The organism is Streptomyces sp. NPDC042102 (assembly GCF_055582305.1).
Genome location: NZ_JBVJDL010000002.1, coordinates 586102 through 640196, shown reverse-complemented (window position 1 = coordinate 640196; position 54095 = coordinate 586102). Strand labels below are relative to the sequence as shown.

57 protein-coding genes and 3 tRNA genes (2 of these 60 only partly in view) are annotated in these 54095 nt (G+C 72.8%); 29 read left to right on the top strand and 31 right to left on the bottom strand.

Annotation, left to right across the window (positions count from 1 at the left end; all coding sequences use genetic code 11):
* Nucleotides 1-416: the beginning of an FGGY family carbohydrate kinase gene (locus tag ACZ6KO_RS10965; protein ID WP_469302872.1), read on the bottom strand. 1030 nt of this gene lie to the left of the window's left edge; 416 of the gene's 1446 nt are visible here — the first part of the coding sequence; the start codon lies at nt 414-416; its stop codon lies off the left edge, out of view.
* Between the two features lie 30 nt (nt 417-446).
* Complete coding sequence (locus tag ACZ6KO_RS10960; protein WP_469302870.1) at nt 447-746, bottom strand: YtxH domain-containing protein; 300 nt, start codon at nt 744-746, stop codon at nt 447-449.
* A 148-nt stretch (nt 747-894) separates the two neighbouring features.
* Between ACZ6KO_RS10960 and ACZ6KO_RS10955 the strand changes: the two genes are divergently transcribed.
* The 4 genes from ACZ6KO_RS10955 (at nt 895) to ACZ6KO_RS10940 (ending at nt 1967) form a co-directional block, all read left to right on the top strand.
* Nucleotides 895-967, top strand: a tRNA-Asn gene (locus tag ACZ6KO_RS10955).
* A 5-nt stretch (nt 968-972) separates the two neighbouring features.
* A tRNA-Asn gene (locus tag ACZ6KO_RS10950) sits at nt 973-1045 on the top strand.
* A 182-nt stretch (nt 1046-1227) separates the two neighbouring features.
* Nucleotides 1228-1301 (top strand) — tRNA-Ile (locus ACZ6KO_RS10945).
* 186 nt (nt 1302-1487) lie between these two features.
* Nucleotides 1488-1967, top strand: a complete 480-nt coding sequence (locus tag ACZ6KO_RS10940; RefSeq protein ID WP_469302868.1) for a hypothetical protein — start codon at nt 1488-1490, stop codon at nt 1965-1967.
* 100 nt (nt 1968-2067) lie between these two features.
* Here ACZ6KO_RS10940 and ACZ6KO_RS10935 read toward each other — a convergent pair whose 3' ends face one another.
* Nucleotides 2068-3234, bottom strand: a complete 1167-nt coding sequence (locus ACZ6KO_RS10935; protein ID WP_469302866.1) for a carboxylate-amine ligase — start codon at nt 3232-3234, stop codon at nt 2068-2070.
* Nucleotides 3235-3579: 345 nt separating this feature from the next.
* Between ACZ6KO_RS10935 and ACZ6KO_RS10930 the strand changes: the two genes are divergently transcribed.
* On the top strand, nt 3580-4815 hold the full coding sequence (locus ACZ6KO_RS10930) for an MFS transporter (protein ID WP_469303861.1): 1236 nt from the start codon (nt 3580-3582) through the stop codon (nt 4813-4815).
* A 62-nt stretch (nt 4816-4877) separates the two neighbouring features.
* Here the strand turns inward: ACZ6KO_RS10930 and ACZ6KO_RS10925 are convergent, their stop codons facing one another.
* The 4 genes from ACZ6KO_RS10925 to ACZ6KO_RS10910 form a co-directional block, all read right to left on the bottom strand.
* The gene (locus ACZ6KO_RS10925; RefSeq protein WP_469302862.1) at nt 4878-5192 is read right to left on the bottom strand and encodes a DUF7336 domain-containing protein; all 315 of its coding nucleotides are present in this window, start codon (nt 5190-5192) and stop codon (nt 4878-4880) included.
* 134 nt (nt 5193-5326) lie between these two features.
* A complete protein-coding gene (locus ACZ6KO_RS10920; RefSeq protein WP_469302860.1) occupies nt 5327-5737 on the bottom strand; it encodes a hypothetical protein in 411 nt (136 codons plus the stop codon).
* An 86-nt stretch (nt 5738-5823) separates the two neighbouring features.
* A complete protein-coding gene (locus ACZ6KO_RS10915) occupies nt 5824-7179 on the bottom strand; it encodes a carboxyl transferase domain-containing protein (RefSeq protein ID WP_469302858.1) in 1356 nt (451 codons plus the stop codon).
* Between the two features lie 181 nt (nt 7180-7360).
* Complete coding sequence (locus ACZ6KO_RS10910) at nt 7361-8041, bottom strand: LysE family transporter (RefSeq protein WP_469302856.1); 681 nt, start codon at nt 8039-8041, stop codon at nt 7361-7363.
* Between the two features lie 69 nt (nt 8042-8110).
* On the opposite strand from ACZ6KO_RS10910, the gene ACZ6KO_RS10905 reads away from it, so the two are divergent.
* The gene (locus ACZ6KO_RS10905) at nt 8111-8545 is read left to right on the top strand and encodes an Lrp/AsnC family transcriptional regulator (RefSeq protein ID WP_469302854.1); all 435 of its coding nucleotides are present in this window, start codon (nt 8111-8113) and stop codon (nt 8543-8545) included.
* Nucleotides 8546-8564: 19 nt separating this feature from the next.
* Here the strand turns inward: ACZ6KO_RS10905 and ACZ6KO_RS10900 are convergent, their stop codons facing one another.
* Complete coding sequence (locus ACZ6KO_RS10900) at nt 8565-10142, bottom strand: GAF domain-containing protein (protein WP_469302852.1); 1578 nt, start codon at nt 10140-10142, stop codon at nt 8565-8567.
* Nucleotides 10139-11176, bottom strand: a complete 1038-nt coding sequence (locus tag ACZ6KO_RS10895; RefSeq protein WP_401448767.1) for a rod shape-determining protein — start codon at nt 11174-11176, stop codon at nt 10139-10141. The genes ACZ6KO_RS10900 and ACZ6KO_RS10895 overlap by 4 nt, the downstream gene beginning before the upstream one ends.
* Before the next feature lie 202 nt (nt 11177-11378).
* On the opposite strand from ACZ6KO_RS10895, the gene ACZ6KO_RS10890 reads away from it, so the two are divergent.
* A complete protein-coding gene (locus ACZ6KO_RS10890; RefSeq protein WP_469302848.1) occupies nt 11379-12083 on the top strand; it encodes an esterase/lipase family protein in 705 nt (234 codons plus the stop codon).
* Here ACZ6KO_RS10890 and ACZ6KO_RS10885 read toward each other — a convergent pair.
* Nucleotides 12074-12655, bottom strand: a complete 582-nt coding sequence (locus tag ACZ6KO_RS10885; protein WP_469302845.1) for a hypothetical protein — start codon at nt 12653-12655, stop codon at nt 12074-12076. The genes ACZ6KO_RS10890 and ACZ6KO_RS10885 overlap by 10 nt on opposite strands.
* A 78-nt stretch (nt 12656-12733) precedes the next feature.
* Between ACZ6KO_RS10885 and ACZ6KO_RS10880 the strand changes: the two genes are divergently transcribed.
* Nucleotides 12734-13639: an SCO2400 family protein gene (locus tag ACZ6KO_RS10880; RefSeq protein ID WP_469302842.1), complete on the top strand. Its 906-nt coding sequence runs from the start codon at nt 12734-12736 to the stop codon at nt 13637-13639.
* A gap of 106 nt (nt 13640-13745) precedes the next feature.
* Here the strand turns inward: ACZ6KO_RS10880 and ACZ6KO_RS10875 are convergent, their stop codons facing one another.
* Nucleotides 13746-14168: a MarR family winged helix-turn-helix transcriptional regulator gene (locus ACZ6KO_RS10875; RefSeq protein WP_469302839.1), complete on the bottom strand. Its 423-nt coding sequence runs from the start codon at nt 14166-14168 to the stop codon at nt 13746-13748.
* A 94-nt stretch (nt 14169-14262) separates the two neighbouring features.
* Here ACZ6KO_RS10875 and ACZ6KO_RS10870 point away from each other — a divergent pair, with 94 nt between their 5' ends.
* The 3 genes from ACZ6KO_RS10870 to ACZ6KO_RS10860 all read left to right on the top strand — a co-directional run bounded on the left by ACZ6KO_RS10870 (nt 14263) and on the right by ACZ6KO_RS10860 (nt 16703).
* Nucleotides 14263-15282, top strand: a complete 1020-nt coding sequence (locus ACZ6KO_RS10870) for an NADP-dependent oxidoreductase (protein ID WP_469302836.1) — start codon at nt 14263-14265, stop codon at nt 15280-15282.
* 64 nt (nt 15283-15346) lie between these two features.
* On the top strand, nt 15347-15769 hold the full coding sequence (locus tag ACZ6KO_RS10865; RefSeq protein ID WP_469302833.1) for an organic hydroperoxide resistance protein: 423 nt from the start codon (nt 15347-15349) through the stop codon (nt 15767-15769).
* A 79-nt stretch (nt 15770-15848) separates the two neighbouring features.
* Complete coding sequence (locus tag ACZ6KO_RS10860) at nt 15849-16703, top strand: EI24 domain-containing protein (protein ID WP_469302831.1); 855 nt, start codon at nt 15849-15851, stop codon at nt 16701-16703.
* On the opposite strand, the gene ACZ6KO_RS10855 is transcribed toward ACZ6KO_RS10860, so the two are convergent.
* Entirely contained in the window at nt 16700-17584 is an 885-nt protein-coding gene (locus ACZ6KO_RS10855; protein ID WP_469303859.1) for an NAD(P)-binding domain-containing protein, read from the bottom strand. The two genes, ACZ6KO_RS10860 and ACZ6KO_RS10855, sit on opposite strands and share 4 nt — an antisense overlap.
* 181 nt (nt 17585-17765) lie before the next feature.
* Between ACZ6KO_RS10855 and ACZ6KO_RS10850 the strand changes: the two genes are divergently transcribed.
* Nucleotides 17766-18125 carry a winged helix-turn-helix transcriptional regulator gene (locus ACZ6KO_RS10850; RefSeq protein WP_469302827.1) on the top strand — a complete coding sequence of 120 codons (360 nt, stop codon included), beginning with the start codon at nt 17766-17768 and terminating at the stop codon, nt 18123-18125.
* On the opposite strand, the gene ACZ6KO_RS10845 is transcribed toward ACZ6KO_RS10850, so the two are convergent.
* The 3 genes from ACZ6KO_RS10845 to ACZ6KO_RS10835 all read right to left on the bottom strand — a co-directional run bounded on the left by ACZ6KO_RS10845 (nt 18122) and on the right by ACZ6KO_RS10835 (nt 20279).
* On the bottom strand, nt 18122-18838 hold the full coding sequence (locus tag ACZ6KO_RS10845) for a carbon-nitrogen hydrolase family protein (protein WP_469302824.1): 717 nt from the start codon (nt 18836-18838) through the stop codon (nt 18122-18124). The genes ACZ6KO_RS10850 and ACZ6KO_RS10845 overlap by 4 nt on opposite strands.
* Nucleotides 18839-18869: 31 nt before the next feature.
* On the bottom strand, nt 18870-19556 hold the full coding sequence (locus ACZ6KO_RS10840; RefSeq protein WP_469302822.1) for a dioxygenase family protein: 687 nt from the start codon (nt 19554-19556) through the stop codon (nt 18870-18872).
* Nucleotides 19557-19703: 147 nt separating this feature from the next.
* Entirely contained in the window at nt 19704-20279 is a 576-nt protein-coding gene (locus ACZ6KO_RS10835) for a TetR/AcrR family transcriptional regulator (protein ID WP_469302820.1), read from the bottom strand.
* A 202-nt stretch (nt 20280-20481) separates the two neighbouring features.
* On the opposite strand from ACZ6KO_RS10835, the gene ACZ6KO_RS10830 reads away from it, so the two are divergent.
* On the top strand, nt 20482-22932 hold the full coding sequence (locus ACZ6KO_RS10830; protein ID WP_469302818.1) for a beta-glucosidase: 2451 nt from the start codon (nt 20482-20484) through the stop codon (nt 22930-22932).
* A 79-nt stretch (nt 22933-23011) separates the two neighbouring features.
* Here ACZ6KO_RS10830 and ACZ6KO_RS10825 read toward each other — a convergent pair whose 3' ends face one another.
* Complete coding sequence (locus tag ACZ6KO_RS10825; RefSeq protein ID WP_469302815.1) at nt 23012-23947, bottom strand: SGNH/GDSL hydrolase family protein; 936 nt, start codon at nt 23945-23947, stop codon at nt 23012-23014.
* Nucleotides 23948-24199: 252 nt separating this feature from the next.
* Between ACZ6KO_RS10825 and ACZ6KO_RS10820 the strand changes: the two genes are divergently transcribed.
* Nucleotides 24200-24694 carry a DUF3145 domain-containing protein gene (locus tag ACZ6KO_RS10820; protein WP_401448800.1) on the top strand — a complete coding sequence of 165 codons (495 nt, stop codon included), beginning with the start codon at nt 24200-24202 and terminating at the stop codon, nt 24692-24694.
* 96 nt (nt 24695-24790) lie between these two features.
* On the opposite strand, the gene fabF is transcribed toward ACZ6KO_RS10820, so the two are convergent.
* From fabF to ACZ6KO_RS10795, 5 genes are all read right to left on the bottom strand, one after another.
* A complete protein-coding gene (gene fabF / locus ACZ6KO_RS10815; protein WP_469302813.1) occupies nt 24791-26056 on the bottom strand; it encodes a beta-ketoacyl-ACP synthase II in 1266 nt (421 codons plus the stop codon).
* Nucleotides 26057-26134: 78 nt separating this feature from the next.
* Nucleotides 26135-26383, bottom strand: coding sequence for an acyl carrier protein (locus tag ACZ6KO_RS10810; RefSeq protein WP_401448806.1), 249 nt, complete (start codon nt 26381-26383; stop codon nt 26135-26137).
* A 67-nt stretch (nt 26384-26450) separates the two neighbouring features.
* Nucleotides 26451-27455, bottom strand: a complete 1005-nt coding sequence (locus ACZ6KO_RS10805) for a beta-ketoacyl-ACP synthase 3 (RefSeq protein ID WP_469302809.1) — start codon at nt 27453-27455, stop codon at nt 26451-26453.
* Between the two features lie 19 nt (nt 27456-27474).
* Nucleotides 27475-28386, bottom strand: a complete 912-nt coding sequence (locus ACZ6KO_RS10800) for an ACP S-malonyltransferase (protein WP_469302807.1) — start codon at nt 28384-28386, stop codon at nt 27475-27477.
* A gap of 89 nt (nt 28387-28475) precedes the next feature.
* Entirely contained in the window at nt 28476-29684 is a 1209-nt protein-coding gene (locus ACZ6KO_RS10795) for a PucR family transcriptional regulator (protein WP_469302805.1), read from the bottom strand.
* 58 nt (nt 29685-29742) lie between these two features.
* Between ACZ6KO_RS10795 and ACZ6KO_RS10790 the strand changes: the two genes are divergently transcribed.
* Nucleotides 29743-30399, top strand: a complete 657-nt coding sequence (locus ACZ6KO_RS10790; RefSeq protein ID WP_469302803.1) for a pirin family protein — start codon at nt 29743-29745, stop codon at nt 30397-30399.
* A gap of 15 nt (nt 30400-30414) precedes the next feature.
* Here ACZ6KO_RS10790 and ACZ6KO_RS10785 read toward each other — a convergent pair whose 3' ends face one another.
* The gene (locus ACZ6KO_RS10785) at nt 30415-31233 is read right to left on the bottom strand and encodes a serine hydrolase domain-containing protein (protein ID WP_469302801.1); all 819 of its coding nucleotides are present in this window, start codon (nt 31231-31233) and stop codon (nt 30415-30417) included.
* A 52-nt stretch (nt 31234-31285) separates the two neighbouring features.
* Between ACZ6KO_RS10785 and ACZ6KO_RS10780 the strand changes: the two genes are divergently transcribed.
* Both ACZ6KO_RS10780 and ACZ6KO_RS10775 read left to right on the top strand, forming a co-directional pair.
* On the top strand, nt 31286-31669 hold the full coding sequence (locus ACZ6KO_RS10780; protein ID WP_469302799.1) for a MerR family transcriptional regulator: 384 nt from the start codon (nt 31286-31288) through the stop codon (nt 31667-31669).
* Nucleotides 31666-32682, top strand: a complete 1017-nt coding sequence (locus ACZ6KO_RS10775; RefSeq protein ID WP_469302796.1) for an aldo/keto reductase — start codon at nt 31666-31668, stop codon at nt 32680-32682. Before ACZ6KO_RS10780 ends, ACZ6KO_RS10775 begins: the two co-directional genes overlap by 4 nt.
* Nucleotides 32683-32986: 304 nt before the next feature.
* On the opposite strand, the gene ACZ6KO_RS10770 is transcribed toward ACZ6KO_RS10775, so the two are convergent.
* From ACZ6KO_RS10770 to ACZ6KO_RS10760, 3 genes are all read right to left on the bottom strand, one after another.
* Nucleotides 32987-33847 carry a DUF4429 domain-containing protein gene (locus tag ACZ6KO_RS10770; RefSeq protein ID WP_469302794.1) on the bottom strand — a complete coding sequence of 287 codons (861 nt, stop codon included), beginning with the start codon at nt 33845-33847 and terminating at the stop codon, nt 32987-32989.
* On the bottom strand, nt 33840-34976 hold the full coding sequence (locus ACZ6KO_RS10765; RefSeq protein ID WP_469303857.1) for an alpha/beta hydrolase: 1137 nt from the start codon (nt 34974-34976) through the stop codon (nt 33840-33842). The genes ACZ6KO_RS10770 and ACZ6KO_RS10765 overlap by 8 nt, the downstream gene beginning before the upstream one ends.
* A gap of 178 nt (nt 34977-35154) precedes the next feature.
* Nucleotides 35155-35832 carry a TetR/AcrR family transcriptional regulator gene (locus tag ACZ6KO_RS10760; RefSeq protein WP_469302791.1) on the bottom strand — a complete coding sequence of 226 codons (678 nt, stop codon included), beginning with the start codon at nt 35830-35832 and terminating at the stop codon, nt 35155-35157.
* A gap of 101 nt (nt 35833-35933) precedes the next feature.
* Between ACZ6KO_RS10760 and ACZ6KO_RS10755 the strand changes: the two genes are divergently transcribed.
* Together ACZ6KO_RS10755 and ACZ6KO_RS10750 are read left to right on the top strand one after the other, a co-directional pair.
* Complete coding sequence (locus ACZ6KO_RS10755; RefSeq protein ID WP_469302788.1) at nt 35934-37541, top strand: DHA2 family efflux MFS transporter permease subunit; 1608 nt, start codon at nt 35934-35936, stop codon at nt 37539-37541.
* A 190-nt stretch (nt 37542-37731) separates the two neighbouring features.
* The gene (locus ACZ6KO_RS10750; protein WP_469302785.1) at nt 37732-38106 is read left to right on the top strand and encodes a peptidase inhibitor family I36 protein; all 375 of its coding nucleotides are present in this window, start codon (nt 37732-37734) and stop codon (nt 38104-38106) included.
* A gap of 115 nt (nt 38107-38221) precedes the next feature.
* On the opposite strand, the gene ACZ6KO_RS10745 is transcribed toward ACZ6KO_RS10750, so the two are convergent.
* The 3 genes from ACZ6KO_RS10745 to aceE all read right to left on the bottom strand — a co-directional run bounded on the left by ACZ6KO_RS10745 (nt 38222) and on the right by aceE (nt 42404).
* Nucleotides 38222-38737: a DUF5133 domain-containing protein gene (locus ACZ6KO_RS10745; protein WP_469302783.1), complete on the bottom strand. Its 516-nt coding sequence runs from the start codon at nt 38735-38737 to the stop codon at nt 38222-38224.
* Between the two features lie 53 nt (nt 38738-38790).
* Nucleotides 38791-39582, bottom strand: coding sequence for a potassium channel family protein (locus tag ACZ6KO_RS10740; protein ID WP_469302780.1), 792 nt, complete (start codon nt 39580-39582; stop codon nt 38791-38793).
* A gap of 89 nt (nt 39583-39671) precedes the next feature.
* Complete coding sequence (gene aceE, locus ACZ6KO_RS10735; RefSeq protein ID WP_469302776.1) at nt 39672-42404, bottom strand: pyruvate dehydrogenase (acetyl-transferring), homodimeric type; 2733 nt, start codon at nt 42402-42404, stop codon at nt 39672-39674.
* Between the two features lie 439 nt (nt 42405-42843).
* On the opposite strand from aceE, the gene ACZ6KO_RS10730 reads away from it, so the two are divergent.
* The 6 genes from ACZ6KO_RS10730 (at nt 42844) to ACZ6KO_RS10705 (ending at nt 47313) form a co-directional block, all read left to right on the top strand.
* Entirely contained in the window at nt 42844-43275 is a 432-nt protein-coding gene (locus ACZ6KO_RS10730; protein WP_469302774.1) for a DUF3052 domain-containing protein, read from the top strand.
* 175 nt (nt 43276-43450) lie between these two features.
* Nucleotides 43451-43909, top strand: coding sequence for a peroxiredoxin (locus ACZ6KO_RS10725; protein WP_469302772.1), 459 nt, complete (start codon nt 43451-43453; stop codon nt 43907-43909).
* Between the two features lie 155 nt (nt 43910-44064).
* Nucleotides 44065-44640 (top strand): TerD family protein, encoded by a 576-nt coding sequence (locus ACZ6KO_RS10720; protein ID WP_401448840.1) that lies wholly within the window; start codon nt 44065-44067, stop codon nt 44638-44640.
* A gap of 107 nt (nt 44641-44747) precedes the next feature.
* A complete protein-coding gene (locus ACZ6KO_RS10715; RefSeq protein WP_401448842.1) occupies nt 44748-45323 on the top strand; it encodes a TerD family protein in 576 nt (191 codons plus the stop codon).
* Between the two features lie 33 nt (nt 45324-45356).
* Nucleotides 45357-46472 carry a DUF475 domain-containing protein gene (locus tag ACZ6KO_RS10710; RefSeq protein ID WP_469303855.1) on the top strand — a complete coding sequence of 372 codons (1116 nt, stop codon included), beginning with the start codon at nt 45357-45359 and terminating at the stop codon, nt 46470-46472.
* A 100-nt stretch (nt 46473-46572) separates the two neighbouring features.
* A complete protein-coding gene (locus tag ACZ6KO_RS10705; protein ID WP_469302769.1) occupies nt 46573-47313 on the top strand; it encodes a TerD family protein in 741 nt (246 codons plus the stop codon).
* 105 nt (nt 47314-47418) lie between these two features.
* Here ACZ6KO_RS10705 and ACZ6KO_RS10700 read toward each other — a convergent pair whose 3' ends face one another.
* Entirely contained in the window at nt 47419-48180 is a 762-nt protein-coding gene (locus ACZ6KO_RS10700; RefSeq protein ID WP_469302766.1) for a TerD family protein, read from the bottom strand.
* Nucleotides 48181-48386: 206 nt separating this feature from the next.
* Between ACZ6KO_RS10700 and ACZ6KO_RS10695 the strand changes: the two genes are divergently transcribed.
* Genes ACZ6KO_RS10695 through ACZ6KO_RS10680 form a run of 4 tightly spaced genes read left to right on the top strand, consistent with a single transcriptional unit; the run spans nt 48387 to nt 53621 of the window.
* Entirely contained in the window at nt 48387-49553 is a 1167-nt protein-coding gene (locus tag ACZ6KO_RS10695) for an HpcH/HpaI aldolase/citrate lyase family protein (protein WP_469302761.1), read from the top strand.
* Between the two features lie 8 nt (nt 49554-49561).
* The gene (locus ACZ6KO_RS10690; protein WP_469302759.1) at nt 49562-52144 is read left to right on the top strand and encodes a phosphoribosyltransferase; all 2583 of its coding nucleotides are present in this window, start codon (nt 49562-49564) and stop codon (nt 52142-52144) included.
* Nucleotides 52141-52965 carry an HAD family hydrolase gene (locus tag ACZ6KO_RS10685; RefSeq protein ID WP_469302756.1) on the top strand — a complete coding sequence of 275 codons (825 nt, stop codon included), beginning with the start codon at nt 52141-52143 and terminating at the stop codon, nt 52963-52965. Before ACZ6KO_RS10690 ends, ACZ6KO_RS10685 begins: the two co-directional genes overlap by 4 nt.
* Complete coding sequence (locus ACZ6KO_RS10680; protein ID WP_469302753.1) at nt 52962-53621, top strand: O-methyltransferase; 660 nt, start codon at nt 52962-52964, stop codon at nt 53619-53621. The genes ACZ6KO_RS10685 and ACZ6KO_RS10680 overlap by 4 nt, the downstream gene beginning before the upstream one ends.
* A 92-nt stretch (nt 53622-53713) precedes the next feature.
* Here ACZ6KO_RS10680 and ACZ6KO_RS10675 read toward each other — a convergent pair whose 3' ends face one another.
* The gene (locus ACZ6KO_RS10675; RefSeq protein WP_469302750.1) at nt 53714-53932 is read right to left on the bottom strand and encodes an FmdB family zinc ribbon protein; all 219 of its coding nucleotides are present in this window, start codon (nt 53930-53932) and stop codon (nt 53714-53716) included.
* 39 nt (nt 53933-53971) lie between these two features.
* Nucleotides 53972-54095, bottom strand: the end of a protein-coding gene (locus tag ACZ6KO_RS10670; protein ID WP_469303853.1) for a DUF4383 domain-containing protein. 407 nt of this gene lie beyond the right edge of the window; 124 of the gene's 531 nt are visible here — the last part of the coding sequence; its start codon lies off the right edge, out of view; it ends in the stop codon at nt 53972-53974.

The window sequence follows — 54095 nt, the reverse complement described above, 5'->3', positions numbered from 1 at the left end:
CGGGCCAGCCAGGCCAGCTTCGTGATCGGCTGCGCGGACTGCGGAACGCTGCCGACCGCCTCCGTCCAGGCGTGCCGCCCGCCGAGCTGCTCGGTCAGGTCGGCGGCCGCGACCTGGCCGCGCTTGTCGTTGCCGACCAGGGCCGGGCGCACCAGGGCGCCCTGGGCGTCCAGCGGCAGCAGACCGTGCTGCTGCGCGGAGACGCCGATGGCCTGCACCCCTTCGAGGAGCCCGGCCCCGGCCGCCTCGCCGAGCGAGAGCAGCCAGGCCTGCGGGTCCGTCTCGTAGGGGTTCGTCTCACCGCCGGGCTGTGGATGCGGTGCGTACCCCTGGCGCAGCACGGCGCCCGTGTCCGTGTCGCAGACGACGATGCGAGTGAAGGCGGAAGAGCTGTCCAGCCCGGCGACTATCCCCATGCGGAGAATTCTGCCGCACCCGGGGCCCCTCTAGGTGTTGCTGGTGCCCCAGTCGTCCTCGGCCCCCTGCCCGCGCTCGCGCAGCGACCGCACGTGCTGCGCCACGGAGGCCGGGACGGCGTCCCCGACCTTCGCGCTGACGGCCGCGAAGGCCTTGCCCGCGTACTGCCGGCCGGTCTGGCCGGCGGTCTCCGCGGCGTTGCGCACCGCGGGGTTCTGGACGAAGCCGCGGGCGCTCTTCTTCATCTGCTCGTAGCGCTCCCGCCCCGCGGCCGTGCCCAGCACGTACCCGAGGGCCACTCCGGCCAGGAACGTGACCTTGTAGCGCATGGCTGCCACCCTTCGCTGTGTCGGTGCCCGGCCTGCCAGTCGATACCGATTGGCGGAGCACCCCCCTGCTTGCGCTAATCTATGTCTCGCAGCGGACACCCGCCCCCCGGCAAGGCCGGAGGAGGGCCTGTTCGGTGCAACGCAGCAATCCCCTGTAGCTCAATTGGCAGAGCAGCCGGCTGTTAACCGGCAGGTTACTGGTTCGAGTCCAGTCGGGGGAGCGCGATCCCCTGTAGCTCAATTGGCAGAGCATTCGGCTGTTAACCGGAGGGTTGCTGGTTCGAGTCCAGCCGGGGGAGCAACGAAGAAGAGGACCCTGGTGGGTCCTCTTCTTTTTTGCCCTCCGACGGAACCGGACAGCCCTCAGAGCGGTCTCTCTGGGCAGGCGTAGCCGATCATGCGAGGCATCCGGAGCAGGAGATCGTATGAGCGGCTATGCTGCGGCAGACGGCGCGCACACATGTACGCGCCACGCCGCAGAGGGGCGGTAGCTCAGCCGGTTAGAGCAGCGGACTCATAATCCGTCGGCCGTGGGTTCGAGTCCCACCCGCCCCACCGCAGAACTGGTCAGCAGAATCGTTTCGACCAGCAGACTTCGTGCCCCGCCCGGCCTCCCGGGCCGGGGCACCTCGTCGTTCCGCGCTGGCGCCGCACGGGAGGGCCATGGCCGGGTCACCTGGGACTCGGGAAAGTTCACGCCGATCGGACCGCGTGCGAGGCGACCGGCGAGTCCCGGCGTTCGTGGCGGCAGTGGGGGTGCTCGGGGTGCTCGCCGTCGGATGTTCCGGGGCCCCCGGCGGTGGTGCTACGGCCGACCCGGAGGCGACCGCCTGGGTCGAGGGCGTCACCGCGCAGTCCGTCGCCCGAACCCTGCACGTGGAGATCCCCGCGACGGCGACCGGTGCCGTCGCGGCCCACCGCAGGGGGTTCCAGGACGACGGGCTGATCCTGTCCTTCGTCCTGCCCGTGGCGGACGTGGAGCCCTTCCTCTCCCGGCTGGATCCGCAGCAGCCCATCAGGCTGCGGGAGCAGCCGTTCGCCGCGGAGGCGGAGCCGGCCGCACCGTTCGCCCGCCTCGGGCTCCCCGAGCCGGATTCGCTCCCCAAGGTGAGGGAGGGCCAGGTGTGCGCTCCCTGCAAGGGCGACGTGAACTGGCTCAAGGTGGCGGTGGCGCCGGTGGACGAGCGGAGCAGCCGGGTCTATCTGCGCGGGGTCGACTGAGCCGACGTTGCTCGTGCGTGGTGGGCCGCAGGTGCGGAAACGTTCGCACCTGCGGCTTCTGTGTTCCGTGTCGTGGCGCTCAGGGTCACTGTGGCCGTGGTCACGACCTCTCGGTCTCGTCCGCCAGGTGGCGCAGTACGTCGCCCAGGTCCTGGCGGCGGGCGTACGCCGCGCGTTGGCGGTGGGCACCGGAGCCGTCGCGGAGCAGGGAGGACAGGGTCCGGGCCGCGTGGTCCAGGTCGCCGGAGGCCGCCAGTTCCGGGGCCACCAGGTCCAGCAGGGCCTCGGCGAGGTCGGCCGCCGGGAGTTCGGCGCCGGTGAACGGGTCCAGGCCGAAGCCCTCCAGGCCGTCGTGGGCCGCCCGCCAGCGCGCCAGGCGCAGCACGTCGTCCCGTACGGCCGGGTCCGGGCGGTGGTCGGCCAGCTCCCGCAGGGCGGTGGCGACCAGGGCGCGGACCAGCTCGGCCTGCAGGACGGCGGTGTCGATGTCCGCCGACATGTCCGGGGCCCGGAACTCCAGCGTGGGCCAGCGCCCCGACGGTCGGAGGTCCCAGTAGACCATCTTGGTGTCCAGCGCGGCCCCCGAGCCGAGCAGGATCTGCACCGAGCGCCGGTAGTGGGCGGTGGAGCCGAAATGCGGCGGGAGCCCGGCCGAGGGCCACGACGACCAGGCCATCGCGCGCCAGCTGGCGTGGCCGGTGTCGCGGCCGTTCCAGAAGGGCGAGTTGGCCGCCAGCGCGATCAGCGTGGGCAGCCAGGGCCTGACCCGGTTGGACACGGCCACCGCCGTGTCCACGTCGAGGGTGCCGACGTGCACGTGCCGCCCGCAGCTGACGAGCGTGTCGGTGAGCGCGCCGAAGCGCCGGTGCTGCTCGCGCTGGCGCGGCTCGTCGTCCGTCAGGTGCAGCGGGCCCTCCACCGCCACGACGGGCGAGGGGCTGGCCAGGAGCCGGCAGCCGTGCGCGCGGGCGGCCTGGGAGAGGGTGCGCCGCAGCGCGGCGAGCTCCGCGCGCAGGCCCGTCGAGGAGGCGGCGACCGGAGTGGAGATCTCCACCTGGTAGCGGGTGCCCTCGGCGTGCAGGTGGTGCGGCTGGCCCTCCGCGGTGGCCAGGACGAGCGGGGCGGCCGGGACGACCCTGTAGGTGCGCGCGTCGACGAGCAGGAACTCCTCCTCGACGCCGAGGGTGAGGGGCACCGTCCCGGTCCGGCCCAGAGTTCCGAGCGTGCGCAGATTGTTGCTCGCGGTGCCTTTGCCAGGTTCGATCACTACGCCTCCCTGGACATACGAGTCGTTTCATCATGAGCTGAACAAGAGGCGAGAAGCGCACGTCGATTCGGTCAAATCTCCTGTGGATGTGGCGAGTTAGCGGCCGGGTGAGCCGGGTGCGCGGACCCCGGGGACCTGGTGGTGCGGGAGTTCCTGGTGCGGCTCGGATCCGGCCGGGCCGTCCGGAATGCGAACGGGCGTTCGCGTATCGGATTCGGCCGGTTACCATCCGTTGTGACCCCGACGACCTCGCAGCAGACGCAGCCACCCGAAGACGGCGCGGAAGGAACGGCCGGCCGCGGCGGCGGAGCGGGCGCACCCGTCGGCGCCGGTGACCGGCAGGACGTGCGGCGGCGGGTATTCGCCGACCTCACCCCGCTGCGCACGTCGCCCGACTACCGGCGGCTGTGGGTCGGCAACACCATCTCCTGGATGGGGCAGGCGATGACCGCCCTCGCGGTCTCGCTCCAGGTCTACGACATCACCCGGTCCAGCTTCGCCGTCGGCCTCGTGGGGCTCTTCTCCCTCGTCCCGCTCGTCGTCTTCGGGCTCTACGGCGGCGCCATCGCCGACACCGTCGACCGCCGCAAGCTCGGCCTCTACAGCTCCGCGGGCGCCGCCGCCCTCTCCGTCGCGCTGGCCGCGGCCGCGCTGCTGGACTACCACCGCGTCTGGTTCCTGTACGCGGTGGTCGCCCTCCAGTCGGTCTGCGGAGCGCTCAACTCGCCCGCCCGTTCGGCCATGATCCCGCGGCTGCTGCCGCCCGAGCAGCTGCCCGCCGCCAACGCGCTCACCTCCCTGACCACCACCTCCGGCGCCACCGTCGGCCCGATGCTCGGCGGTGTGATCGCGGGCCTGTGGGGCTACCAGGCGGCGTACCTCATCGACGCGGTCGCCTTCTCCGCCGCCCTGTACGCGATGTGGCGGCTGCCGTCGATGCGGCCCGAGCGCGCGGAGGGCAAGCGCGGGCGCGCCTCGGTGCTGGACGGGCTGCGGTTCCTGGGCACCCGGCCCAACATCCGCATGACCTTCTTCTCCGACATGTGCGCGATGGTGCTGGCCCAGCCCAAGGCGCTGTTCCCGGCGATCGCCGTGCTCTGGTACGGCGGCGACGCCAGGACGGTGGGCCTGCTGGTGGCCGCCCCGGCCGTCGGGGCGCTGCTGGGCGGGCTGTTCTCCGGCTGGCAGGGCCGGATCCGCCGGCACGGGCTGGCGATCCTGCTGTCGGTGGCGGCGTGGGGGTTGGCCGTCGCCGTGTTCGGGCTCACCCGCAACCTGTGGCTCGGCCTGTTCTTCCTCGCCCTCGCCGGCTGGTCGGACACCATCTCGATGGTGTTCCGCACCACCATGCTCCAGGCGGCGACCCCCGACGAGATGCGCGGCCGGCTCCAGGGTGTGTTCATCGTGGTCGTCGCCGGTGGCCCCCGGCTCGGCGACTTCCTCGCCGGGACCGCGGCCGACCTCACCTCGCCGGCCGTCGCGATCACCGGGGGCGGACTGGCCTGCGTGGCCGCGCTCGTGCTGCTGGCCGCGCGCTGGCCCGCCTTCGCGCGGTACGACGCCCGCTCGCCGCAGGCGTGAGCCCGGCGCTGCGTGAGGCCGTCTACCTTGCCGGCCTGCACATCGCGGGCGTCTTCATGCGGTCAGCGCGGTGAGCTCGGCGGTGGAGTGACACGGGCAGAGGGGAACTCGGGCTCGAAGCCGTCCGTCCACTCATCCTCGTCGAGCACGTAGTCATCGATGACGAAGCACTCCGGCTCGTCGGCGAAGCCCGGCAGGAGCCGCGCTTGGCGGAGTCGCTCCTCGGCCTTGGCATGGGAGGAGTAGACGCCGAGCAGCTTGGCGTCGTCACCGTCCCGCTCGCTGATGAACACACTCTCGCCGTCAACGTGCAGGGTGGTCCGATCTGCACCGGCTTCATTCCGGTGTCCGATGTGCCACAGCAGAGAGACCCTCACCGATGCAGGTTATCTCCGAGCACGTTCATGCCCTGCAGCCACCCGATCACTTCCACTTGAACATGCCCGACCAAGATCCGGAAGAGAGCTCCCAGGGTCTGTCCGGCCATGATCCGCCGGACAGACCCTGTCGGCTACGCGTGCCAGAGGCCGGCCCGGCGGTGGCGGTACGGGACGATGTCCGCGTACGCCACCGCCGCGGCCGCCGGTACGCCGGGCCGGGGGTGCGCCGTGCGCAGCACCCGGCGCAGGTCGTCCCGGACCCGGCGGCGGGCCCGGCCCTCGCCCTCGGCGGCCCAGCGGGCCACGGACGGGTCGCAGGTGAAGCGGGCCAGGGAGCGGATCGCGACGCGGCGCGTGACGCGTACCGGCCGGGGCCGGTGGCCCGCCGAGGCGGCGGCGGCCCGGCAGCGGGCGCTGTGGCGCAGGTCGCGCAGCGTGAGCGCGTGCAGGGGCAGCCCGGGCCGGTGTTCCGCCGCGGGCAGGTCGAACCAACCGTGCGCCGGCGCCCGGCGGGAACGGATGTGGTGTGCGGTGCGTGACATGGTCGGTGCGCCTTCCGGTCAGCGCCGCCGGGCGGTTCCCGGCGGTACCTACCGGAAGCCGAAGGGACCGGTTCCGCGCGGACCGCTCACGTCGCCGCCGTCCCCGCCCGGGGAACGACGCCGCGGGCCACGCCCAGGCCGACGAGGTCCTGGGGACGCAGCCGCAACTGGTCGGCGGTGGCCGGGGCGTCCCGCGGCTCGCGCTTGAGGATCGCGGCCGCCAGCTCGGGCGCGATCACGGAGAAGTAGCTGTCGGGGGTGACCCACGTGTTGCCCGGCGCGGCCAGCGCCAGCGCGCCGCCCGAGCCGCCCTCGCCGATGACCAGCGTGGTCACGGGCACGGTGGCCGCCGCCACCGCCGCGAAGGTGTCCGCGATCGCCGCGCCGGCCCCCGCCCGCTCGGCGGCCGCGTCGTTGGCCGCGCCCGGCGTGTCGACGAGCGTCAGCACCGGTACGCCCAGCCGGTCCGCGAGGCGGATCAGCCGGGCGGCGGTGCGGTAGCCGGCGGGGCGGGTCGCGGTCCCGCACTGGGCGGCGTACGCGATGCTGCGCCCGGCGCGCAGCCCGAACCCGCACAGCATGCCGGGATCGGTCCCGCCGGCCCGGTCGCCGTGGAGCGGGAGCCGCTGCTCGAAGTACGCGTCCAGGTACGCCCCGGCCCGGGGCCGCGCCGGGTGGCGCGCCTGGCGTACGGCGTCCCAGCCGGTCGCCGGCGGGCCGTCCGGTACGCCGCCCAGCGCGGCCGGGGGGTCGGCGGGCCCGTCCGCCGGCACGGCCAGCAGGTGCAGCCAGGTGCCCAGGGTGGCCGGCAGGGCGTCGGGCGGGACGACGGCGTCCACGTGCCCGGCGGCGAACTGTCCCTCGGCGGTGTACGCCGCCGGGTCCGCGTCGGCGGGCCGTACCCGGGAGCCGGCGAAGCCGACCTGCGCGCCGGGCAGGGCGAGGACCACGTCCGCGCCCGCGCCGAGGGTGGCCCAGCCGCCGCCGGTGGTGGGGTCGCGGAGCACGGCGATCTGGGGCAGCCCGGCGGCGCGCGTCAGGGCGGACTGGCGGGCCACGCGCTGGAGTTGTGTCAGCGCGAGCATGCCCTCCTGCATCCGGGAGCCGCCGGTGGCGATGAGCGAGACGAGGGGCAGCCGGTGGGCGCGGGCGTGGGTGTACGCCGCTTCCAGCCGGTCGCCGGTGCGCTCGCCGAGGGAACCGCCGAGGAAGCCGAACTCGAAGGAGACCAGCACGGTTTCGCGGCCGCCGACGCGGACGGTGCCGGTGACGACGGATTCCTCCTCGCCGGTGCGCGCGGTCGCGCGGGCGCGGGAGTCGTCGTAGCCGGCCCAGGCGAGCGGCCCGTCGGGGGCGGACGCGCGGGGCGGCACGGGGAGTTCGCGGAAGCTGCCGGGGTCGGCGACGGAGGCGATGGCCGCGCGGGCCGAGAGGCGGGTCACGGCTTCACCCTAGGCCCTGTCGTCAAGGTAGCGCCGGTCAGGCCCGCGGCGTCTGGCGCCGTGCATCGCAAGGCGGAGGAGCTCCCGAGTACTGGACGTACTTGGGTGCTCCGACAACGCAGCGAGGTGCGGTGCCAGACGCCCCGGGCCAGGCGGGACTTTGACGACAGGGCCTCGGCGGTCAGGGGAGGGGGAGGGCGATCTTTACGGCATACGCGGCGACCAGGCCGTAGCCGAGCCGGAACGTCCAGGCGCGGGTGGTGGCGGAGATCCGGTGGCCGGCGAAGGAGCCGACGGCGACGAGGAGTTGCTGCCAGGCGAGGCTCGCGAACAGCACCCCGCCGAGGAACGCCCCGGCCGCGCCGCCCCCGCCGAGGGCCGCACCCTGGGCGGTGGTGAGGGCGGCGAAGTAGAGGGCGGTGGTGGGGTTCACGGCGGTGAGCGCGGCGTACCGCCCGAACGTCCGCACGGCCCCCGTGCCGTCCGTGCCGTCCGTGCCCGTTCCTTCCCCCACCGTGCTTCCCGCCGCTCCCGCCCCGGCGCCGGGGGGACCGGCCACGGGACGGGCGCTGCCGCGGTGGGTCCACAGGCCGTGGCCGGCGAGGGCCAGCAGGACCGCGGCGGACAGCAGGCGGATCCACGCCTCGACCGGGGTGACGTGGGAGGCGACCCACGGGCCCAGCGCGGTGGCGAGGGCGGCGTATCCGAGGTCGACCGCCGCGATGCCCGCCGCGGCGGCGACCGCCGAGCGGCGTGAGCGGATCGCCTCCTGGAGCAGGAGCACGCTCATCGCGCCCATGGGCATCGCCACGCCCAGGCCGGCCGCGGCGCCCGACAGGGCCGGAGTCAGGAGTTCTGTCATGGGGGGAGGGTCCCCGGGCGTGGGTGCGAAGGGCGCGCCGATATCGGCCGGCGCTGCGACAATCGCGGCATGGACCGCCTCGACAGGGACATCCTCGGCCTCCTGCAGCAGGATGCGCGGATCTCGTACCGCGACCTCGGCGCCCGTGTCGGCCTCAGCGCCAACGCCGCCGCCGACCGGGTGCGCCGGATGCGGCGCGACGGGGTGATCCGCGCCTTCACCACCGTCGTCGACCCCGCCGCCGACACCCGCGGCGGCCTGGTCGTCTTCATCGACGTCACGCTGCGCCTGGACACGACCAACGAGGAGTTCGAGCGGCGCGTCACCGAGCTGCCCGGGATCACCGAGGTCGTCCACGTCACCGGCGCGCACGACTACCTCGTACGGGCCCGCGCCGCCGATCCCGCCGCCCTCGACGACCTGCTGCGCCGGCTCAAACGGGAGGCCGGCGTCGCCCAGTCGAACACCCGGATCGCGCTGCGCGCCGCCGGCCCGGTCCCTTAGGCCCCGTCCGGCCACGGCACTAGAGCGCGGACTCCCACTCCAGCGTCGTCCCCCGCGTCCCCGTCCCCGTGCGTCCGTCGTCCGTCACCGTCAGCCGCACCCGGGAGCGGTCCGCGTCCACGCCCACCTCGATCGCGGTGACCTCCGGCCGCCGGTGCGCCGCCGCGAGCGCGCCGCGCAGGGCGGCCAGCAGCCGGTCCGCCACGGCGTCCGTGACCAGCGCGTCCACCGCGCCCGCGAACTGCACCGACGGCTGGAAGCCCAGCGGTACGCTCGCGCCCGCCGTCTCCCTCAGCACCCGCCCCCGGAACGTCGTCGGCGCGTCGGTCGGCGGCTGCTGCAGCGCGAAGATGGCCGTCCGTACCTCCTGGATCGTGGAGTCGAGCTCGTCGACGGCCCGCCCCAGCTCGTCGCCCACGCCGTCCCCGGACGGCGCCGTCGCCGCGCGCCGGCGGGTGCTCTCCAGCATCATCTCCGTCGCGAACAGCCGCTGGACGACCAGATCGTGCAGGTCACGGGCGATCCGGTCGCGGTCCTCGTAGACGGCGAGCTGCTCGCGGTCGTGCTGCGCGTCCGCCAGGACGAGCGCCAGCGCGGCCTGGGAGGCGAACTGCGAGGCCAGCAGCCGGTCCACCGCGTCGTACGGCTTCCCGCCCCGGTGGCGCGGCAGCGCCAGCGTGCCGATCAGCTGCCCCCCGCTCTGCAGCGGCAGCATCATGCTCGGCCCGAACCGCTCGCGCACGTGCGTGGTCATCCGCGGGTCGGTCGCCGAGTCCTCGACGAACACCGGCTCCCCGGTGAGCAGCTGCTCCAGTACGGCGCTGCCCGGCGCGATGGCGGTCCCCACCAGATCGCCGGGGTCGTCCGGCGTCGAGGCGGCGACGATCTCCATCCCGCCCTCGGGCGTCGGCTGGAGCACCACCCCGGCGGCGGCGTCCGCCAGCAGCCGGGCCCGCTCCGCCACGCACATCAGCGCGTCCGCCGCCGGCCGCCCGGTCAGCAGGGTCGTGGTGACGGCGGCCGCGCCCTCGATCCAGCGCTCCCGGCGGCGGGCCGTCTCGTACAGCCGGGCGTTGCCGATCGCTATCCCCGCCTGCGCGGCCAGCACCCGCAGCAGCGCGAGGTCCTCGTCGGTGAAGGGGCCGCCGCCCCGCTTCTCGGCGAGGTAGAGGTTGCCGAACACCTCGGTGTGCACGTGGACCGGCACCCCGAGGAAGGTGCGCATCTCCGGGTGGCCGGGCGGGAAGCCCGCCGACCGGGGGTCGTCGGTGATCTCGTCGACCAGCAGCGGGCGCGGGTCGCGGATCAGTGTGCCCGGCAGGCCCGAGCGGGCGTCGGGGAGGTGGGGGATGCGGGCCCGCTCCTCGTCGCTGAGCCCGGTGGTGAACAGCTCGGTCAGCCGGACGCGCTCGGGGTCGACGACCCCGAGCGCGCCGTACCGCGCCGCGCACAGCTCGGTCGCGGAGTCGACGATCTGCTGGAGGGTGGTGCGCAGATCCAGCTCCGAGCCGACGCCGAGCACCGCCTCCAGCAGCACCGGCAGCCGGGGCCGTGGGTACCGCTGCGCCGCGTCGGACGCCGGGTCCGGCGCCGTCATCCGGCCAGTGGGTTCAGAACCATCGGGGCGATCTTCCCTTCCAGCATCGCGCCGAGGCCCAGCACGGCGCACACGTCCGGCCGTTCCGCGATGTGCACGGGCATTCCGGTCGCGTCGCGCAGCATCTGGTCCAGCCCCGGCAGCAGGGCGCTGCCTCCCACCATCATGATCCCCGTGTCCGTGAGGTCGGCGACCAGGTCCGGCGGGCAGTCCCGCAGCACCTTGCCGATGCCGTCGAGCACGGCGGTCAGCGGGGTGTGGATGGCGTCGCGCACCGCCGCCGTGTCCACGTGGACGGAGCGGGCCAGGCCGGTGGCCACGTCGCGGCCGTGGATCAGGGTGGAGGCCGGCCCGTCCGGGGTGATGCCGTTGCCGTGCAGGGCCAGCTGGAGCGGCCGTACCGCCTGGCTCGGCAGCATCAGCTCGTGCGCGTGGCGCAGATGCTGGACGACCGCGTGGTCGATGGCCTCGCCGCCGACCGGCACCCGCTCGGCGGTGACGATCGAGCCGAGCGAGAGCACCGCCACCTGCGTGGCCGCCGCCCCGCACACCATGATCATGGTCGCGGTCGGCTGCTCCACCGGCAGACCGCAGCCGACGGCCGCCGCGATCAGGGTGTCGACCAGCTCGACCCGCCGCGCGCCGAGCCCGACCAGGGTCTCCACGGCGGCCCGCTGGGCCAGCGGGTCGGCGTCGTGCGGGGTGCAGGCGGCCGCGCGCAGCCGGGGCTTGCGGCGCAGGGCGCGCCGCAGCTTCTCGCCGAGGAGGTGGCGCAGCATGCGGGTGGCCATGTCGATGTCGACGACGGTTCCGCCGGAGACGGGGCGGACCACCCGGATGTAGTCGGGGGTACGGCCGGTCATCCGTTCGGCGAAGGAGCCGACGGCGATGAGCGCGCCGGTCCGTGTGTTGATCGCGGCGACGCTCGGTTCGTCGACCACGAGGCCGGCTCCCTTGACGTACACGCGGGTCCGGGCCGCACCCAGGTCGACGGCGACGTGGCAGCGGCGCAGCTGCTCAAGACTGACGGTCATGGCAGGTCCTCCCGGGAGCGCTGGCGCAAGAAGACCGGCGGTCTGTCGGTCCCATCTCGAATCCTCCGGGGCGAAGGGGGGATATCGCCCGTTGGGTTGCTCCGGCCGGGGGTGCTGCACAGGGGTGGTTTTCTGTACCGACAGGCCCGACCATGCCCCCACCACCCGCGCTACTCGTGCGTAACAAGGTAAGGGGGACCCGATGCTGACGGCCCGCCAGAGATGGCTCGCGCTGCTCGCGCTCTGCGCCGCGCTGCTCGCGCCGCTGCCCGCCGAGGCCGCGGACCGGACCGCTGACCAGCGGCTTGTGCGCAATCCGGTGATATTCGTGCACGGTTACAACGCCGACCCGGGCGTCTGGGGGTCGCTGCGCGCGGACCTGCGGGCCTCGGGATACGCCGACTCCGAGCTCTTCTCATGGGTTTACGACACCCACCTCTCCGTCAACGAGGTGCTGGCCGGGCGGCTCGCCGCGTACGTCGAGGAGGTTCGCGCCCGGACCGGCGCCGCCCGGGTCGACATCGTCGCGCACTCCTTCGGATCGCTCGTCAGCCGCTGGTACGTCAAGTTCGGCGGCGGGACGGCCACGGTCGGACGCTGGGTCTCGCTGGCCGGGCCCAACCACGGCACGTCCACGGCCTGGGCGTGCGCGCTGTGGGACCAGGCGTGCCGGGACATGACCCCGGGCTCCTACGTCCAGCGGAACCTCGCGTCCGGTGACGAGACCCCGGGCACGGTCCGGTACGCCACCTTCTGGTCGCACTGCGACGAGATCGTCAACCCCGACGACAGCGTCCCGCTGACCGGCGCGACGAACACCGGCGTCGGCTGCCTGGAACACAACGACCTGCTCGGGGACGACGCCACCTCGGCCGGGGTACGCGCCTTCCTCGCCGCTCAGGGGTGAGCAGGAGCGGTCCGCTCCACGCGCTGGAGCAGGCCGTACGTGAACTCCGCCACGTACGCCCCGCCCTCCCCGGTGAACGCCAGCCGCCACCGGGTGGGGGCCGTGCCCTCCATGGGTCGTACGGGCGCGAAGGCGTGCGCCACCTCGTCCACGGTCGCCTCCCACGGCCGCAGGTCGGCCGGGCCGGCCAGGACGGGGCCAGGCGCGCCCGGGGCGCGCACCAGCCACTCGTTCCACACCGCCCCGTCCGGCGCGGCCAGCACCTCGAAGCGCAGGGAGGGCCACAGGGACAGCGGCCACAGGTGGGCCTCGCAGGACAGGTCCCCGATGGTGCGGGGCTCGGTCCGTTCGGCCGGGCCCAGGACCGAGCGGTAGCGGGCGAGGGCCCCGCGGGAGCGGGGCGACCGGACCATGGCCTGCCAGCGCTTGTTCGCCTCGCGCTGGTCGGCGAGCGAGGCGCCGAGCCGGCCGCGGGCCCGGTCGGCGAGGTCGGGGCAGAAGTCGGCCATGCGGCGCAGGAGGACCAGCTGGAAGGCGTCCCGGCCGAAGGCGCCGGAGGCTGCGGCTGTCATGGAATACACAATTCCACACAGGATCCTTACACCCCCGCGATGCGTATGTGGCCGAACATTGCATAGCCTGCGGGCGCCATGGACTACTGCCACGCCTGCCACAGGCACCTCAACGGCGCACTCGCATGTGCCGGGTGCGGGACTCCGGCCGAGTACCTGACCGCCGCGGCGCCCGCCCCGGCGGCGTCCGCCTGGACCGGGGCCGGGTCCGCCGGGCCGGTCGCCGGCGTCTCGCCGTATGCCCCGGAGGCGGTGCCGTACGCCGGATCCGGACCGGTTTCCGGCGCCTCGCCGTACGCCAGGCCGGCGTACGAGGACGTGACCGGGCCCGTGCCCGGGATGCCGGCGGGGGTCGTCGAGGACGGGTCCATCGGGGACGGGTCCACCGAGGACGGGTACGAGCACGAGCACGAGGGTGACGACGCGCTCGTCGTGCTGGCCGCGCCGTATTCCGGCCGGCCGGGTGCGCGGCGCGGTGGCAGGGGCGCGAGCGGGCGCCGGCGGCGGCGCCGCACGGCGGTGACCGCGGGCCTGGGGCTGCTGCTGGCGGCGCTGGGTTCGTTCGCGCTGGCGCGGCTGACGGCGGAGCCGCCGGCCAGCGACCGGGCGTCGACCGTGATGCTCACCGACGACACCCCGCCCGACCAGGGGCCGGCGCCGGGGGTGCCGACCGCGGCGCCCACGCTGGGCCAGGCCCCGACGAAGAGCGGGGGGACGGCCGCGCCGGTCAGGGCGACCGGGAGCGCGGGGGCGACGCGTTCGCCCGGGGCGTCGGCGTCGTCCGCGACCACGGGCCCGTCGCAGAGCGCCGCGCCGACCGGCCCGGGGCCGACGGCGTCCGGAGCGCCCACGTCCGGCCCCACGGGTCCGGGTACGCGACCGCCGGGGAACCCGGCGCCCCCGCCGGCCTCGCCGACGCCGACGCCCACGGCCACGCCGCCCAAGCCGTGCGGCTTCTTCGACAAGCTCTTCGGACTGTGCTGACCCACCGCTGACCCCTGGCGCCCAGGCGTCACGGCCCCGGCGCCCAGGCACCGCCGGCCCGCCGTCGCGGGTCCCGCGGCCGAGCGCCGCCCCGGCGGCGGCCGGGTCAGCCCAGCATGCGCCGCAGCAGGTCCCGCAGGACCGCGCGCTCCGCCGCCGACAGCCCGGCCAGCGGCTCGCGGGCGAAGTCCAGCGACTCGCGGAGCCGGTCGGCGGTCTGCCGCCCCGCCTCCGTCGTGGCCGCGAGCTTGACCCGGCGGTCCGCCGGATCGGGCTGGCGCGCCACCAGACCGCGGCCCTCCAGCCGGTCCACGATGCCGGTGATGTTCGAGGGCTCGCACTTCAGCTTCTGCGCGATCCGGCGCATCGGCATCGGCTCCAGGGCGAGCAGCGCGAGCACCCTGGCCTGCGCGCCGGTCAGCTGGTGGCTGGCCGCGGCCTGCTCGTACTCCTGGTGGTAGCGGGCCACGACGGCGCCGATGAGCTCGACGACCTCGAGGGTCAGGGGGTCGGTATGGCGACTGGGCATGGAACCAGCGTACCCATTTACTTGACAACATGAAATATCTAGTCGCATGGTTGTTTCAGGTCGTGAAGTAATTTTCCCCCTCAGGAGCCCTCCCATGTCACAGATCCCCGCCGTCAGCCGTGAATGGCACCTGGTCGCCCGCCCGCAGGGCTGGCCCGTCGCCACGGACTTCGCCCTGCGCGAGGTGCCCGTCGCGGCCCCGGCGCCCGGCCGGATCCTGGTCCGCAACCTCCACATGTCCGTGGACCCCTACATGCGCGGCCGGATGAACGACGTGAAGTCCTACATCCCGCCCTTCCAGCTCGACCGGCCGATGGACGGCGGCGCGGTCGGCGAGATCGTCGCCTCCGCCGCCGAGGGCTTCGAGGTCGGCGACCACGTGCTGCACGGCCTGGGCTGGCGCGAGTACGCCGACGTCGACGCGCAGCACGCCACCAAGGTGGACGCCTCGCTCGCGCCCCTCTCCGCGTACCTCGGCGTGCTCGGCATGCCGGGCCTGACGGCCTACGCGGGCCTGTTCGAGACCGCCTCCTTCAAGGAGGGCGACGCCGTCTTCGTCTCCGGCGCCGCCGGTGCGGTCGGCAGCCTCGTGGGCCAGTTCGCGCGGATCAAGGGCGCCTCGCGCGTCATCGGCTCGGCCGGCTCGGACGAGAAGGTCAAGCTGCTCACCGAGAAGTACGGCTTCGACGCCGCCTTCAACTACAAGGACGGCCCCGTCGCCGAGCAGCTGAAGAACGCCGCGCCGGAGGGCATCGACGTCTACTTCGACAACGTCGGCGGCGACCACCTCGAAGCCGCCATCGGCGCGCTCAAGGTGCACGGCCGCGCCACCCTCTGCGGTGCCATCGCTGGCTACAACGACACCGAGCCGGCCCCCGGCCCGCGCAACCTCATGGCGGTCATCGGCAAGCGGCTGCGCCTGCAGGGCATCCTGGTCGCCGACCACTACGGGATGCAGGAGAAGTTCGTCGCGGACGTGGCCGGCTGGCTGCGCTCCGGCGAGCTGACGTACGACGAGACGGTCGTCGAGGGGATCGGACACGGTGTCGAGGCGTTCCTCGGAATGCTGCGCGGTGACAACACCGGAAAGATGATCGTTTCTTTCACCCGCTAGGCTCACCTCAGACCGTCGCGATCGTGGGCGCGAGTCGCGGCGACAACCAGGAGGATCCCGCTACATGTCCATCCAGCAGTCCGACGTGCTCTACACCGCTGTCGCCACCGCCGAGAACGGCCGTGACGGCCGCGTCGCCACCAGCGACGGCCAGCTCGACGTCGTCGTGAACCCGCCCAAGGAGATGGGCGGCAGCGGCGCCGGCACCAACCCGGAGCAGCTGTTCGCCGCCGGCTACAGCGCCTGCTTCCAGGGCGCGCTCGGTGTCGTGGCCCGCAACGAGAAGGCCGACATCTCCGGCTCCACCGTGACCGCGGAGGTCGGCATCGGCAAGAACGACGACGGCTTCGGCATCATCGTCAAGATCTCCGCCGTGATCCCGAACGTGGACGCCGCCACCGCCAAGGACCTGATCGAGAAGGCCCACCAGGTCTGCCCGTACTCCAAGGCGACCCGCGGCAACATCACGGTCGAGCTGGCGGTCTGATCCGGCTCGCGCCTGACACGAGGCCGTACCCCGTCACGGGGTGCGGCCTTCGTCGTACGGCCCCTCTAAGCTGGGCCGTATGAGCGATCTTGCGGGGGGATTCCGCTACCTGATGTCCGGCCAGCGCTGGGTCATGCGGCACGGCCGCTGGTTCGGCTTCGGCCTGCTGCCCGGCCTGGTCACGCTGGTGCTGTACGCGGGCGCGCTGATCGGCCTCGGCTACGGCGCCGACGACCTGGTCGGCTGGGCGACGCCGTTCGCCTCCGACTGGTCGTCGCCCTGGCTGGGGCTCTTCCGCGGTTTCCTGACCGCCCTGCTCATCGGCCTCGGCCTGTTCGTCGCGGTGATCACCTTCACCGCCGTGACCCTGCTGGTCGGTGAGCCGTTCTACGAGTCGCTGTCCGAGCAGGTCGACCGCAGCGAGGGCGGCGAGGTGCCCGAGTCCGGGCTCTCGCTGGCCAAGGAGCTGTGGATCTCGGCCCGGGACAGCGCCAGGCTGCTGGTCCGGGTGCTCGCCTACGGGATCCTGCTCTTCGCCCTCGGCTTCATCCCGGTGATCGGCCAGACGGTGGTCCCGGCGATCGGGTTCTGCGTCACGGGCTACTTCCTGACCCGGGAACTGACCTCGGTGGCCCTGATGCGCCGCCGCGTCGAGCTGCGCGAGCAGCTGGCGATGCTGCGGGCCCGCCGCGGGCTGGCGCTGGGCTTCGGCGTCCCGCTGGCGCTGGCCTTCCTGGTCCCGCTGGTCGCGGTGTTCCTGATGCCGGGTGCGGTGGCCGGCGCCACGCTGATGGTCCGCGACCTGACGGGCGAGTCCGCCGGGTCCCCGGAGGCCTCCGGCGAGCCCGGCCCCTCCGGTCCGGCCGCCGGGTACGAGCCCCCGGCGCCGGTCCCCCCGGCGGCCGGCTTCGGCCCGCCGCCGGCGGGCTACTAGCGCCCGGCGCCGACGCCGACGTCGGCGCGCAGCAGCCCGATCATGCCCGCCCCGACGTCCCCGGCCCCGGCCCCGTTCCCGTCCGCGGACCGGGCCGCCAGCAGGCGTGCCATCAGCCGGAAGTACGGCGTGATCAGCTCGGCCGTGACCCCCTGGCCCTCGGCCGTGCGCAGCAGCGTGGCGGTGCCCGCCACCTGCATCGCCAGGTTCGAGTCCGCGTCGGAGCCGGCCGCCGTACCCGGGTCGGCGGACAGCTGTCCGGCGGCCCCGGCCGCGAACACCGGGGCCATGGCGCCCAGCCACTCGGTCAGCAGCGGCCCCAGGGACCCGGGATCGATGTCCTCCCCGGCGATCAGCGCGTACGCGTGCGTCATCCCGCCGAACAGCCCGTACATCGCGCTCAGCAGCGCCACGTCGTACAGGGCCGCGAACCCGGCGTCCGTCCCCACGAAACGGGCCCCGGCCGGCACCTCCAGGACACCGCGGCGGTCCTCGAAGGCCTCCGCCGATCCGCTGTACAGGACGTAGCCGCCGGACTGCGGCACGCCGATCATCGGCGGTACGGCCATGATCCCGCCGTCCAGGAACCGGGCGCCGCGCGCCCGCGCCCACTCCGCCCGCGCGCGCCCCTCGGCCGGGGTGCCGGTGGTCAGGTTCACGAGGTCCTTGCCGGTCAGGTCGACGCCGTCGAGGGCCGCCCCGACGGAGGCGTCGTCCAGCAGGCACAGCACCACGAGGTCGCCCGCCGCCACCGCCTCGGCGGGGCTCGCGGCGACGGCCGCGCCCGCCGCGGCCAGGGCGTCGGCCTTCCCGGCCGTACGGTTCCAGACGGTCAGCGGGTGGCCGGCGGCGAGCCAGGCGCGGGCGAGGGCGGTGCCCATGGCACCGAGCCCCAGCAGGCAGACGCGGGTGTCATTGTTCTTCAAGTTCTTCAAGTGCTTCACGTTCTCCAAGGGCTCTGTCATGCCCCTTAGCCTTGGATCAGGGCCCAAGAGGATCAAGTACGCACTTCGAAGTGGGTGCTTACACCGGGGTGAGTGTGCAGGTCAGAAGGGGGTACGGATGTCGGCGACCAGCAGGCCCGGGTCGGGCCACTGCGGGATCGACGCGGCCATGGGCGTGATCAACGGCAAGTGGAAGGTGCTCATCCTGTGGGCCCTGACCGAGCGGAGCCGGTGCCGCTTCGGCGAACTGCGCCGCCTGATCCCCGGCGTCACGGAGAAGGTCCTCTCCGCGCAGCTGCGCGAACTGGAGGCCGACGGCATCCTCCACCGCGAGGTCTTCGACGAGGTCCCGCCCCGCGTCGAGTACTCCCTGACCCCGCTCGGCGACGAACTGAACGAGGCCCTGGCCCCCCTCGGCGCCTGGGGCCGGCACTACATCGCCGGCCCGTCCCAGGGGAATCCGCCGCACACCCGTTAGCCGGCGGAGCCGACCTCGGCCACCACCACCGACGGGGTGCGGTCGTCCGCCTCCGCCAGGAGGGTGCCGCCGGGGGACCAGATCGCGGATCCGCCGCAGCCCGTCCAGGCGCCGGCCGGGCCGACGTGGTTGGCGAGGACGACGTACAGGCCGTGGTCTCTGGCGATGGCCGGGTGGACCGTGGCCCGCTCCCGGACGCCGTCGCCCGTCCCGTACAGGGAGCTGGCCACCTGGACGCGGCAGCCGTCGGCCGCCCCGCGCGCGGCGAGGTCGGGGAAGTGGTTGTCGTAGCAGATGGCCAAGGACAGCCGCAGCCCGCCGAGTTCGCAGCGCCCGTCGCTCCCGCCCGCCCCGAAGACGTCCTGTTCCTGCTGGTAGAGGTGCTGCTTGAGGTACGTCGTCAACAGCCGGCCCCGCGCGTCGAAGACCAGGGAGGCGATGGCCGGGCGCGGACCGTCCGTGCGCAGGGCGCAGTTGACCACGCTTGCGATGCCGGCCGAGCGGACCGGGTCCAGCCGCGGATCCTCGGCGTCCACCCACAGGCCGGGGTCGGCGGCGATCGCCTCCGGTTCGTAGCCGGTGAGGACCAGTTCGGGGAAGACCACCAGCTCCGCCCCCAGGTCACGGGCCCGCCCGGCCAGGGCGGCGGCCCGGGCGGCGTTGCCGGGGACGTCGGCGGGTGTGCAGGTCAGCTGGGCCGCGGCGATCTTCATACGGTCAGGATGCCAGCCCGCCGCACACCCCCTACGCGATGCCCACGGTGTACGCCGCGCGGTAGCCGGAGCCGTCCGGGGCGAGGGCCAGCGTCATGGAGCGGCCGCTGGCGCGGTACCGGTCGTCGCGCTCGTTGGGGTGCAGCGGGGCCTTGCGGCGGGCGTACGGGTCGCGCGCGTACACCCCCAGCAGCAGGTCCTCGGGGAAGAAGAACTGCGAGGTCACCGTCGAGCGCCGGTCGGGGCGCACCTTGAAGTGGATGTGCGGCGCCAGCCCCGCGTACCAGCCGGGCACGATCGTGCGGAACACGCACCGGCCCGTCCGGTCGGTGACCTGGGTGCCGCGCAGGTAGGTGCTCTTGCCCGTCGAATAGTCGCCGGCCGCGTCGGCGTGCCACACGTCGATCGCCGCGTCCGCCAGCGGCCGGCAGCCCGCCGAGACGCGGACCACCGTCAGGTCCAGCCGCAGCGGCACCCCGCCCTGCCCCTCGGTGATGTCGGAGCGGTTCCGCTTCAGGTCGAGGTAGTACGGGCCCTCGCTCGCCTGTGTCGTCAGGACGCAGCCCGGGGTGCTGCCGCCCGGCGTCTGCTGCCCGGCGGCCCCGCGGACCTCCGTACGGCCGCTGCCGCACGCCGTGCCCAGCGCGGCGATGCCGGCCGATCCGGCGGCCAGCAGGACCGCCCGCCGGCTGGTCCGGGAGGTGTCGTTGTCCGTCATGCGAACCTCTCACGCGTCGCGCCCGGGGCCCTCACGCGCGGCGGGGCCGCCCACCGCGCCCACCGTGCCGCACCTCGCCGCCCCGGCCCGCGACCGACACGGGACCCGCCGCCGCCGTCACCGGGACGGGCCCACGCCCGCCGCTGCTCAGTGCGCGGGTCCCCGCAGCAGCGTCAGGAACGCGCGGAAGGCGCCCGGCATGTCCACCGACTCCGGCGCGAGCAGCCACTGGTACTGCAGCCCGTCCATCACCGCCACCAGCAGCGGAGCCGCCGCCTCCGGGGTGAGCCCCGACGGCAGCCGGTCGCCGAACTCGGCCCGCAGTACCGTCGCCATCTCGGCGCGCACCTGCGCGTACCGCTCCGTGAAGAACTCCCGGGCCGGATGACCGTCCGTCACGCTCTCGCCCAGCAGCGCCGAGAAGGTCTGCACGATCCCCGGGCGCATCGCGTTGTAGTCCACCAGCGACGCCAGCAGGTCCAGGCGCCACTGCTCGGCCGAGGTGCGCGGGCCGCCCCCGGTGTCCCAGCGGTCGCGTTCCTCCAGGACCGCGACCAGGAGCGCCTCCTTGGTCGGGAAGTAGTGCAGCAGGCCCTGCTGGGTCAGGCCCACCCGCTCGGCGACCGCGCCCAGGGAGGCGCCCCGGTAACCGCGCTCGGCGATCACCTCGACCGCGGCCCGCAGGATCTCCCCGCGCCGCTCCTCGCTCTTGGCCCTGGCCATCGCCCCGGCACCCCTTCCCGTTCGTCCGCCGGTCAGTCTCGGTCCGTCCCGGTCCGCACGCGGGCCACACTCTGCGGCCTGTCCCCGCCAGCAGGACCGTACGCCATTATTAGATCACGAAAATATTACGAACCCTACCGATCTACAGGTAGGAGGTTCACCATGGGGGCACCCCGCACCGCACTCGACGAGGAGGCAGGCCGTGACCGGCGACGCCCTCAACCCCGATCAGGTCCGTGAGCACGTGGTGGAAGCCGCGCTCGGCAAGCTCGACCTGGACACCAAGACCCGGCTGCTCGCCGGGCAGGACATGTGGAGCCTTCCGGCGGTCCCCGAGATCGGCCTGGAGTCCCTCGTGATGTCCGACGGCCCCATCGGCGTCCGCGGCGTCCGCTGGACCGCCGACGACCCGTCCGTCGCACTGCCCTCCCCGACCGCGCTCGCCGCCGCCTGGGACCCCGCGCTCGCCCGCCGGGCCGGCCGGCTGCTCGCCCAGGAGGCCCGCCGCAAGGGCGTCCACGTCCTGCTCGCCCCCACCGTCAACCTGCACCGCACCCCGCTGGGCGGCCGCCACTTCGAGTGCTACTCCGAGGACCCCTTCCTCACCGGGCAGGTCGGCACCGGCTACGTCCAGGGCGTCCAGGACGGCGGCGTCGGCACCACCGTCAAGCACTTCGTGGGCAACGACGCCGAGACCGAGCGCTTCACCGTCGACAACGTCATCGCCCCGCGTCCGCTGCGCGAGCTGTACCTGGCGCCCTTCGAGGCCATCGTCGCGAACGCCCACCCCTGGGGCATCATGACGGCGTACAACCGGATCAACGGCACCACGATGACCGAGCACCGCTACCTCGTGAACGAGGTCCTGCGCGGCGAGTGGGGCTTCGACGGCTACAACGTCTCCGACTGGATGGCCGCCCGCTCCACCACCGGCGACATCGAGGGCGGCCTCGACGTCGCCATGCCCGGCCCGCAGACCGTCTACGGCGACGCGCTCGCCGAGGCCGTCCGCGCCGGCGAGGTCGCCGAGTCCCTCGTCGACGACGCCGTGCGCAACGTGCTGCGCCTGGCCGCCCGCGTCGGCGTCCTCGAAGGTGCCCCCGCCGCCGTCACCGGGATCCCGGCCGCCCTCGACGGCCAGGCGCTGGCCCGCGAGATCGCCGCCCGCGGCTTCGTCCTGGTCCGCAACACCGACGACGCCCTCCCGCTGGACGCCTCCGCCTGCCGTACGGTCGCCCTGATCGGCGCCGCCGCCCGCGACGCCCGCATCCTCGGCGGCGGCTCCGCCACCGTCTTCCCCGAGCGGGTGGTCTCCCCGTACGACGGCCTCGCCGCGGCCCTGCCCGAGGGCGCCCTGACCTACGCCGTCGGCGCCGACCCCAGCGAGGAACCCGGCACCGCCGACAAGGGCTTCGAGCTGCGCGCGGTCTGCCGCGACGCCTCCGGCACCGTCCTCGGCGAGGGCAGCCTGCCGTCGGGCCAGGTCCAGTGGATCGGCGACGACCTGCCCGCCGGCGCCACCTACGAGACCATGGCGTCCATCGAGGTCACCGGCACCTTCACCCCGCGCGAGAGCGGCGAGCACGTCTTCGGCACCCGCGGCCTGGGCGCCTTCACCCTCACCGTCGGCGGCGCGCGGGTCTGGGAGGGCGTCCAGGAGATGGGCGACGAGGCCGACCCCTTCGAGGCCTTCTTCGGCGCCCCCAGCGAGCGCGGCCGGGTCGGCCTCACGGCGGACGAGCCGGTCGAGGTGTCCCTGACCTACCAGGTGCCCGACATGGCCGCCATGCCGCTGAAGGCGGTCATGTTCTCGCTGCTCCACCTCGGCCCGCGGCGCGACCCCGACGCGCTCATCGCCGAGGCCGTGGCGGCCGCCCGCGGCGCCGGCACCGCCGTCGTGGTCGTCGCCACCACCGAGCGCGTGGAGTCCGAGGGCTTCGACCGCACGGACCTGCGCCTGCCCGGCCGCCAGGACGACCTCGTCCGGGCCGTCGCCGCCGTCAACCCGAACACCGTGGTCGTCGTCAACGCCGGCTCCCCGGTGGAGCTGCCGTGGCGCGAGGAGGTGGCCGCGGTCCTGCTCACCTGGTTCCCCGGGCAGGAGGGCGGGGCGGCGCTGGCCGACGTCCTGCTGGGCGCCGCCGAGCCCGGCGGGCGGCTGCCCACCACCTGGCCCGCCGCCTTCGCGGACGCGCCGGTCACCGAGGCCGTTCCCACCAGCGGCCGTCTGGAGTACGGCGAGGGCGTCTTCATCGGCTACCGGGCCTACGAGAAGCACGGCATCACGCCCGCCTTCCCCTTCGGGCACGGCCTCGGCTACACCGACTGGGCGTACGAGTCGCTGGAGGTGAGCGACGGCACCGCGCGGGTCCGCGTCCGCAACACCGGGACCCGCCCGGGCCGCGAGACCGTCCAGGTCTACCTGGCCCCCGTCGAGGACTCCGTGGAGCGCCCCGCCGCCTGGCTGGCCGGCTTCGCCTCCGTCGAGGCGGGCCCCGGCGAGAGCGTCGAGGCGGAGATCCCCCTGCCCGCCCGTGCGTTCGAGATCTGGGACGAGGAGGCGTACGGCTGGCGGCGGATCGGCGGTGCCTACGAGGTCCGCGCGAGCCGTTCGTACGCCGACACGCGGCTCACGGAGACCCTCGCCGTCTGAGATGGCCGAAAATCACCCATGAACCGGACCGGGGGCGGCTCCTGACGGCCGCCCCCGGTCCCCAGGCCCCCGGCCACCCCTACCGCCCGCGCTCCGGGCCGGCCGGCTGCGGCGGCGGGGTCGCCGACGTCACCTGGCGGTGCGCCAGCTCCGCGAGCCGCGCCTGTCCGTTCTTGCCCGGGTGGAACCAGTCCCACCGGCTCAACTGCTCGGTCGTGAAGGGGTACTGGAAGACCGCGCCCCCGTCGTAGCGGCACAGCCTGTCCTTCGCGCACACCTCGCGCAGCACCTCGTTGTACGCCACCACGCGCGCCCGGACCTGCTCGCGCCGCGCCGTGGCCCCCGCGGAGACCGACTCGGCGTCCGCCAGCATCGACTGACAGATGCCCAGCTTCCAGATCTGCCGCCCGACCGGGCTGTCCTTGCCCTGCGCCCACAGTCGCTGCAGGTCGGGCACGCTGGAGACGTACACCTGGGACTTGGGCGAGGCCGTCCGCAGCCCGGCCATCGCCTGCTCGAACCCGGTCCTGAAGTCCGCCACCGGCGTCATCGACGAAGCGGTGGGCCGGCAGGCGTCGTTCGAGCCCACCATCACCGTGACCAGGTCGGGACGGTGCTGCGCCGCCGCGGTCAGCTGTCCGGGCAGATCCGCCATCCGCGCCCCCGTGACCGCGTAGTTCCAGCTGGCGGCCGGGGCCTGCGCCGCGCCGAGCAGCCGGCTCGCCAGCGACTGCACCTCGGGGTCGTTCCCGGTGGCCCAGGACGCCTCGGGGCAGTCGGCCAGAACCGAACAGGCATCGAAACCACGGGTGATGGAGTCACCCACAGCGGCGATGGAGGACGGCGCGGTGTTCCAGCGCGGCACCAGGCGCGCCGCGGCCTGCGACCCGCGCTCCCCGCCGGGCCCGGAATCCTCCGCGGAGCAGCCGCTCAACGCCCCGACCAGCACAACTGCCGCCGTGCCCGCGCCCGCGAGGGCGCGCGGCGCACGACGGCGCGGACCGGTGGTGCGCATGGTGTGGATCCCTCCCTTGTCGCCCGCCGCCCGCGGGGGGCGTCCTGCTGAGTGAAAGCTCTGTGTTTACGGGCCTGGGAGCGACCGTACGTCACACCCGGACCCCTGGCGCACGGTAGCTTTTTCCCGTGGCGTTTCGGCCGCAGGTCCCGTGGCGCAATGTCCGATCTTTTCCGGTAAATTACATCACGTCACATAGTGTCCGTTTTCAGGAGTTTCATTCCCGACCTCGTCCCCACACTGGAGGTCCCGGTGACGACACGTGGAGTTCTGTACGTGCACTCCGCACCGCGCGCGCTCTGCCCGCATGTGGAGTGGGCGGTCGCGGGCGTGCTCGGGGTGCGGGTGAACCTCGACTGGATCAGGCAGCCCGCCTCCCCGGGCACCTGGAGAGCGGAGTTCTCCTGGCAGGCCGAGGCGGGCACCGCCTCCAAGCTGGCCTCCGCCCTGCGCGGCTGGCACCTGCTGCGCTTCGAGGTCACCGCCGAGCCCTGCCCCACCGCCGAGGGGGAGCGCTACAGCTCCACCCCCGAACTCGGCATCTTCCACGCCGTCACCGGAATGCACGGCGACATCCTGGTCCCCGAGGACCGGCTGCGCGCGGCGCTGGCCCGGTCCGCGCGCGGCGAGACCGACCTGGAGGCGGAGATCGCCAAGCTGCTCGGCAAGCCCTGGGACGACGAGCTGGAACCCTTCCGCTACGCCGGCGAGGGCGCGCCCGTGCGCTGGCTCCACCAGGTCGTCTGAGCGCGGCCGTACGCACCGCCGCACCCGTACACGTACACGTACACGTACGACGAGGCCCACCCGGACGCGCCGGGTGGGCCTCGTCGCAGCTACGGATCAGACGCTGCGGAACGCCAGCGTCACGTTGTGGCCGCCGAAACCGAACGAGTTGTTGATCGCGGCGATCGTGCCCTCGGCGGGCAGCGCACGCGGCTCGCCGCGCACGATGTCGGCTTCGATCTCGTCGTCCAGCTCGTCCACGTTGATGGTCGGCGGGGCCGTCCGGTGGTAGAGCGCCAGCACGGTCGCGACGGTCTCGATACCGCCCGCGCCGCCCAGCAGGTGACCGGTCATCGACTTGGTGGCGGAGATCGCCACGTGGTCGAGGTCGTCGCCCAGGACCTTGCGCAGCGCCTTCAGCTCGGCGGTGTCACCCTGCGGGGTCGAGGTCGCGTGCGCGTTGAGGTGGACCACCTCGGCCGGCTTCAGACCCGTGTTGTCCAGCAGGTTCTGCACCGCGGCCGCGACACCGCGACCGGTCGGCTCGGGCTGCGCGATGTGGTGGGAGTCGGCTGACAGGCCCTGGCCCAGCACCTCGCAGTAGACCCGGGCGCCCCGCGCGGCGGCGTGCTCGGCGGACTCCAGGACCACGACGCCCGCGCCCTCGCCGAGCACGAAGCCGTCGCGGCCCTTGTCGTAGGGGCGCGAGGCCTTCTCGGGCTCGTCGTTGTTCTTGGACATCGCCATCATGTTGGCGAACGCGGCGATCGGCAGCGGGTGGATCGCCGCCTCGGTGCCGCCCGCGACGACCACGTCGGCGCGGCCGGTACGGATCATCTCGACGGCGTAGCCGATGGCCTCGGCGCCCGACGCACAGGCGCTGACCGGGGTGTGCACGCCCGCCTGGGCGTTCACCTCCAGGCCGACGTTGGCCGAGGGGCCGTTGGGCATGAGCATGGGGACGGTGTGCGGGGAGACCCGGCGCACACCCTTTTCCTTCAGTACGTCGTACTGGTCGAGCAGCGTGGTGACACCACCGATACCGGAGGCGATCACGGTGCCCAGACGCTCCGGGGCGATGGAGCTGTCCTCGCCCGCCGGAGCGGTGTAGCCGGCGTCGGCCCACGCCTCACGGGCCGCGATCAGCGCGAACTGCGCCGAGCGGTCCAGACGGCGGGCCAGCGGCCGGGGCAGGACCTCGGCCGGGTCGACCGCCGCGGGGGCGGCGATACGGACCGGCAGCTCGGCGAAGCGCTCACCTTCCAGGGGCTTCACTCCGGAACGACCGGCGAGCAGACCTTCCCAGGTCGAAGCGCTGTCGCCACCCAGCGGAGTGGTTGCGCCGATACCGGTGACGACCACGGTGCGATTGGTCGGGCTCACAGGAATTCTTTCTCCACAAATAGAGGGTGCGAAATTGTCACGGCGCCACCGCCGGGTGGCGACAAACGCTCGTCAGACTCAGGCCTGGTGCTTCAGGATGTAGTTGGCGGCGTCGCCAACGGTCTTGAGGTTCTTGACGTCCTCGTCCGGGATCTTGACGTCGAAGCGCTCTTCGGCTGCGACGACGACCTCGACCATGGACAGGGAGTCGACGTCCAGGTCGTCGGTGAAGGACTTGTCGAGCTCGACGTCCTCGGTCGGGATGCCGGCGATCTCGTTCACGATCTCCGCGAGACCTTCGACGATCTCTTCCAGGGTGGCGGCCATGTGGCGCTCCTTCGATAGCTATCTGGTGGATCAGGGTGGTTCAGGGAAGGGATGTGGATCCCGGGCCCTAGGGGAGGGTAACGACCGTCGCGGCGTAGACGAGTCCCGCCCCGAAGCCGATGACGAGCGCCGTGTCGCCGCTCTTCGCCGCTCCGGTCGCCAGGAGCCGCTCCATCGCGAGCGGGATCGAGGCGGCCGAGGTGTTGCCGGTGGTCTCCACGTCCCGGGCGACCGTGACGTGCTCCGGCAGCTTCAGAGTCTTCACCATCGAGTCGATGATCCGCATGTTGGCCTGGTGCGGAATGAAGACGTCCAGGTCGTCCGCGGTGATCCCGGCCGCGTCGAGCGCCTGCTGGGCCACCTTGGCCATCTCGAAGACGGCCCAGCGGAACACCGCCTGGCCCTCCTGCGTGATGGCCGGAAACTTCTCGCCGCCGTCCTTGCCGAGGTACTGGTCCCACGGCACGGTCTGCTTGATGGTCTCCGACTTGTCGCCCTCCGAACCCCACACCGTGGGGCCGATGGCCGGCTCGTCCGAGGGCCCGACGACCACGGCGCCGGCGCCGTCGCCGAACAGGAAGGCCGTCGCGCGGTCCTCCAGGTCGGTCAGGTCCGAGAGCCGCTCCACGCCGATGACCAGCACGTACGGCGCGGAACCCTCGACGACCAGGCCCTTGGCCAGCGTCAGGCCGTAGCCGAAGCCGGCGCAGCCCGCGGAGATGTCGAACGCGGCGGGCTTGCCCGCGCCGATCCGGTCGGCGATCTCGGTCGCGACGGCCGGGGTCTGCTTGAAGTGCGAGACCGTCGAGACGATCACGGCACCGATCTGCTCGGGGGAGATCCCGGCGTCCGCCAGGGCCTTGCCCGAGGCCTCCACCGACATCGCGGCCACCGTCTCCTCCGGGGAGGCCCAGTGGCGGGTGGCGATGCCGGAGCGGGACCGGATCCACTCGTCGGACGAGTCGATCGTCTCGAGGATGACCTCGTTGGGTACGACACGCGTCGGGCGGTAGCCGCCGACGCCGAGGATGCGCGCGTACGGGGAGCCCTTGGCAGGCTTGATCTTCGACATGCTGTGTGGGCTCCTTCTCTCAGCCCGCGTGCTCGGCGATGAGCGCCGCGGCCTTCTCGAGATCGTCCGGGGTCTTCAGGGCCACCGACGGCACGCCCTTGAGGGCACGCTTGGCCAGGCCCGTCAGCGTGCCGCCGGGGCACAGCTCGACGATCCCCGTGACGCCCAGCTCACGGAAGGTCTCCATGCACAGGTCCCAGCGGACCGGGTTGGCGACCTGGCCGACCAGGCGGGCGACGACATCGGCGCCCGAGGTGACGACCTGACCGTCCTTGTTGGAGACGTACGCCAGCGCGGGGTCGGCCACGGCGAGGGCGCTCGCGGCCTCCTCCAGCGTGGCGACCGCCGGGGCCATGTGGTGGGTGTGGAAGGCGCCCGCGACCTTGAGGGAAACGACCTTCATGGAACCTTCGGGCTTCTCGGCCTCCAGGGCAGCCAGCTGCTCCATGGTGCCGGCGGCCACGATCTGGCCCGCCCCGTTGATGTTGGCCGGGGTCAGCCCCAGCTTCTCCAGGTGCGCGACGACCACGTCCTGGTCACCGCCGAGGACCGCGGACATGCCGGTCTCGGTGACGGCGGCCGCCTCGGCCATGGCGAGCCCTCGGCGGCGGACGAGGGAGAGCGCGTCCTTCTCGGAGAGCACACCGGCGTACGCGGCGGCGGTGATCTCACCGACGCTGTGGCCGGCGACCGCGCCGAAGCCCGTCTGCAGGGCGGAGGCCGACAGCAGGCCGGCGGCTACCAGCAGCGGCTGGGCGACGGCCGTGTCGCGGATCTCGTCCGCGTCGGCCTTCGTGCCGTAGTGGGCAAGGTCGAGCTCGATGGCGTCCGACCACGCGGCGACGCGGTCGGCGGCGCCGGGGAGGTCGAGCCAGGGGGTCAGGAAGCCGGGCGTCTGAGCGCCTTGGCCGGGAGCGACGAGTACGAGCACCCTCACACTCTCTCTTGTGTTCGGTCCACGCCGCCCGTGGGGACAGGGACGAAGAACCGTCGGGGTAATTGTTGATGTCCGACAAAAGTCTAGGACTGCTGATCGCCGTCGGCCAGACGCCCGAGAATGAGCGCGATCCGCAAGGTGAATGCGGAACGGACATCAGAGGGTGACCAGCCGGTGACGTCGGTCACACGTCGGAGCCGGTAGCGCACCGTGTTCGGGTGCACGAACAGCATCCGAGCTGCGCCTTCGAGACTGCTCGCCTGTTCGAGATACACGCTCAGCGTCTCCAGCAGAGCGGAACCCGCCTCCTCCAGCGGTCTGTAGATCTCCTCCACCAGCTGTTCGCGTGCCGAAGGGTCGGAGGCGATGGCGCGCTCCGGCAGGAGATCATCCGCCAGTACCGGCCGCGGCGCGTCCTGCCACGCCGAGCAGGCCTTCAGGCCGGCCGCCGCGGCCTGCGCGGACCGGGTCGCCGCCATCAGGTCCGGCACCACCGGACCGGCCACCACCGGACCTGCGGCGAACGGCCCGATCAGGGACTTCGCGACCTGGAGCGGATTGTCGCTGCCACCCGCGATCACGACGAGGCGGTCGCCGAGCACCCCGGTCAGGACCTGGAGCTTGTGGTGCCGGGCGGCCCGCCGGATCGCCTCGACCGTCAGCTCGCTGTCCCCGTCCGGGGCGGTGCCCAGCACCACGCACACGTGGTCGGGCGAGTTCCAGCCGAGCGCCGCCGCCCGGGACAGCGCGCCCTCGTCGGCCTCCCCGGACAGCACCGCGTTGACGACCAGCGACTCCAGGCGGGCGTCCCACGCGCCGCGTGCCTCGGCGGCCTGCGCGTACACCTGCGCCGTGGCGAAGGCGATCTCCCGGGCGTAGACGAGCAGGGCCTCGCGCAGGATCGACTCGTCGCCGGGCGCGGCCACCTCCTCGATGGCCGCCTCCATGACCTCGATGGTCGTACGGACCATCTCGACGGTCTGGCGCAGCGTGATCGCCCGCGTCAGCTCGCGCGGGGCGGTGCCGAACACGTCGGTCGAGATCGCCTGCGGGGTCTCGGGGTGCCGGAACCACTCGGTGAACGCGGCGATACCGGCCTGGGCGACCAGGCCGATCCAGGACCGGTTCTCCGGGGGCATCGCCCGGTACCACGGCAGCGTCTCGTCCATGCGGGCGATCGCGTTCGCGGCGAGCCGTCCGGAGGATTTCTCCAGGCGGCGCAGCGTCGCGGTATGCGGATGGGCGGGTTGCGCGTGATGCGCCGGGGAAAGCTCACGTTCGGGTTCGGGCACGGGACAAGACTGCCTTATCCGGACGCCCGGGCCGAGTCCCGGGTCTACCGTGACCCCCATGATTGATGTACGCCGAGGCGCCGACCGCTATCCGGGCGGGGACGCGACGGCCGGGATCACGACCCGCCACGCGTTCTCCTTCGGGAACTTCTACGACCCCGACAACGTGCGCTTCGGGCCCGTGCTGGCCTGCAACGAGGAGGTCCTGGAGCCGGGGGCCGGTTTCGAGGAGCACGCGCACAGCCACACCGAGATCGTCACCTGGGTGGTGGAGGGCGAACTCACGCACAAGGACACCACCGGGCACGCGAGCGTGGTGCGTGCCGGGGAGCTCCAGCACTTCAGCAGCGGGGCCGGGGCGCGGCACGTGGAGCGCAACGACGCCACCGTGCGGCTGCGCTTCCTGCAGATGTGGCTGGCGCCGCTGCTGCCGGGCGGCGAGCCCGCGTACACGGCGGTGCCGGGCGTCGCCGACGGCACGTCGTACCCGGTCCCGGCGGCGGGCGCGGTGCTGCACGTGCGCCGTCCGGGCGCGGGCGAGCGGGTCGCCGTACCGGACGCGCCGCGGGTCTACCTGCACGTGGTGCGGGGGGACCTGCGCCTGGACGGCGAGGAGCTCGGGCCCGGGGACGCGGCGCGGATCACCGGCGAGAGCGGTCTGGAGATCGTGGCGGGATCCCCGGGCGAGCTGCTGCTCTGGGAACTGGAGGTGTAGGCCTGCGGTGGTCGCCTAGCGGGCGGCGAGTTCGGCGAGGACCGCGTCGGTGAACGGGGGCCAGGCCTCGACGGCCCACGGGCCGAAGGCGCGGTCGGTCAGCGCCACGCAGGCGGCGCGGGCGTCCGGGTCCACCCACAGGAAGGTGCCGGACTGGCCGAAGTGGCCGAAGGCGCGGGGTGAGGATCCGGCGCCGGTCCAGTGCGGGGACTTGCCGTCGCGGATCTCGAAGCCCAGGCCCCAGTCGTTGGGGGACTGGTGCCCGTACCCCGGCAGGACGCCCTTCAGGCCCGGGTGGACCACGGACGTGGCGGCGGCGACGGTACGGACGTCCAGCAGCCGGGGGGCCTGCAGCTCGGCGGCGAAGCGCACCAGGTCGGCGACGGTGGAGACGCCGTCCTTGGCGGGCGACCCCTCCAGGGTGGTCGCGGTCATCCCCAGCGGCTCGCAGACCGCCTGGTACAGGTACTCGGCGAACGGGATGCCGGTGGCCTTGGTGATGTGGTCGCCCAGCACCTCGAACCCGGCGTTGGAGTACAGCCGGCGCTGCCCGGCCGGAGCCATCTGGCGGTGCTCGTCGAAGGCCAGGCCGCTGGTGTGCGCGAGCAGGTGACGGACCGTGGAACCCTCGGGGCCGGCCGGCTCGTCGAGCTCGATCGCGCCTTCCTCGTACGCGACGAGGGCGGCGTAGGCGGCGAGCGGCTTGGTGACGGAGGCGAGCGGGAAGCGGTGGGCGACCGGACCGTGCGCTCCGGTGACGGTGCCGTCCGCCCGGACGACGGCGGCCGCCGCGTTCGGCACCGGCCAGTTCTCGATGATCCGCAGGCTCTCCATGCCGCTGAGCCTACTTGCTTGGAGTGCACTCCAGGGTTTTAGCGTGTGGGTCATGAGCCTGACGCGGACGACGCGGTACACGATCAGTGAGGTCGAGGCCCGGACCGGTCTGACCCAGCACACCTTGCGCTGGTACGAGCGGATCGGCCTGATGCCCCACGTGGACCGGTCGCACTCCGGGCAGCGGCGGTTCACCGACAAGGACCTCGACTGGCTGGCCTTCGTGGGCAAGCTCCGCGCCACCGGGATGTCGGTGGCGGACATGGTCCGGTACGCGGAGCTGGTCCGCGCCGGTGAGCAGACCTTCGACCAGCGGCGGGAGCTGCTGGAGCAGACGCGGCGCGAGGTGGCCGCGCGGATCGCGGAGCTGACGGACGCGCTGGCCGTACTGGACTACAAGATCGGCATCTACGGCGGAAAGGCATCCTCATCATGACCCCTTCGGGAACCACTGCGGGAACCCCTTCGGGAACGGGGCCGGAGCTGGGCCGCCAGGGCCTGGGCTGCATGGGCATCAGCGAGTTCTACGGCGCCACCGACGAGGCGGCGGCGCGGGACACGCTGGAGGCGGCGCTGGAGGCGGGCGTCAGGCTGTTCGACACGGCGGACGTCTACGGGCGCGGGCGCAACGAGGAGTTCCTGGCGCCGTTCCTGGCGGCGCACCGGGACGAGGTCACGCTGGCCACGAAGTTCGGCATCGAGCGCAACGACGACCCGCACTACCGCGGGACCCGCAACGACCGGGCGTACGTCCGGCAGGCGGTGGAGGCCAGCCTGAAACGGCTGGGCGTGGACGTCATCGACCTCTACTACATGCACCGGCGGGACCCGCGGGTGCCGCTGGCCGAGTCGGTCGGCGCGATGGCGGAGCTGGTGGCGGAGGGCAAGGTCCGTCACCTGGGGCTGAGCGAGGTCACCGGCGCGGAGCTGCGCGAGGCGTACGCGGTGCACCCGATCGCGGCGCTGCAGTCGGAGTGGTCGCTGTTCAGCCGGGACGTGGAGCGCAGCGCGGTGGGCGCGGCGGCGGAGCTGGGGGTGGCCTTCGTGCCGTACTCGCCGCTCGGGCGGGGCTTCCTGACGGGGGCGTTCGCGGACGCCGGCGCGGAGCTGTCGGCCGAGGACTACCGCCGCTACCAGCCGCGGTTCACCGGGGACAACGCGAGGGCCAACGCGGAGCTGCTGGCCCCGGTCCGCGAGGTCGCGGCGGCGCACGGGGCGACGGCGGCGCAGATCGCGCTGGCGTGGGTGCACGGGCGGGCGTCGGTGCACGGGCTGACGGTGGTGCCGATCCCGGGGACGCGGCGGCGGTCACGGCTGGCGGAGAACGCGGCGGCCGCCGCGATCCGGCTGACCCCGGCCGAACTGGCCCTGCTGGAACCGCTGGCCTCCCGCGTCGCGGGCGACCGCTACCCCGACATGACCTTCACCTCGGTCCCCCGCGAGCCCTGACCTGCGGGGCCCCGCGCCTCAAACGCCGGCGAGGCTGGGGTGGCGCCCGGCGGCGCTGGACGGGTGCCCGGGGGCTCTCCCCGTACGTGCGCTTCGCGCCCGTGCGCTCAAACGCCGCGCGGGCTTTCCATGCCCCGCCGGGCACCTGATCCAGCCTCGCCGGCGTTTGAGGCGCGGGGGCCCGGGGGCGGAGCCCCCGGAACCGGCCCGCCGGGCACCCGTTCAGCGCCGCCGGGCACCTGATCCAGCCCCGCCGGCGTTTGAGGCGCGGGGGCGCGGGGGCGGAGCCCCCGGGGTGGGGGCGTCAGGCGTCGGCCGTGAAGCGGTCGCGGAGGGTGGTGTACTCGGCGTCCGTCAGCAGGCCCGCGCCGTGCAGCTCCGCCAGGTGCCGCAGGCGGTCCGAGGTGTCCTCGCGCCCCGGCACGGGTCCCGCCGCCACCGGGGTGCGGCGGCGGATCGCCGCCAGGACCGCCGCCGCGAACGGCAGCGACTCGTGCACCGCCCCGTTGCCCATCCCGAACACCACGGCCGCCGGATCCTGGTCCGCCGGCACCGGCACGGGCACCGGCGCCGCGCCCCGCTCCGCTCCGCCCCCGTCCCGCAGCACCAGCCGCAGGTGGCCCCCCGGCCCCTCCGGCGAGTGCCACTCCACGTCCGAGATCTCCGCCAGCGGATAAGTGCGGTCGCCCGACTTCCACTTGGTGCTCGACGCCCCGGTCCGCGACCAGCGGAAGGTCACCGCCCCCGCCTCGAACGTGGCGCGCGCGTCGTACGCCTTCAGCTGCAGCGGCGGCTGCGGCACCTCGACCAGGAAGCGCTCCGCGGGCTCGTCCGTCAGCCGCGCCTCCAGCGCCTCGGCCAGCGACTGCGCCCGCGCCGCCCGCTCACCCGGCAGCACCAGGCGGTACGGATCGCACACATCCCTCAGCTGCCCCGCGGCCACCTCCGCCAGCGGGTCCGCCCCCGGCCTCGGCTCGGCGCGCAGCACCACCGTGTCCCGCTTCCCCGCGGTCACGCTCAGCCCGGCCAACGCCTCGTACGGGATGCGGCGCTGCCCCAGCGCGGACCACAGCCGCGGCGTACGTATGCCCCGTTCGAAGCGGATGAGCACCGAGTCCGAGTCGAACTCCCAGACGGCATGATTTCCGGCCAGTACGTCACCCATGCGGGCCATCGTAAGGGAGCCGGCACGAGTCGTCCCCGCCCGCGCACACCACCGAACCGTACGAACCGGTTCCGATTTTGGCGAAGTTGTCCACCGACTGGGTCCCTGGCTCGAAATAGCCGGTGTGGTTCTTCGCCCCGGCGGCCGACAGCCGGCGCGACCCGAAGGCCTGCGAGACGGGGTCCGCCCCGTGGCCGACGCCGCCGACCTCCAGGTGCGGAACGTCCTCGATCCAGTCGTCCTCGGCCCGCGTCGCCCACACCCGCGCCGCCGTGCCCAGGCCGGTCACGTTCGGCGCGCGCATGCCGGGGCTGCCGGCCACGACGATGTCGGTCACCCGGTCCGGCAGCCGGCGCGCGGCCACGCCGCACACCACCGAGCCGTAGCTGTGGCAGAACAGGGCCACCGTGGCATCGCCCGGCAGCGCCGCCGCCAGCGACTCCAGGCGGACGGACCCGTCCATCGCCATCCGGCCGGTGGCCGCGTCCATGCCCACTCCGGCCGGGGTGGTGTAGTCGGCCCACGCGATCACCGCGGTCGGTGTCCGCGGGTCCTGCGCGCGCTCGGCGGCGTACAGCGACTCGGCCATCCCCACCGGCGCGCTGTAGTGGCGCTGGGTCCGCTCGAAGGTCAGCAGGTCGGTGTCGACGCCGGGGACGATGACCGAGACCCGCCGCGCGCGGTCGAGGTCGCCGAAGACCTCGGCGGCGCGGCCGCTGCCGGTCGGGTCGAAGGCGAGGATCTGCCGGCCGGGTTCGGCGAGCGAGGCCAGGCGGTTCGAGAGCCGGCCGGCCTCGGTGCGGTCGGCGGGAGCCAGCCGTACGTCCTCGGAGCGCAGGGCGGCCACGCGCTCGGCCTGCGCCAGGGCGCGCCGGTTGGCCCGGTAGCGCAGCTGCGCGGGGGCCCCGTCGAGGTTGCCGACCACCAGCGGGTGGGTGTCGGCCAGGTACGCCTGCTCCGCCCCGCCGAGGCCGGCGAAGAAGCGCGCGACGGTCCGTACGGGGGAGTCGGCGGGCGGCAGCGGCCGGCCGCCCGGGCGGTCGGCGGCCCACGCGGCGAGCGCGGGGACGCGCGGGGAGACCTCTTCGTCGGGCCGGTGCACCGCGGTCCAGCCGGTGGTGGCGAGCATGACGAACACCACGACGAGCGCGAGGTAGGCGCGCAGCGTGGTGGGCGAGGGGGGAGCGGTGGGGAGGGCGGGGCCGGGCACGTTCACTGGGAAACAGCGTAAGAGAGCTCCGGCGGCCGTGGTGCGCCGGGTGACCGGGGTCACCGCCGACCGGGTCACCCCCGGAGCGGACGCCCTGTCAGCGCCAGTCGGCGGCCAGAGCCGGGCTGATCTGGTCGAGGTAACTCTCCGTCATGCGGCGGATCGCCTCGACGCTGGTGTCGTCGCCCTGTCCCCACAGCCGTCCGGTGACACGCATCACACCCGAGAAGGCGGCGACGGCGACCCTCGGGCGCGGGTCGGTGTCGACGTCGAGGCCCTCGCGCTCGGCGATCAGCGCCGCGATCCGCTCCTCCAGCTCGGTGGAGCGGCGCAGGTGCACGGCGAGCAGGGCCGGGGTGGACTCGATCAGCCGGTAGGTGCGCATGTAGAGGTCGACGGGGACGGCCTCGGTGATGGCCTCGCCGATGGTGTCCCAGGCCTCCAGTACGGCGTTGCGCATGGCGCGCAGGGGGCCCTCGGTGGCCGGGCGGGCCTGCAGCGCGGCCACGAAGTGGCTCTCGACGAGGTCCTGGACGGCGAAGGCGACCTCCTCCTTGTTCGCGAAGTAGCGGAAGAAGGTGCGCTGGGAGACGTCGACGGCCTCGGTGATCTCGTCGACGGTCGTCCGCTCGTACCCCTGCTCGACGAAGAGGAGCAGCGCGGCGCGCAGCAGTGCGTCGCGGGTGCGCCGCTTCTTGCGTTCGCGCAGGCCCGCCGGGGCCGCCGGCGCGGGCTGCTGGTCGGTGATCAACCGCGGGTCCTCTCGGGTGCGCATCTGACGCTGAGTGAGCGGTCAGGGTACCTGTGACCGACCTGACAGTGGCTGCCCCGTTAAGCCGTTTGTGAACTGTCAGTCGCTGTCACTAGCCTGGCGGCATGACGAGTCAGATCACCCTCGACGACCGGGTGCCCGCCAAGGAGCCCGCCCCCGGACCGGCCTCCTCCGGACTGCGCGGTCACCCCTGGTTGACGCTCTTCGCCGTGGCGATCGGCGTCATGATGGTCACCCTCGACGGCACCATCGTGGCCGTCGCCAACCCCGCGATCACCGCGGACCTCGGCGCCACGCTCGCCGAGGTGCAGTGGATCACCAACGGCTACCTGCTGGCCCTCGCCGTCTCCCTGATCACCGCCGGCAAGCTCGGCGACCGGTTCGGCCACCGCCAGACCTTCCTCATAGGCATCGCCGGCTTCGCGGTCTCCTCGGCCGCGATCGGCATCTCCGGCAGCGTCGAGCTCGTGATCGGCTTCCGCGTGGCGCAGGGCCTGTTCGGCGCGCTGCTGATGCCTGCCGCGCTCGGCCTGCTGCGCGCCACCTTCCCCGCCGAGAAGCTCAACATGGCCATCGGCATCTGGGGCATGGTCATCGGCGCCTCCACCGCCGCCGGCCCGATCGTCGGCGGCCTGCTCGTCGAGCACGTCAACTGGCAGTCCGTCTTCTTCATCAACATCCCCGTCGGTGTGATCGCGCTCGTCTTCGGCCTGGTGATCCTGCTCGACCACCGGGCGGAGAACGCCCCGCGCTCCTTCGACCTGCTGGGCATCGTGCTGCTGTCGGCGGCGATGTTCTCCCTGATCTGGGCGCTCATCAAGGCCGCCGAATGGGGCTGGGGCGACACCAGGACGCTGCTCTTCCTGGGCGCGTCCGTGCTCTGCTTCGCGCTGTTCGCCTTCTGGGAGACGCGCGTGGCCGAACCGCTCATCCCGCTCGGCATGTTCCGCTCGCTGCCGCTGTCCGCCGGCACCGTGCTGATGGTGCTGATGGCCTTCGCCTTCATGGGCGGACTGTTCTTCGTCACCTTCTACCTGCAGAACGTCCACGGCATGAGCCCGGTCGACAGCGGCCTGCACCTGCTGCCGCTCACCGGAATGATGATCGTCGGCTCGCCGCTCGCCGGCGCCGCCATCACCAAGATCGGCCCGCGGATCCCGCTGGTCCTGGGCATGGTCGCCACCGCCGTCGCCTGCTTCGGGATGGCCCGGCTCACCCCGGACACCGGCACCCTGACCATGTCGCTGTGGTTCGCCCTGCTGGGCCTGGGCCTCGCGCCCGTCATGGTCGGCGCCACCGAGGTCATCGTCGGCAACGCCCCGCTGGAGCTCTCCGGTGTCGCCGGCGGCCTCCAGCAGGCCGCCATGCAGGTCGGCGGCAGCCTGGGCACCGCGGTGCTGGGCGCCGTCATGGCCGGCACCGTCACCGACACGTTCGGGGACAAGTGGGCGGCCGCGCAGCTGCCGCCGCTCGCCCCCGAGCAGCTGGCGCTGGCCGAGTCCGCCGTCACGGTCGGCGTGGCTCCGGTCGACCCCGCCATGCCGCCGGAGATGGCCGCGGCCGTCATCCAGGTGGCGCACCAGACCTTCGTCGACGGCATGAGCACGGCCTTCACCGTCGCCGGCGTCGTCGCGGTGCTCGCCGCGGTCGTCGCGGGCTTCACCAAGCGCGGTGCGAACGCGGAGGCGGGCGCGGGCGCGGCCCACATCTGACGGCCCGCGGCTCCCGGCCGCGGCACGCCCCCGGAGGCGTCAATTCCGTACGTACGACAGCCCCGCCAGCCCCTGCCGGCGGGGCTGTCCCCTATCCGGGTGATCCCGTCCCGGCGATCTTCCACTCGCACATCGCCGCAGGTCAGCGTGGTCTCGTCCACCGATTCGAACCACTCGGGAGCTGATCGACATGCGTACCACCCACGCCTTCCTCGCCGCCGCCGCGCTGACCCTGACCGCGCTGCTGCCCGGCGCCCCCGGGGCGCACGCCGCCCCGCAGCCGCTCGGGCGGTGCGAGACCGGGCAGCTGTGCCTGTGGGCGAAACCCGATTTCCGCGGCACCCGGCAGGTCCATGAGCTGAGCACCGTGGCCGTGGACTCGTGCGTACCGCTGCCCGAGGGCACCAGCGCGCAGTCCCTCGCCAACCGCACCGGGCGGCCGGTGACCACCTTCCAGTCGGCCGTGTGCGAGGAGACCGGGGAGTTCCAGACCTACCCGGGCGACGGCGTCTGGCTGCCCCAGTCGCCCTACCAGGTCCGCGCCTTCAAGGTCCGGGAGAGTTAGGGGATGCCCGGCGGGGCCCGGCCGAACCGCCGGGCCCGCTTGCCCGGGCCCGCTCGCCCCGGCCCGCCTGCCGCCGCGGGCTTGCCGGAACGTCGCGGGACGTCGCGGACGCGATCTACGAGGTCGCCAGGTACTCCCGGGCCGCGCGGACCGCCTCCGCCGGGGTCCGCCGCGCCATCAGCACGCACAGCGTGTACGCGGCGTCGTCCAGCTCCTGCAGGGCCTGCTCGCCCCCGCCCTCGGCGGCCGCCCGGCAGTCGAGGTACCGGCCGAGCACCTCGCCCGCGTACCCCCGGTCGGGTGCCAGCTGCAGGGCCGGCTCCGCGATGTCCGGCCCGCCCGTGACGGAGTTCCGTGCCCGGGCCCCTTCGACCGCCGCCCGCAGCGCCCGGCCGACCCGCCCGGGGACCGGCGCTCCGGGCGTACGGGTGACCAGCACCCGGGCCACGTCGTGGACGCCCGTCCCGGTGGCCGCCGAGGCGGCGGTCAGGATCCGGCGCGCGGTACGGGCCGTGCACGGCGTCAGGGCCATCAGCATGCCCACGGCCATCGCGACGGTGGCGTCCGCGCCCGCCGGCGCGTGCGGAGCCCCGGATCGCGCGGTGGCGGGAGTGGTGACGGGGAACGTCATGGGCTCTCCTTCGAAGAAACCCCCGCCCATTCAAACACCACGCCCGGTGACCGTCACCTCACGCCTTCGCCGGGCGCGGGCACGATGGCGGGCGGGACCGCGGGCACCGTGACGGGCGGGGCCTCGCCGCCCAGCCGGGACACCTCGGCGCGCAGGGCCCGTACCTCCGCCTGGAGGTCCTGGATGGCCGCCAGTTGGAGCCGTTCCACGTGGTCGTCCCGCTCGAAGCGGGCGATGAACCAGGCGGCGATGTTGGCGGTCACCACACCCAGCAGGGCGATCCCGGACAGCATCAGGCCGACGGCCAGGACCCGGCCCAGGCCCGTGGTGGGGGAGTGGTCGCCGTACCCCACCGTCGTCATGGTGGTGAACGACCACCACACCGCGTCGCCCAGGTTCTTGATGTTGCCGTCCGGCGCGTCGCGCTCCACGCTCAGCACCGCCAGCGAGCCGAACATCATCAGCCCCACCACGGCCCCGGCGACGTACGTGGTCAGCCGCACCTGCGGAGCCATCCGGGCCCGCCGGCCCACCAGCAGCAGGGTGGCGACCAGTCGCAGCAGCCGCAGCGGCTGCACCAGCGGCAGCACCACGGCCGCCAGGTCCAGCCAGTGCGTGCGCACGAAGCGCCGGCGGTCGGCCGCCAGGCCGAGGCGGATCAGGTAGTCGGCGGCGAAGGCCCCCCACACCACCCACTCCGCGTAGGTGCAGGCCCGGTGCACGGCCGGGCTCGCGTCGGGCACGACGATCGGCACGGCGTAGGCGGCGGCGAAGGCCACGGCGAGCACCAGCAGCGGGGTCTGCGTACGGCGCTCCCACCGTGCCTGGCGGGAGGGTTCCTTCATGCCCAGCATCGTAAAGAACGAGTAAGGGCGCCGGGACGGGTGTCCCGGCGCCCTTACTGCGGCCTGCGCCTGCGGCCTGCGCGCGTCGGCTAGGCGTCGCCGCCCGCCGCGCCCGGGTCGGCGGCGGCCACGTCGAGCAGCTGGTAGCGGTCGACGGCCTGCTTCAGCACCGAGCGGTCGATCCTGCCCTCCTTGGCGAGCTCGGTGAGCACCGCCAGGACCACCGACTGCGCGTCGATGTGGAAGAACCGGCGGGCCGCGCCACGGGTGTCGGCGAAGCCGAAGCCGTCCGCGCCGAGCGAGGTGTACGCCCCCGGCACCCAGCGGGAGATCTGGTCCGGAACCGCCCGCATCCAGTCGGACACCGCCACGAACGGGCCCTCGGCACCCGACAGCTTCCGCGTCACGTACGGGACGCGCTGGTCCTCCTCCGGGTGGAGCAGGTTGTGCTCCTCCACGGCGACGGCCTCGCGGCGCAGCTCGTTCCAGGAGGTCGCCGACCAGACGTCGGCCCGGACGTTCCAGTCCGCCGCCAGGATCCGCTGGGCCTCGAGAGCCCACGGCACCGCCACGCCCGAGGCCAGGATCTGCGCCGGGATGACGCCCGTCTCGCCCGCCGACACCCGGTGGATGCCCTTGAGGATGCCGTCCACGTCCACGTCGGCCGGCTCGGCCGGGTGCTGGATCGGCTCGTTGTAGACGGTCAGGTAGTAGAAGACGTCCTCGGCCTCCGGCCCGTACATCCGCCGCAGACCGTCCTGGACGATGTGCGCGATCTCGTAGCCGTACGCCGGGTCGTACGCGACGCAGCCCGGGTTCGTCGACGCCAGCAGCTGGGAGTGGCCGTCCGCGTGCTGCAGGCCCTCACCTGTCAGGGTGGTCCGGCCGGCGGTCGCGCCGAGCACGAAGCCGCGCGCCAGCTGGTCGGCCATCTGCCAGAACTGGTCACCCGTGCGCTGGAACCCGAACATCGAGTAGAAGACGTAGACCGGGATCAGCGGTTCGCCGTGCGTCGCGTACGCCGAGCCCGCCGCGATCAGCGAGGCCGTGCAGCCCGCCTCCGAGATGCCGTCGTGCAGCATCTGGCCGGTCGGCGACTCCTTGTACGCGAGCAGCAGCTCGCGGTCGACCGCCTCGTACTGCTGGCCCAGCGGGTTGTAGATCTTGGCGCTCGGGAAGAAGGCGTCCATGCCGAAGGTGCGGTACTCGTCGGGCGCGATCAGCACGAAGCGCTTGCCGATCTCCTTGTCCCGCATCAGGTCCTTCAGGATGCGGACGAAGGCCATCGTGGTCGCGATCGACTGCTGGCCCGAGCCCTTCTTGGCGGCCGCGTACGCCGCGTCGTCCGGCAGCTGGAGCGGCTTGGCACGCACCACACGGGTCGGCACGTAGCCGCCGAGCCCGCTGCGGCGGTCGTGCATGTACTGGATCTCCTCGGAGTTCCGGCCCGGGTGGTAGTACGGCGGCAGGCCGCTCTCCAGCTGCGCGTCCGTGATCGGGATGTGCAGGCGGTCGCGGAAGCCCTTGAGGTCGTCGACCGTCAGCTTCTTCATCTGGTGGGTCGCGTTGCGGCCCTCGAAGTTCGGACCCAGCGTCCAGCCCTTGATCGTGTGCGCCAGGATCACCGTCGGCTGGCCCTTGTGGGCCTTGGCCGCCGCGTACGCCGCGTAGATCTTCTTGTGGTCGTGGCCGCCGCGGCCCAGGTGGAGCAGCTGCTGGTCGGTCATGTTGTCGACCATCGCGCGCAGCCGGTGGTCGTCGCCGAAGAAGTGCTCACGGATGTACGCACCCGTCTCGGTGGCGTACGTCTGGAACTGGCCGTCCGGCGTCGAGTTCATCTTGTTGACGAGGATGCCGTCGCGGTCCTGCGCGAGCAGCGGGTCCCAGGAGCGGTCCCAGATCAGCTTGATGACGTTCCAGCCGGCACCGCGGAAGACCGACTCCAGCTCCTGGATGATCTTGCCGTTGCCGCGCACCGGGCCGTCGAGGCGCTGCAGGTTGCAGTTCACGACGAAGGTCAGGTTGTCCAGGCCCTCGCGGGCGGCGAGCGTGAGCTGGCCCAGCGACTCCGGTTCGTCCATCTCGCCGTCACCGAGGTACGCCCACACGTGTGACGCGGAGGTGTCCGCGATCCCGCGCGCCTCCATGTACCGGTTCATCCGCGCCTGGTAGATCGCGCCGATCGGGCCGAGGCCCATCGAGACGGTCGGGAACTCCCAGAAGTCCGGCATCAGGCGCGGGTGCGGGTAGCTGGACAGCCCGTACGGCGCCTTCGACCTCTCCTGGCGGAACGCGTCGAGCTGCTGCTCGGAGAGGCGGTCCAGGAGGTAGGCGCGGGCGTAGACACCGGGGGAGGCGTGCCCCTGGAAGAAGATCTGGTCCCCGCCGTCGCCCTCGTCCTTGCCCCGGAAGAAGTGGTTGAAGCCCACGTCGTAGAGGGAGGCGGAGGAGGCGAACGTCGCGATGTGGCCGCCGACGCCGATCCCGGGGCGCTGGGCGCGCGAGACCATCACGGCCGCGTTCCAGCGGGTGGCGTTGAGGACCTTGCGCTCGATCTCCTCGTTGCCGGGGAAGAACGGCTCGTCCTTGGTGGCGATGGTGTTGACGTAGTCCGAGCTGCGCATCTCGGGGACGGCCACGCGCTTCTCGCGGGCCCGCTCGATCAGCCGCAGCATCAGGTAGCGGGCGCGCTCCCGGCCCCGCTCGTCGACGGCGGCGTCAAGGGAGTCGAGCCACTCCTGGGTCTCCTCGGGATCGAAGTCCGGGACCTGGCTCGGAAGGCCGCCAATGATGATCGGGTTGCGATCGGATGCGGAAGCCACGCTGTTCCTTCACTGTCGGGGGGAGTCGTGCCTTGGATCACACCGGCTCCCATCGTGTACCGCCGACCGGGAATCGTCATCTTTACCGTGGGGTAACCCCTGGTGAGTTCCAGCCACCCTGGATCGTTCACGGGACGCTCCGGACAGATCGCAACCTTACGCCCAGCCCCCGGACGGGTCCGTAAGACCGTTCGTCCCCCGACGGGGTACGAAAGTCCTCCGGAGCTGCCGAATATCCTGGAATGGTGTGGCATGGACCATGGGAGATGCGGCGCGGTGGTGTCAGGAGTTGCGTGGAGACGGCCCCAAACGTCACTGTTTCGACGGTCTCGACCGCCGGGTACTTGCGCGATCCGCCGCTCCCGTGTGGACTACGCCCAATGCTGCGCGTACGCGCGCGGCCCGAAGACATTCACCGAACACGAGCAGGAGGCACCCCGTGAGCGCGACCGCGGACCACGCGGAGAGCAACCTGGCCACCCGGCTGGGTTTCCAGTCCGAACAGGTGGTCCAGGAGATCGGCTACGACGACGATGTCGATCAGAATTTCCGTGAACTGGTCGAGGAACTCATCGGCAATGATCTTGTAGATGAGGAATACGACGACGTGGCCGACGCGGTACTGCTGTGGTTCCGCGACGAGGACGGTGACCTGACCGACACCCTGGTCGACGCCACCGAACTGGTCGAGGACAGCTCGCTGATCCTGCTGCTGACCCCCAAGACCGGCCGGCCCGGTTACGTGGAGGCCAGCGACATCAGCGAGGCCGCCCAGACGGCGGGCCTGTCGCAGACCAAGAGCGTCAGCGTGGGCAAGGAGTGGAACGCCAGCCGCCTGATGACACCCAAGGCCGCCAAGTCCAAGCGCTGAGCCGCGCGCAGGCCATGCGCTGAGCCGCGCGCCGCGGCCGAGCGGACGACGAACCCCGCCGACCCCGAGGGTCGGCGGGGTTTCTGCGTGCCCGCGGGGCGCCCCGTACGCCGGCCGCGGGCCGCAGGCCCTAGGCTGGGCCCACCCGAACAGCCCAGCGAGAGGGATACGAGAGATGGCGATCGAGGTCGGCACCAAGGCCCCGGACTTCGAGCTCAAGGACAACCACGGCCGCGCCGTACGCCTTTCCGACTTCCGTGGCGAGAAGAACGTCGTTCTGCTGTTCTACCCCTTCGCCTTCACCGGTGTGTGCACCGGCGAGCTCTGCGAGCTGCGCGACCAGCTGCCGCGCTTCCAGAACGACGACGTCCAGCTGCTGGCCGTCTCCAACGACTCCGTGCCGACCCTGCGCGTGTTCGGCGAGCAGGAGGGGCTGGAGTACCCGCTGCTGTCGGACTTCTGGCCGCACGGCGAGACCTCCCGCGCCTACGGCGTCTTCGACGAGGAGAAGGGCTGCGCGGTCCGCGGCACCTTCGTCATCGACAAGGACGGCATCGTGCGCTGGACCGTGGTCAACGGCCTGCCCGACGCCCGCGACCTGAACGACTACATCAAGGCGCTCGACAGCCTGTAGGCCCCACCGGGCCGCGATCCGGCCCTGTTCCGGTGACGGGATCTTGTGAATTGGCCGCCTATGGGCGGGAACCCGTCACTAGGATCGAAACGTTGATCTGACAGCAACCGCACGACGGGGCCCCCGCCCCACCCGAGAACCCCAATGGAGGACCCGTGGGAGTCAGCCTCAGCAAGGGCGGCAACGTCTCGCTGACCAAGGCCGCCCCCAACCTGACGGCGGTCATCGTCGGTCTGGGCTGGGACGCTCGCACCACCACCGGCGTCGACTTCGACCTCGATGCCAGTGCCCTGCTCACCAACGACCAGGGCAAGGTTGCCAGCGACGGCAACTTCGTCTTCTTCAACAACCTCAAGAGCCCCGACGGTTCCGTCGAGCACACCGGTGACAACCTCACCGGTGAGGGCGAGGGCGACGACGAGCAGATCAAGGTCAACCTGGCCGGCGTACCCGCCGACGTCCAGAAGATCGTCTTCCCGGTCTCCATCTACGAGGCCGAGAGCCGCCAGCAGAGCTTCGGCCAGGTCCGCAACGCCTACATCCGCGTCGTGAACCAGGCCGACAACACGGAGCTGGCCCGCTACGACCTCTCCGAGGACGCCTCGACCGAGACCGCGATGGTCTTCGGCGAGCTCTACCGCAACGGTGCGGAGTGGAAGTTCCGCGCCATCGGCCAGGGCTACGCCTCGGGCCTGCGCGGCATCGCCCAGGACTTCGGCGTCAACGTCTGAGCCTGCCTGCTGTTCACCCGTCCGGCGCCGTGCACTTCTCTGTGTACGGCGCCGGACGTGCTTGCCATGCTTGCGACACCACCACGTCGTCCGGGGAGGACCACAACATGGGCGTCACACTCGCCAAGGGGGGCAACGTCTCCCTCTCCAAGGCCGCACCGAACCTGACCCGGGTTCTGGTCGGTCTCGGCTGGGACGCGCGCTCCACCACGGGGGCCGACTTCGACCTCGACGCCAGCGCGCTGATGTGCAGCGGCGGTCGGGTGCTCGGGGACGACTACTTCGTCTTCTACAACAACCTCAAGAGCCCCGAGGGCGCCGTCGAACACACGGGGGACAACCTCACCGGCGAGGGTGACGGCGACGACGAATCGATTCTCATCGACCTCACCAAGGTCCCGCTCCAGGTCGACAAGATCGTGTTCCCCGTCTCGATCCACGAGGCGGATTCCCGCCGGCAGAGCTTCGGCCAGGTCAGCAACGCCTTCATCCGCGTCGTGAACCAGGCGGACGGCCAGGAGCTGGCCCGCTACGACCTCTCCGAGGACGCCTCCAGCGAGACCGCGATGATCTTCGGTGAGGTCTACCGGTACGGGGGCGAATGGAAGTTCCGGGCCGTGGGACAGGGGTACGCGTCGGGCCTGAGGGGCATCGCTCTAGACTTCGGGGTCAACGTTTCGTAAAGCCTTACCAGACGCATGGGGTGCCAGGTGCCAGTGGTTCTGAAAACCTTCGGCTGGTCGTTCGCCATCACGGCGCTCGGCCTTGCCTTTGCCGCGTGGCAGTGGGGGTGGGAGGCGTTCGGGGTCGTACTGATCCTGTCGATCCTCGAAATCTCACTGTCGTTCGACAACGCGGTCGTCAATGCCGGAATCCTGAAGAAGATGAACGCCTTCTGGCAGAAGATCTTCCTCACCGTCGGCATCCTGATCGCCGTCTTCGGAATGCGGCTGGTCTTCCCGGTGGCGATCGTCGCCATCAGTGCCAAGGTCGGCCCCATCGAGGCCATCGAACTGGCACTTGACAACCCGGACCAGTACGAGGCCCTGGTCACCGACGCCCACCCGGCCATCGCCGCCTTCGGTGGCATGTTCCTGCTGATGATCTTCCTCGACTTCATCTTCGAGGAGCGCGAGCACAAGTGGCTCGCCTGGCTGGAGCGCCCGCTGGCCAAGCTCGGCAAGGTCGACATGCTGTCGGTCTGCATCGCCCTGATCGCGCTGCTGGTCTCCGCGATGACCTTCGCGACCCAGGCCCACACCAGCACCGGTCACGCGGACAAGTCCGCCACCGTGCTGCTCGCCGGCGTCGCCGGCCTGATCACGTACCTCATCGTCGGCGGCCTGTCCTCGTACTTCGAGAACAAGCTGGAGGAGGAAGAGGAGCGCGAGCACGAGGAGGAGGAGAAGGCCAAGGCGGAGGGCAAGCCCGTCTCCGCCGTGGGCCTGGCCGGAAAGGCCGCGTTCTTCCTCTTCCTCTACCTCGAGGTCCTCGACGCCTCCTTCTCCTTCGACGGGGTCATCGGCGCCTTCGCCATCACCAACCACATCTTCTGGATGGCGCTCGGCCTCGGCATCGGCGCCATGTACGTCCGTTCGCTCACGGTCTACCTGGTCCGCCAGGGCACCCTGGACGACTACGTCTACCTGGAGCACGGCGCCCACTACGCGATCGGCGCGCTCGCCGTCATCCTGCTGATCACCATCCAGCACGAGATCAGCGAGCTCATCACCGGCCTCATCGGCGTGGTGCTGATCGCGGGCTCGTTCTGGTCCTCGGTGCGCCGCAACAAGCGCCTGGAACTGGAGGAGTCCGCCACCGCCAAGGCATGAGCCGGGCGGTAACGCGGGAACGCTCCATGCGGGGCGGGAGGCCGGTCCACGGACCGGCCTCCCGCCCCGCTTCCACATGTATAGGTCCTGGGGGGTATCCATGGGTTTCTTCGACGGCCTGAGGGGCGGCCGGGCGGCGCAGTTCCAGTCGGGCAACGCGTCGTCCAACGCGATCGAACTGACCAAACGGCAGCCGACGGTGTCGCTCACCAAACAGGGCGCGGTCACCGGCAACCTGCGCGTGAACCTGTCCTGGCGGATGCGCACCTCCGACATCGGCGGCCGGTCCCGCCAGAGCGGCCGGCTGCTGCGCCACCCGTCCAAACTGTTCAAACCCGAGATCGTCCAGGCCCATACGCAGGGCATGGTCAACGTCGACCTCGACATCGGCTGCCTGTACGAGCTGACCGACGGCTCGCGGGGCGTCGTACAGCCGCTGGGCAACCTGCTCGGCGACATCAACAGCCCGCCGTACGTCAAGCTCAGCGGCGACGACCGGTTCGGGGCGCCGTCCGGTGAGACGATCTTCGTCAACCTCGATCACGCCGAGGAGATCAAGCGGCTGCTGGTCTTCGTCTACATCTACGACCAGACGCCGGCCTTCGACCGTACGCACGCCCTGGTCACGCTGTACCCGATCACCGGGCCGCGGATCGAGATCGCCCTCGACGAACGGCATCCGCAGGCGCGCAGCTGCGCCGTGGTGTCGCTGGAGAACATCAAGGGCGAGCTGATCGTGCGCCGCGAGGTGAAGTTCGTGTACGGCTTCCAGGCCGAGCTGGACCGCCTGTACGGCTGGGGCCTGCAGTGGGGCCGGGGCTACAAGAGCACCAAGGCGTGATGCCGTGATCCGCCCGGCCCCGGCTCCGGCCCGCCCCGCCCCCGGCCCTGTGGGTCCGGGGGCCGGGCGGGCCGTGGCCCGGCGGCTCCGTGGCCCGGTGGTGGCTCAGCGGCGCATGAACTGCGGGCCCTGCACCGGCAGCCGGAACGAGGGGTCACCGCCCTGCCCGACCGGCTGCGGATAGCCGTACGCGGGCTGCACGGGCGGCGGGGCCTGTGTGGGCGGGGCCGGCGGCACCGGCGGCGCCGTACGGGGCGTGGGCGGCGCCAGGGCCTCCGTCCGGTCCAGGGCCGCGGTCCGGCCGTCGTCGGGGGCCGGCGCGCTCTCGTCCACCGAGATGCCGTGGTCGGTCGCCAGCCCCACCAGGCCGTCCGAGTAGCCCTCGGCGACCGCGCGGAACTTCCAGCCCTCCCCGCGGCGGTACAGCTCGCCGCAGATCAGTGCCGTCTCCGCGCCCGTCTCGGGGCGTACGTCGAAGTAGGCGAGCGGCTCGGCGCCGCCCTCCACCGTGGCGTCGTACAGCAGGATCCGCAGGTCCCGGACCCGCTCGAAGGGCTCGTCCTCGGCGGAGGCGACCACCAGGACCCGGTCCACCTGCGCGGTGACCGAGGTGAGGTCGGCCTGCACCGCGTCGGTGATCGCGTCCCCGATCCGCTTCTTGCCCAGCCGCCAGACCGCCCCCGAGGGGTGCCGGGGCTGGTTGTAGAAGACGAAGTCCTCGTCCGAACGCACCCGGCCGTCCGGGCCCACGAGCAGCGCGGAGGCGTCCACGTCCGGCACCCGGGGGCCGTCGGTCCAGCGCAGCACCGCCCTGACGGCGGCGGCCCTCACCGGGATGTTCGAGCCCTTCTGCATCGCGTGCGTCATGCCCGTCATCCTGCCCTCCCGGAGCGGAGCGGGACAATGCGGCCCCCCGGTAGACATGGCACGGGCCTTGTCGCCCGCCCCACGTCGTGGGCATGGTGCAAGAGGGTTACCTGAATTTCATGTGCTCGGGGAACTCTCGCATCACGATCGTACGTACTATTACCGGCCATGCCAGATGCGCCGCCGAGGCAGTACGGGGGAAGCACATGCGTCATTTCGGGCATCTAGCGCCCGCGGTTCGCAAGAACCTCTTCCACCAGGAGCCGGCCGAGTTCACGGCCGGCTCGCCCGCCCGCCTGCTCGCGGCGGCCCTGGGTGCCACGCTCTACAGCCCCGCCACCCGGCCGCACCTGGCCGCCGACATCCTCAAGCAAGCCCGCCGCGGTGTCGTGTCCATGGTGCTCTGCCTGGAGGATTCGATCAGCGACGCCGAGGTCGGCGCCGCCGAGGAGAACCTGATCCGGCAGTTCGCCGAGCTCGATGCCCGGGGCGCGGAGCTGCCGCTGCTCTTCGTGCGGGTGCGCGAGCCCGAGCAGATACCGGACCTCGTCGAGCGACTCGACGGCTCGGTTCGGCACTTGGCCGGTTTCGTACTACCCAAATTCACCGAGGGCCGGGGCGAGGCCTTCCTCGACGCCGTCATCGAGGCGGAGAAGCGCGCGGACGGCCACGGGCTGTACGCGATGCCGGTCCTGGAGTCCCCGGAGCTGCTGCACCTGGAGACGCGCACCGAGACCCTCACCGGGATCTCGCGCACCGTCAACAAGCACCGCGAGCGGGTGCTGGCGCTGCGGCTGGGCGTCACCGACTTCTGCTCGGCGTACGGGCTGCGGCGCACGCCCGACATGACCGCGTACGACATCCAGATCGTCGCGGGCGTGATCGCGGACGTGGTCAACGTGCTCAGCCGCGCCGACGGCACCGGCTTCACCGTGACCGGCCCGGTCTGGGAGTACTTCCGCCACCAGCAGCGGCTGTTCAAGCCGCAGCTGCGCCGCAGCCCCTTCCTGGAGGAGGGCGCGGAGGAACTGCGCACCACCTTGATCGAGCACGACCTCGACGGGCTGCTGCGCGAGATCGAGCTCGACCGCGCCAACGGGCTGCTCGGCAAGACGTGCATCCACCCGGCGCACGTCACGCCCGTGCACGCGCTGTCGGTGGTCTCGCACGAGGAGTTCAGCGACGCCCAGGACATCCTGCGGCCGGAGCGGGGCGGCGGCGGAGTCATGCGGTCCGCCTACACGAACAAGATGAACGAGGTGAAGCCCCACCGGGCCTGGGCCGAGCGCACGATGCTGCGCGCCGAGGCCTTCGGTGTGGCGAACGAGGAGGTCGGCTTCGTCGACCTCCTGACGGCCGGGCTCCAGGTCTGAGCGGGCCGTTGACGACGACGAGAGGCAAGACGATCGACGCGGTGTGGTCGGGGACGTGGGTCACCTCCCGCCTGGGCATCCGGCTCCTGGACCGGCCGGCGCCCCCGGCGGCGGACGAGGCCGAGCGGGCAGCCGAGCCGGGCGGTGCGCGGACGCGGGTGACGGATCTGCTGGGACTCGCGCTGCGGCGCAATCCGAAGCGGGCCCACCTGCTGGTGTCGCAGGTGCTGGGCAAGCACGTGCCGCAGTCCCCGGAGGTCGTGTACGGCGCCGGGTACCGGCTCGGGCAGCGGGTCCGGGACCTGCTCGGCGCCGCCGCGCACCACGCCGTCGTGCTCGGGTACGCCGAGACCGCGACCGGCCTCGGCCACTGCGTCGCCGACGGGCTCGGCGGCGCCCCCTACCTGCACTCCACCCGTCGTCCGGTGCCCGGCCTCACGCCGGCCGGCGGCTTCGAGGAGTCCCACTCCCACGCCACCTCGCACCTGCTCCTGCCCGAGGACCCGGCGCTGCTAGCGGGCAGCGGCCCGCTGGTGCTGGTCGACGACGAGTTCTCCACCGGGAACACCGTCCTCAACACCATCCGCGATCTGCACGCCCGCCACCCCCGCGGCCACTACGTCGTGGTCGCCCTCGTCGACATGCGCTCCCCGGCCGACCGGGACCGCCTCGACGCCTTCGCCGCCGGCCTCGGTGCCCGCGTCGACCTGATCGCGCTGGCCTCCGGCACGGTCGAGCTGCCCGAGGGCGTCCTGGCCACGGGGCAGGCCCTGGTCGAGGAGCACGAGGCCGGGACGCCCGCCGAAGCCGCCGGGACCGCCCCGGACCAGGCCCCCGCCCCGGACCAGGCCCCCGTGGAGCGGGTCGCCCTCGGCTGGCCGGCCGGCGTACCCGACGGCGGCCGGCACGGCTTCACGCCCGGCCACCGCGCCACCCTGGAGCAGGCCCTGCCGGGCCTGGCCGGGCAGCTGGCCACCGCCCTGGGCCCGCGCCCCGGCCGCGTCCTGGTCCTCGGCAACGAGGAGCTGATGTACGCCCCGCTGCGCCTGGCGAAGGCGCTGGAGGAGACCGGGCACGCGGCCGAGGTCCGCTTCTCGACCACCACCCGCTCGCCCGTCCTCGCCGTCGACGACCCCGGCTACGCCATCCGCACCCGCCTGGTCTTCCCGGCCCACGACACTCCGGCCGACGGCCCCGGCGACCGCTACGCCTACAACGTCGCCGGCGCCGGCTTCGACACCGTCGTCGCGGTCGTCGACTCGGCCGGCGACACCGCCGAGCTGCGCACCGGCCTGCTGGAGCGCCTCGCCCGGCACACCGGCCGCGTCCTGCTCGCGGTCGTCCCCTCGTACGTACCTCCCGTGCCCCCCGCACGCCCAGCGATCCCCGCACGCCCCGCATCCGACGTACCGGACGCATCCGACCGGCAGGAGCCGATCATGCTGCCCGAGCTACCCGAGCCCCTCCGCGGTCCGGCCTTCTCCTCCTACGCCGCCGACGACGTCGGCTGGCTCCTCCAGGACCTCTCCGGCATCGAGCTGGAGGCCCCCACCGAGGAGCGCGAGGAGGCCATCCAGGCGGGCGGCGCGCACTACGCCGAGTCCCTGCCCGTCGAGTACCAGCCCAGCGCCGCCTACCAGCAGCTCTACCAGAGCGCCCTGACCGTCTCCGCGGCCCGCGTCGCCCGCGCCGTCGGCACCGTCACCGAAACCGTCCTCGCCGAGCGCTCCCCGCGCCCGGTCCTGGTCTCCCTGGCCCGCGCCGGCACCCCCGTCGGCGTCCTGATGCGCCGCTGGGCCCAGCGGCGGCACGGCCTGGACCTGCCGCACTACGCCGTCTCCATCGTGCGCGGGCGCGGTATCGACGCCAATGCACTGCGCTGGCTGGCCGCCCACCACGACCCGGCCGACGTCGTCTTCGTCGACGGCTGGACCGGCAAGGGCGCCATCACCCGCGAGCTGCGCGAGGCCCTGGCCGGCTTCCCCGGCTTCGACCCGGAGATCGTCGTCCTCGCCGACCCCGGCGGCTGCGTCGCCACGTACGGCACCCGCGAGGACTTCCTGATCCCCTCCGCCTGCCTCAACTCCACCGTTTCCGGGCTCATATCCCGTACGGTGCTCAGGTCCGACCTGGTCGGCCCGTCCGACTTCCACGGGGCGAAGTTCTACCGCGAGCTGTCCCCCGCCGACGTCTCCGTCGACTTCGTCGACACCGTCGCCGCCTGCTTCCCCGAGGTCTTCGAGGCCGTGGACGCCGAGGTCAAGGAGCTCCTGGCGGCCGACCGCAGCCCCACCTGGGAGGGCTGGGCGGCGGTGGAACGCATCAGCGAGGAGTACGGCATCCACGACGTCAACCTGGTCAAGCCCGGCGTCGGCGAGACCACCCGGGTGCTGCTGCGCCGGGTGCCGTGGAAGATCCTGGCCCAGCGCGGTGCCGGGGCCGACCTGGACCACGTACGGCTGCTCGCCGAGCAGCGCGGGGTGCCGGTCGAAGAGGTGGACGGCCTGCCGTACACGTGTGTCGGACTCATCCACCCCCGCTTCACGCGCGGCGCGACCGGCGCCGACGGAAAGGCTGTGGCCTCCAAGTGACCGTCCTCGTAGCCAGCGATCTCGACCGCACGCTCATCTACTCGGCGGCGGCCCTCGGGCTGACGATGCCGGACCCGGTGGCCCCGCGGCTGCTGTGCGTCGAGGTCCACGAGAGCAAACCCCTGTCCTTCATGACGGAGAGCGCGGCCGCCCTGCTCGCCGAGCTGGCCGCCTCCCCGGAGGCGGTGTTCGTCCCCACCACGACCCGCACGCGCAAGCAGTACCAGCGCATCCGCTTCCCCGGCCCGCCGGCCCGGTACGCGATCTGCGCCAACGGCGGACAGCTGCTGGTCGACGGCGCCCCGGACCGCGACTGGCGGCGCACGGTGGCGCGGCGGCTCGCGGCGGAGTGCGCCCCGCTGGAGGAGGTCCACCAGCACCTGCTGGCCGTGGCCGACCCGGCGTGGCTGCGCAAGGCGCGGGTGGCCGAGGACCTCTTCACGTACCTGGTGGTGGAGCGGGCCCTGGTGCCCGAGGAGTGGATCAAGGAGCTGGAGGAGTGGGCCGGGGCGCGCGGCTGGTCGGTCTCCCTCCAGGGCCGCAAGATCTACGCCGTCCCGCGGCCGCTGACCAAGAGCGCGGCCATGCGCGAGGTGGCCCGCCGTACGGGCGCCTCCCACACCCTCGCGGCGGGCGATTCGCTGCTGGACGCGGACCTGCTGCTCGCGGCCGACGAGGCCTGGCGACCGGGGCACGGCGAGCTGGCCGACGCCGACTGGCACGGCGGCCCGGGCGTGCGGGCGCTGGCGGAGACCGGAGTGCTGGCGGGTGAGGAAATCATCCGCGCATTCGGCCGGGCGGTTGCCAGACTGGGCACATGACCAAGGGAAACAGCACCAAGATCACTGATGAGCTCTACGCCTACATGCTGGCGCACAACCCGCCGCTGGACGAGCACCAGCAGCGGCTGGTGGAGGTGACGTACGCGACGTTCCCGGAATCGGCCGGGATGCAGTCGGCGCACGAGCAGGGCCCGCTGCTGGCCTTCCTGGTCCGGCTGACCGGTGCCCGGCAGATCGTGGAGGTCGGCACGTTCACCGGCTTCTCCACGCTGTCGATGGCGCAGGCGCTGCCGACGGACGGCCGGATCATCGCCTGCGACGTCTCCGAGGAGTGGACGGCGTACGGCCGTGAGGCCTGGGCGGCGGCGGGCGTCGCCGACCGCATCGACCTGCGGATCGCGCCGGCGCTGGAGACCCTCAAGGCCCTGCCGCCGCAGGAGCACATCGACATGGCGTACATCGACGCGGACAAGGAGAGCCAGATCGCCTACTGGGAGGAGCTGGTGCCGCGCCTGCGTCCGGGCGGGCTGATCGTCACCGACAACACGCTCTTCCACGGCAGCGTGCTGGACCCCGCCCCGTCCGCCTCGGGCGCCGGCGTGCAGGCGTACAACGAGCACGTGGCGGCCGACACGCGGATGGAGTCGGTCCTGCTGGCCATCTCGGACGGCCTCACTCTCTCGCGCAAGCGCTGACGCCGCAGCCGACCGCGGCGCGTCGGCCGCGGTGCGTCGGCCGCGGCGCGTCGGCCGCGGCGCGTCAGCCGCGGCGCGTCAGCCGCGGCGCGTCAGCCGCAGGCTCCGCCGCCGCAGCACCCGCCGCCCGCGGGTGCCGCGGCGGCGCGGGCCGGCGCGGCCGAGGTCCCGCCGACGGCGACGGCGGAGAGCAGCTTCACGGTGTCGGTGTGCCCGGCGGGGCAGTCGGCGGGCGCGGACGACTCGGCCATGGGCCGGCTGACCTCAAAGGTGTCGTCGCAGGTCCGGCAGCGGAATTCGTAACGAGGCATGCGCACAGGCTAAGGGCCGCCGGCCCGGTCGGACCAGCCTCAGGGCCGGTGGGCGGTGCGTGCCCGCTCCTCGCGGGCGGCCTGCTCGGGGTGGCGGGCCCGCCAGTACGGATTGTCGTGCGGCAGGGCGCTGCCGACCCGCCCGTACATCCCGAACCACATC

What these genes read in the sequence shown, in the direction of transcription:
- ACZ6KO_RS10960 (WP_469302870.1), bottom strand. Translation starts at nt 746, where the DNA reads ATGCGCTACAAGGTCACGTTCCTGGCCGGAGTGGCCCTCGGGTACGTG.
- ACZ6KO_RS10920 (WP_469302860.1), bottom strand. Translation starts at nt 5,737, where the DNA reads ATGTCACGCACCGCACACCACATCCGTTCCCGCCGGGCGCCGGCGCAC.
- ACZ6KO_RS10910 (WP_469302856.1), bottom strand. Translation starts at nt 8,041, where the DNA reads ATGACAGAACTCCTGACTCCGGCCCTGTCGGGCGCCGCGGCCGGCCTG.
- ACZ6KO_RS10905 (WP_469302854.1), top strand. Translation starts at nt 8,111, where the DNA reads ATGGACCGCCTCGACAGGGACATCCTCGGCCTCCTGCAGCAGGATGCG.
- ACZ6KO_RS10900 (WP_469302852.1), bottom strand. Translation starts at nt 10,142, where the DNA reads ATGACGGCGCCGGACCCGGCGTCCGACGCGGCGCAGCGGTACCCACGG.
- ACZ6KO_RS10895 (WP_401448767.1), bottom strand. Translation starts at nt 11,176, where the DNA reads ATGACCGTCAGTCTTGAGCAGCTGCGCCGCTGCCACGTCGCCGTCGAC.
- ACZ6KO_RS10890 (WP_469302848.1), top strand. Translation starts at nt 11,379, where the DNA reads ATGCTGACGGCCCGCCAGAGATGGCTCGCGCTGCTCGCGCTCTGCGCC.
- ACZ6KO_RS10885 (WP_469302845.1), bottom strand. Translation starts at nt 12,655, where the DNA reads ATGACAGCCGCAGCCTCCGGCGCCTTCGGCCGGGACGCCTTCCAGCTG.
- ACZ6KO_RS10880 (WP_469302842.1), top strand. Translation starts at nt 12,734, where the DNA reads ATGGACTACTGCCACGCCTGCCACAGGCACCTCAACGGCGCACTCGCA.
- ACZ6KO_RS10875 (WP_469302839.1), bottom strand. Translation starts at nt 14,168, where the DNA reads ATGCCCAGTCGCCATACCGACCCCCTGACCCTCGAGGTCGTCGAGCTC.
- ACZ6KO_RS10870 (WP_469302836.1), top strand. Translation starts at nt 14,263, where the DNA reads ATGTCACAGATCCCCGCCGTCAGCCGTGAATGGCACCTGGTCGCCCGC.
- ACZ6KO_RS10865 (WP_469302833.1), top strand. Translation starts at nt 15,347, where the DNA reads ATGTCCATCCAGCAGTCCGACGTGCTCTACACCGCTGTCGCCACCGCC.
- ACZ6KO_RS10860 (WP_469302831.1), top strand. Translation starts at nt 15,849, where the DNA reads ATGAGCGATCTTGCGGGGGGATTCCGCTACCTGATGTCCGGCCAGCGC.
- ACZ6KO_RS10855 (WP_469303859.1), bottom strand. Translation starts at nt 17,584, where the DNA reads ATGGGCACCGCCCTCGCCCGCGCCTGGCTCGCCGCCGGCCACCCGCTG.
- ACZ6KO_RS10850 (WP_469302827.1), top strand. Translation starts at nt 17,766, where the DNA reads ATGTCGGCGACCAGCAGGCCCGGGTCGGGCCACTGCGGGATCGACGCG.
- ACZ6KO_RS10845 (WP_469302824.1), bottom strand. Translation starts at nt 18,838, where the DNA reads ATGAAGATCGCCGCGGCCCAGCTGACCTGCACACCCGCCGACGTCCCC.
- ACZ6KO_RS10840 (WP_469302822.1), bottom strand. Translation starts at nt 19,556, where the DNA reads ATGACGGACAACGACACCTCCCGGACCAGCCGGCGGGCGGTCCTGCTG.
- ACZ6KO_RS10835 (WP_469302820.1), bottom strand. Translation starts at nt 20,279, where the DNA reads ATGGCCAGGGCCAAGAGCGAGGAGCGGCGCGGGGAGATCCTGCGGGCC.
- ACZ6KO_RS10825 (WP_469302815.1), bottom strand. Translation starts at nt 23,947, where the DNA reads ATGCGCACCACCGGTCCGCGCCGTCGTGCGCCGCGCGCCCTCGCGGGC.
- ACZ6KO_RS10810 (WP_401448806.1), bottom strand. Translation starts at nt 26,383, where the DNA reads ATGGCCGCCACCCTGGAAGAGATCGTCGAAGGTCTCGCGGAGATCGTG.
- ACZ6KO_RS10805 (WP_469302809.1), bottom strand. Translation starts at nt 27,455, where the DNA reads ATGTCGAAGATCAAGCCTGCCAAGGGCTCCCCGTACGCGCGCATCCTC.
- ACZ6KO_RS10790 (WP_469302803.1), top strand. Translation starts at nt 29,743, where the DNA reads ATGATTGATGTACGCCGAGGCGCCGACCGCTATCCGGGCGGGGACGCG.
- ACZ6KO_RS10785 (WP_469302801.1), bottom strand. Translation starts at nt 31,233, where the DNA reads ATGGAGAGCCTGCGGATCATCGAGAACTGGCCGGTGCCGAACGCGGCG.
- ACZ6KO_RS10780 (WP_469302799.1), top strand. Translation starts at nt 31,286, where the DNA reads ATGAGCCTGACGCGGACGACGCGGTACACGATCAGTGAGGTCGAGGCC.
- ACZ6KO_RS10775 (WP_469302796.1), top strand. Translation starts at nt 31,666, where the DNA reads ATGACCCCTTCGGGAACCACTGCGGGAACCCCTTCGGGAACGGGGCCG.
- ACZ6KO_RS10770 (WP_469302794.1), bottom strand. Translation starts at nt 33,847, where the DNA reads ATGGGTGACGTACTGGCCGGAAATCATGCCGTCTGGGAGTTCGACTCG.
- ACZ6KO_RS10765 (WP_469303857.1), bottom strand. Translation starts at nt 34,976, where the DNA reads ATGCTCGCCACCACCGGCTGGACCGCGGTGCACCGGCCCGACGAAGAG.
- ACZ6KO_RS10760 (WP_469302791.1), bottom strand. Translation starts at nt 35,832, where the DNA reads ATGCGCACCCGAGAGGACCCGCGGTTGATCACCGACCAGCAGCCCGCG.
- ACZ6KO_RS10755 (WP_469302788.1), top strand. Translation starts at nt 35,934, where the DNA reads ATGACGAGTCAGATCACCCTCGACGACCGGGTGCCCGCCAAGGAGCCC.
- ACZ6KO_RS10750 (WP_469302785.1), top strand. Translation starts at nt 37,732, where the DNA reads ATGCGTACCACCCACGCCTTCCTCGCCGCCGCCGCGCTGACCCTGACC.
- ACZ6KO_RS10745 (WP_469302783.1), bottom strand. Translation starts at nt 38,737, where the DNA reads ATGACGTTCCCCGTCACCACTCCCGCCACCGCGCGATCCGGGGCTCCG.
- ACZ6KO_RS10740 (WP_469302780.1), bottom strand. Translation starts at nt 39,582, where the DNA reads ATGAAGGAACCCTCCCGCCAGGCACGGTGGGAGCGCCGTACGCAGACC.
- ACZ6KO_RS10725 (WP_469302772.1), top strand. Translation starts at nt 43,451, where the DNA reads ATGGCGATCGAGGTCGGCACCAAGGCCCCGGACTTCGAGCTCAAGGAC.
- ACZ6KO_RS10715 (WP_401448842.1), top strand. Translation starts at nt 44,748, where the DNA reads ATGGGCGTCACACTCGCCAAGGGGGGCAACGTCTCCCTCTCCAAGGCC.
- ACZ6KO_RS10705 (WP_469302769.1), top strand. Translation starts at nt 46,573, where the DNA reads ATGGGTTTCTTCGACGGCCTGAGGGGCGGCCGGGCGGCGCAGTTCCAG.
- ACZ6KO_RS10700 (WP_469302766.1), bottom strand. Translation starts at nt 48,180, where the DNA reads ATGACGCACGCGATGCAGAAGGGCTCGAACATCCCGGTGAGGGCCGCC.
- ACZ6KO_RS10695 (WP_469302761.1), top strand. Translation starts at nt 48,387, where the DNA reads ATGCGTCATTTCGGGCATCTAGCGCCCGCGGTTCGCAAGAACCTCTTC.
- ACZ6KO_RS10680 (WP_469302753.1), top strand. Translation starts at nt 52,962, where the DNA reads ATGACCAAGGGAAACAGCACCAAGATCACTGATGAGCTCTACGCCTAC.
- ACZ6KO_RS10675 (WP_469302750.1), bottom strand. Translation starts at nt 53,932, where the DNA reads ATGCCTCGTTACGAATTCCGCTGCCGGACCTGCGACGACACCTTTGAG.